This window comes from Janthinobacterium sp. UMAB-60, from assembly GCF_900095235.1.
Lineage (GTDB): Bacteria > Pseudomonadota > Gammaproteobacteria > Burkholderiales > Burkholderiaceae_D > Janthinobacterium.
Genome location: NZ_LT607502.1, coordinates 1 through 55,188, shown reverse-complemented (window position 1 = coordinate 55,188; position 55,188 = coordinate 1). Strand labels below are relative to the sequence as shown.

Annotated in this window: 57 protein-coding genes and 1 riboswitch (1 of these 58 only partly in view); of the genes, 36 read left to right on the top strand and 21 right to left on the bottom strand. The window is 62.9% G+C overall.

Annotated features, from left to right (window positions below):
- Positions 1-156, bottom strand: partial view of an MFS transporter gene (locus K0F86_RS24925; RefSeq protein ID WP_219136814.1) — the beginning only. It extends 1,068 nt beyond the left edge of the window; only the first 156 of its 1,224 coding nucleotides appear in the window; its start codon is at positions 154-156; its stop codon lies off the left edge, out of view.
- A gap of 198 nt (positions 157-354) precedes the next feature.
- On the opposite strand from K0F86_RS24925, the gene K0F86_RS24920 reads away from it, so the two are divergent.
- Entirely contained in the window at positions 355-954 is a 600-nt protein-coding gene (locus tag K0F86_RS24920; protein WP_219136813.1) for a TetR/AcrR family transcriptional regulator, read from the top strand.
- An 81-nt stretch (positions 955-1,035) separates the two neighbouring features.
- Here the strand turns inward: K0F86_RS24920 and motA are convergent, their stop codons facing one another.
- Positions 1,036-1,899, bottom strand: a complete 864-nt coding sequence (gene motA, locus K0F86_RS24915) for a flagellar motor stator protein MotA (protein WP_071076441.1) — start codon at positions 1,897-1,899, stop codon at positions 1,036-1,038.
- Positions 1,900-1,941: 42 nt separating this feature from the next.
- Entirely contained in the window at positions 1,942-2,862 is a 921-nt protein-coding gene (locus K0F86_RS24910) for a LysR family transcriptional regulator (RefSeq protein ID WP_219136812.1), read from the bottom strand.
- A 106-nt stretch (positions 2,863-2,968) separates the two neighbouring features.
- Here K0F86_RS24910 and K0F86_RS24905 point away from each other — a divergent pair, with 106 nt between their 5' ends.
- A complete protein-coding gene (locus tag K0F86_RS24905; protein ID WP_219136811.1) occupies positions 2,969-4,138 on the top strand; it encodes a mandelate racemase/muconate lactonizing enzyme family protein in 1,170 nt (389 codons plus the stop codon).
- A gap of 2 nt (positions 4,139-4,140) precedes the next feature.
- Here K0F86_RS24905 and K0F86_RS24900 read toward each other — a convergent pair whose 3' ends face one another.
- The gene (locus K0F86_RS24900) at positions 4,141-4,497 is read right to left on the bottom strand and encodes a glyoxalase superfamily protein (protein WP_219136810.1); all 357 of its coding nucleotides are present in this window, start codon (positions 4,495-4,497) and stop codon (positions 4,141-4,143) included.
- A gap of 41 nt (positions 4,498-4,538) precedes the next feature.
- Entirely contained in the window at positions 4,539-5,243 is a 705-nt protein-coding gene (locus tag K0F86_RS24895; protein WP_219136809.1) for a hypothetical protein, read from the bottom strand.
- Between the two features lie 182 nt (positions 5,244-5,425).
- On the opposite strand from K0F86_RS24895, the gene K0F86_RS24890 reads away from it, so the two are divergent.
- From K0F86_RS24890 to K0F86_RS24855, 8 genes are all read left to right on the top strand, one after another.
- On the top strand, positions 5,426-6,484 hold the full coding sequence (locus K0F86_RS24890; protein ID WP_219136808.1) for a DUF4105 domain-containing protein: 1,059 nt from the start codon (positions 5,426-5,428) through the stop codon (positions 6,482-6,484).
- A 79-nt stretch (positions 6,485-6,563) separates the two neighbouring features.
- Entirely contained in the window at positions 6,564-7,817 is a 1,254-nt protein-coding gene (locus tag K0F86_RS24885; protein WP_219136807.1) for a DEAD/DEAH box helicase, read from the top strand.
- Positions 7,818-7,904: 87 nt separating this feature from the next.
- Positions 7,905-8,363, top strand: coding sequence for a hypothetical protein (locus K0F86_RS24880; RefSeq protein ID WP_219136806.1), 459 nt, complete (start codon positions 7,905-7,907; stop codon positions 8,361-8,363).
- A gap of 162 nt (positions 8,364-8,525) precedes the next feature.
- On the top strand, positions 8,526-9,368 hold the full coding sequence (locus K0F86_RS24875) for a response regulator (protein ID WP_257572351.1): 843 nt from the start codon (positions 8,526-8,528) through the stop codon (positions 9,366-9,368).
- The gene (locus tag K0F86_RS24870) at positions 9,365-9,709 is read left to right on the top strand and encodes a hypothetical protein (protein WP_219136804.1); all 345 of its coding nucleotides are present in this window, start codon (positions 9,365-9,367) and stop codon (positions 9,707-9,709) included. Before K0F86_RS24875 ends, K0F86_RS24870 begins: the two co-directional genes overlap by 4 nt.
- Complete coding sequence (locus tag K0F86_RS24865) at positions 9,706-10,545, top strand: HDOD domain-containing protein (protein WP_219136803.1); 840 nt, start codon at positions 9,706-9,708, stop codon at positions 10,543-10,545. The genes K0F86_RS24870 and K0F86_RS24865 overlap by 4 nt, the downstream gene beginning before the upstream one ends.
- Positions 10,546-10,559: 14 nt before the next feature.
- Complete coding sequence (locus K0F86_RS24860; RefSeq protein ID WP_219136802.1) at positions 10,560-12,023, top strand: ATP-binding protein; 1,464 nt, start codon at positions 10,560-10,562, stop codon at positions 12,021-12,023.
- Entirely contained in the window at positions 12,020-13,369 is a 1,350-nt protein-coding gene (locus K0F86_RS24855) for an HD domain-containing phosphohydrolase (protein WP_257572350.1), read from the top strand. Before K0F86_RS24860 ends, K0F86_RS24855 begins: the two co-directional genes overlap by 4 nt.
- Here K0F86_RS24855 and K0F86_RS24850 read toward each other — a convergent pair.
- From K0F86_RS24850 to K0F86_RS24830, 5 genes are all read right to left on the bottom strand, one after another.
- Positions 13,366-14,691, bottom strand: a complete 1,326-nt coding sequence (locus tag K0F86_RS24850) for an ATP-binding protein (RefSeq protein WP_219136829.1) — start codon at positions 14,689-14,691, stop codon at positions 13,366-13,368. The genes K0F86_RS24855 and K0F86_RS24850 overlap by 4 nt on opposite strands.
- An 87-nt stretch (positions 14,692-14,778) precedes the next feature.
- A complete protein-coding gene (locus K0F86_RS24845) occupies positions 14,779-15,450 on the bottom strand; it encodes a hypothetical protein (RefSeq protein WP_219136801.1) in 672 nt (223 codons plus the stop codon).
- Positions 15,447-16,478, bottom strand: a complete 1,032-nt coding sequence (locus K0F86_RS24840; RefSeq protein WP_257572349.1) for an MlaD family protein — start codon at positions 16,476-16,478, stop codon at positions 15,447-15,449. The genes K0F86_RS24845 and K0F86_RS24840 overlap by 4 nt, the downstream gene beginning before the upstream one ends.
- 55 nt (positions 16,479-16,533) lie before the next feature.
- On the bottom strand, positions 16,534-17,352 hold the full coding sequence (locus K0F86_RS24835; RefSeq protein WP_374197323.1) for an MlaE family ABC transporter permease: 819 nt from the start codon (positions 17,350-17,352) through the stop codon (positions 16,534-16,536).
- Between the two features lie 69 nt (positions 17,353-17,421).
- Complete coding sequence (locus K0F86_RS24830; RefSeq protein ID WP_219136800.1) at positions 17,422-18,297, bottom strand: LysR family transcriptional regulator; 876 nt, start codon at positions 18,295-18,297, stop codon at positions 17,422-17,424.
- Positions 18,298-18,412: 115 nt separating this feature from the next.
- On the opposite strand from K0F86_RS24830, the gene K0F86_RS24825 reads away from it, so the two are divergent.
- The gene (locus K0F86_RS24825; RefSeq protein WP_219136799.1) at positions 18,413-19,783 is read left to right on the top strand and encodes an MFS transporter; all 1,371 of its coding nucleotides are present in this window, start codon (positions 18,413-18,415) and stop codon (positions 19,781-19,783) included.
- 4 nt (positions 19,784-19,787) lie between these two features.
- Here the strand turns inward: K0F86_RS24825 and ribB are convergent, their stop codons facing one another.
- Complete coding sequence (gene ribB, locus K0F86_RS24820) at positions 19,788-20,435, bottom strand: 3,4-dihydroxy-2-butanone-4-phosphate synthase (protein ID WP_219136798.1); 648 nt, start codon at positions 20,433-20,435, stop codon at positions 19,788-19,790.
- Between the two features lie 95 nt (positions 20,436-20,530).
- Positions 20,531-20,681: riboswitch (FMN riboswitch) on the bottom strand.
- Between the two features lie 185 nt (positions 20,682-20,866).
- Here ribB and K0F86_RS24815 point away from each other — a divergent pair.
- From K0F86_RS24815 to K0F86_RS24795, 5 genes are all read left to right on the top strand, one after another.
- On the top strand, positions 20,867-23,710 hold the full coding sequence (locus tag K0F86_RS24815) for a pitrilysin family protein (protein ID WP_219136797.1): 2,844 nt from the start codon (positions 20,867-20,869) through the stop codon (positions 23,708-23,710).
- Between the two features lie 93 nt (positions 23,711-23,803).
- Entirely contained in the window at positions 23,804-24,001 is a 198-nt protein-coding gene (locus K0F86_RS24810) for a hypothetical protein (RefSeq protein ID WP_010399555.1), read from the top strand.
- 144 nt (positions 24,002-24,145) lie between these two features.
- Positions 24,146-25,729 (top strand): methyl-accepting chemotaxis protein, encoded by a 1,584-nt coding sequence (locus K0F86_RS24805; RefSeq protein WP_219136796.1) that lies wholly within the window; start codon positions 24,146-24,148, stop codon positions 25,727-25,729.
- 87 nt (positions 25,730-25,816) lie between these two features.
- Complete coding sequence (locus K0F86_RS24800; RefSeq protein ID WP_219136795.1) at positions 25,817-26,686, top strand: ThiF family adenylyltransferase; 870 nt, start codon at positions 25,817-25,819, stop codon at positions 26,684-26,686.
- The gene (locus tag K0F86_RS24795; RefSeq protein WP_219136794.1) at positions 26,687-27,799 is read left to right on the top strand and encodes a nitroreductase family protein; all 1,113 of its coding nucleotides are present in this window, start codon (positions 26,687-26,689) and stop codon (positions 27,797-27,799) included.
- A gap of 78 nt (positions 27,800-27,877) precedes the next feature.
- On the opposite strand, the gene pepA is transcribed toward K0F86_RS24795, so the two are convergent.
- Positions 27,878-28,711, bottom strand: coding sequence for a flocculation-associated PEP-CTERM protein PepA (pepA, locus tag K0F86_RS24790; RefSeq protein WP_219136793.1), 834 nt, complete (start codon positions 28,709-28,711; stop codon positions 27,878-27,880).
- Between the two features lie 248 nt (positions 28,712-28,959).
- Between pepA and K0F86_RS24785 the strand changes: the two genes are divergently transcribed.
- The 4 genes from K0F86_RS24785 (at position 28,960) to K0F86_RS24770 (ending at position 30,555) form a co-directional block, all read left to right on the top strand.
- Positions 28,960-29,133 (top strand): hypothetical protein, encoded by a 174-nt coding sequence (locus K0F86_RS24785; RefSeq protein ID WP_219136792.1) that lies wholly within the window; start codon positions 28,960-28,962, stop codon positions 29,131-29,133.
- A 240-nt stretch (positions 29,134-29,373) separates the two neighbouring features.
- Positions 29,374-29,511: a hypothetical protein gene (locus tag K0F86_RS24780; RefSeq protein ID WP_170840448.1), complete on the top strand. Its 138-nt coding sequence runs from the start codon at positions 29,374-29,376 to the stop codon at positions 29,509-29,511.
- A gap of 129 nt (positions 29,512-29,640) precedes the next feature.
- Positions 29,641-30,009: a hypothetical protein gene (locus K0F86_RS24775; RefSeq protein WP_096236472.1), complete on the top strand. Its 369-nt coding sequence runs from the start codon at positions 29,641-29,643 to the stop codon at positions 30,007-30,009.
- 87 nt (positions 30,010-30,096) lie between these two features.
- Entirely contained in the window at positions 30,097-30,555 is a 459-nt protein-coding gene (locus K0F86_RS24770; protein ID WP_096238581.1) for an acyl-CoA thioesterase, read from the top strand.
- A gap of 88 nt (positions 30,556-30,643) precedes the next feature.
- Here the strand turns inward: K0F86_RS24770 and K0F86_RS24765 are convergent, their stop codons facing one another.
- The 5 genes from K0F86_RS24765 to K0F86_RS24745 form a co-directional block, all read right to left on the bottom strand.
- Complete coding sequence (locus tag K0F86_RS24765) at positions 30,644-32,050, bottom strand: DEAD/DEAH box helicase (RefSeq protein ID WP_071076465.1); 1,407 nt, start codon at positions 32,048-32,050, stop codon at positions 30,644-30,646.
- Positions 32,051-32,590: 540 nt separating this feature from the next.
- On the bottom strand, positions 32,591-33,112 hold the full coding sequence (locus K0F86_RS24760) for an AlpA family transcriptional regulator (RefSeq protein ID WP_219136791.1): 522 nt from the start codon (positions 33,110-33,112) through the stop codon (positions 32,591-32,593).
- Positions 33,113-33,117: 5 nt separating this feature from the next.
- Entirely contained in the window at positions 33,118-33,396 is a 279-nt protein-coding gene (locus K0F86_RS24755; RefSeq protein ID WP_219136790.1) for a hypothetical protein, read from the bottom strand.
- A 72-nt stretch (positions 33,397-33,468) separates the two neighbouring features.
- The gene (gene fabI, locus K0F86_RS24750; protein ID WP_219136789.1) at positions 33,469-34,257 is read right to left on the bottom strand and encodes an enoyl-ACP reductase FabI; all 789 of its coding nucleotides are present in this window, start codon (positions 34,255-34,257) and stop codon (positions 33,469-33,471) included.
- 94 nt (positions 34,258-34,351) lie between these two features.
- Entirely contained in the window at positions 34,352-35,767 is a 1,416-nt protein-coding gene (locus tag K0F86_RS24745; protein ID WP_219136788.1) for a transglycosylase SLT domain-containing protein, read from the bottom strand.
- A gap of 333 nt (positions 35,768-36,100) precedes the next feature.
- Here K0F86_RS24745 and K0F86_RS24740 point away from each other — a divergent pair, with 333 nt between their 5' ends.
- Together K0F86_RS24740 and K0F86_RS24735 are read left to right on the top strand one after the other, a co-directional pair.
- Complete coding sequence (locus K0F86_RS24740; protein WP_374197322.1) at positions 36,101-36,679, top strand: DUF1415 domain-containing protein; 579 nt, start codon at positions 36,101-36,103, stop codon at positions 36,677-36,679.
- A complete protein-coding gene (locus K0F86_RS24735; RefSeq protein WP_070255368.1) occupies positions 36,679-36,873 on the top strand; it encodes a DUF1289 domain-containing protein in 195 nt (64 codons plus the stop codon). The genes K0F86_RS24740 and K0F86_RS24735 overlap by 1 nt, the downstream gene beginning before the upstream one ends.
- Before the next feature lie 120 nt (positions 36,874-36,993).
- Here K0F86_RS24735 and K0F86_RS24730 read toward each other — a convergent pair whose 3' ends face one another.
- Positions 36,994-37,500 (bottom strand): DUF1993 family protein, encoded by a 507-nt coding sequence (locus K0F86_RS24730; protein WP_034779265.1) that lies wholly within the window; start codon positions 37,498-37,500, stop codon positions 36,994-36,996.
- 261 nt (positions 37,501-37,761) lie between these two features.
- Between K0F86_RS24730 and K0F86_RS24725 the strand changes: the two genes are divergently transcribed.
- Entirely contained in the window at positions 37,762-40,899 is a 3,138-nt protein-coding gene (locus K0F86_RS24725) for an EAL domain-containing protein (protein ID WP_219136787.1), read from the top strand.
- Positions 40,900-40,909: 10 nt separating this feature from the next.
- Positions 40,910-43,183 carry a molybdopterin cofactor-binding domain-containing protein gene (locus K0F86_RS24720; RefSeq protein ID WP_219136786.1) on the top strand — a complete coding sequence of 758 codons (2,274 nt, stop codon included), beginning with the start codon at positions 40,910-40,912 and terminating at the stop codon, positions 43,181-43,183.
- 3 nt (positions 43,184-43,186) lie between these two features.
- Here K0F86_RS24720 and K0F86_RS24715 read toward each other — a convergent pair whose 3' ends face one another.
- Complete coding sequence (locus tag K0F86_RS24715; RefSeq protein WP_219136785.1) at positions 43,187-43,618, bottom strand: thioredoxin family protein; 432 nt, start codon at positions 43,616-43,618, stop codon at positions 43,187-43,189.
- Between the two features lie 277 nt (positions 43,619-43,895).
- Here K0F86_RS24715 and K0F86_RS24710 point away from each other — a divergent pair, with 277 nt between their 5' ends.
- The gene (locus K0F86_RS24710; protein WP_071076471.1) at positions 43,896-44,813 is read left to right on the top strand and encodes a 23S rRNA (adenine(2030)-N(6))-methyltransferase RlmJ; all 918 of its coding nucleotides are present in this window, start codon (positions 43,896-43,898) and stop codon (positions 44,811-44,813) included.
- Positions 44,814-44,878: 65 nt separating this feature from the next.
- Here the strand turns inward: K0F86_RS24710 and K0F86_RS24705 are convergent, their stop codons facing one another.
- The gene (locus K0F86_RS24705; protein ID WP_219136784.1) at positions 44,879-45,628 is read right to left on the bottom strand and encodes an SAM-dependent methyltransferase; all 750 of its coding nucleotides are present in this window, start codon (positions 45,626-45,628) and stop codon (positions 44,879-44,881) included.
- A gap of 18 nt (positions 45,629-45,646) precedes the next feature.
- On the bottom strand, positions 45,647-46,255 hold the full coding sequence (locus tag K0F86_RS24700) for a Maf-like protein (protein ID WP_219136783.1): 609 nt from the start codon (positions 46,253-46,255) through the stop codon (positions 45,647-45,649).
- A 223-nt stretch (positions 46,256-46,478) separates the two neighbouring features.
- On the opposite strand from K0F86_RS24700, the gene K0F86_RS24695 reads away from it, so the two are divergent.
- The 11 genes from K0F86_RS24695 (at position 46,479) to K0F86_RS24645 (ending at position 55,073) form a co-directional block, all read left to right on the top strand.
- Positions 46,479-46,976: a DUF177 domain-containing protein gene (locus K0F86_RS24695; RefSeq protein WP_219136782.1), complete on the top strand. Its 498-nt coding sequence runs from the start codon at positions 46,479-46,481 to the stop codon at positions 46,974-46,976.
- A gap of 312 nt (positions 46,977-47,288) precedes the next feature.
- Positions 47,289-47,471 (top strand): 50S ribosomal protein L32, encoded by a 183-nt coding sequence (rpmF, locus tag K0F86_RS24690; RefSeq protein ID WP_010399517.1) that lies wholly within the window; start codon positions 47,289-47,291, stop codon positions 47,469-47,471.
- A gap of 210 nt (positions 47,472-47,681) precedes the next feature.
- On the top strand, positions 47,682-48,749 hold the full coding sequence (gene plsX, locus K0F86_RS24685; RefSeq protein WP_099763130.1) for a phosphate acyltransferase PlsX: 1,068 nt from the start codon (positions 47,682-47,684) through the stop codon (positions 48,747-48,749).
- 15 nt (positions 48,750-48,764) lie between these two features.
- Positions 48,765-49,763, top strand: coding sequence for a beta-ketoacyl-ACP synthase III (locus K0F86_RS24680; RefSeq protein WP_306823226.1), 999 nt, complete (start codon positions 48,765-48,767; stop codon positions 49,761-49,763).
- Between the two features lie 138 nt (positions 49,764-49,901).
- Positions 49,902-50,843, top strand: coding sequence for an ACP S-malonyltransferase (gene fabD, locus K0F86_RS24675; protein WP_219136781.1), 942 nt, complete (start codon positions 49,902-49,904; stop codon positions 50,841-50,843).
- 53 nt (positions 50,844-50,896) lie between these two features.
- Positions 50,897-51,640: a 3-oxoacyl-ACP reductase FabG gene (gene fabG / locus K0F86_RS24670; protein WP_219136780.1), complete on the top strand. Its 744-nt coding sequence runs from the start codon at positions 50,897-50,899 to the stop codon at positions 51,638-51,640.
- A gap of 178 nt (positions 51,641-51,818) precedes the next feature.
- Positions 51,819-52,058 (top strand): acyl carrier protein, encoded by a 240-nt coding sequence (gene acpP / locus K0F86_RS24665; RefSeq protein ID WP_008449912.1) that lies wholly within the window; start codon positions 51,819-51,821, stop codon positions 52,056-52,058.
- Between the two features lie 29 nt (positions 52,059-52,087).
- Entirely contained in the window at positions 52,088-53,338 is a 1,251-nt protein-coding gene (fabF, locus tag K0F86_RS24660; protein WP_219136779.1) for a beta-ketoacyl-ACP synthase II, read from the top strand.
- A gap of 130 nt (positions 53,339-53,468) precedes the next feature.
- A complete protein-coding gene (locus K0F86_RS24655) occupies positions 53,469-53,987 on the top strand; it encodes a hypothetical protein (RefSeq protein WP_219136778.1) in 519 nt (172 codons plus the stop codon).
- 87 nt (positions 53,988-54,074) lie between these two features.
- Entirely contained in the window at positions 54,075-54,677 is a 603-nt protein-coding gene (gene rpoE / locus K0F86_RS24650) for an RNA polymerase sigma factor RpoE (protein WP_081344518.1), read from the top strand.
- A 72-nt stretch (positions 54,678-54,749) separates the two neighbouring features.
- Entirely contained in the window at positions 54,750-55,073 is a 324-nt protein-coding gene (locus K0F86_RS24645; protein ID WP_219136776.1) for a sigma-E factor negative regulatory protein, read from the top strand.
- Positions 55,074-55,188 lie beyond the last annotated feature (115 nt).

Sequence of the window (55,188 nt, the reverse complement as noted above, 5' to 3'; positions counted from 1 at the left end):
GGTGGAGCTGTCCAGGGTGTCGCCAATCGGCGTCAACAGGCCGACCGGCAGCATTTCCGTCGTCACGACCGAGAAGGTGGCCATGCCTATGGCGGTGACCGCCAGCCACGGGTGACGGACAGCGGTTTCTGTTGCAGCGTTGGGAGATGTACTCATGGTTCATATCCTTCATGATCAATCGATAAATGGCGTGTGCCGGCATCCGGCGGCGTCGGGTCGCTGTGATGCAATCGCATGCCCTGCTTGCAATGGAGATGCGTCGCAGTGATAATACATACAGCACGTATGAATAAATTATATATTCATACGCACTGTATGTAAACAATCATGCGCTACGTATGTAAGGAGAAAGTAATGGTTCGCCGCACCCGTGCCGAAATGGAAGAAACCCGTGCATCGTTGCTGGCCACGGCCCGCAAAGTGTTCAGCGAGCGCGGTTATGCCGACACATCAATGGATGACCTCACCGCGCAGGCGGGGCTGACGCGTGGTGCGCTGTATCACCACTTTGGCGACAAGAAGGGCTTGCTGCTCGCGGTGGTAGAACAGATCGACGCGGAAATGGATGAGCGCCTGCAAACCATCTCCGAACGTGCCGACGATCTGTGGGACGGTTTTCGCAGTCGCTGCCGTGCCTATCTGGAGATGGCCCTGGAGCCGGAAATTCAGCGCATCGTTTTACGCGATGCCAGGGCGGTCCTCGGTGGTGCCTCACCGGACTCGCAGCGCCATTGCGTCGCGTCGATGCAGGGCATTATCCAGGAGCTGATTCATCAAGGCATCGTGGCAGACGCCAGCCCAAGGGCACTGGCTTCGCTGATTTACGGCAGTCTGGCAGAAGCGGCGTTCTGGATCGCCGACGGTGACGAAGGCACGGCGCGATTGATCGAGGGAGTTTCTGCCTTGGAATTGCTGTTACGCGGGTTGTTGGTCAAAAGGTCATCGCGCCAATGACAGCAAGCCGCCAGAAGCGCACTGGCGTATCCGCTGCCGTCGCCGGAAGCCTGACGCGCCGGGCAAGAGAAACAGGCCGTATCAGTTTTTCGTGCGCACCTGGCGCACGTGGTTTTCCAGTTCGCTGAACGAGGGGCGTTCCGTGGCGGAAATGACCTTGCGGCCGAATTCCACGGCCAGCGCCGGCGCATAGCCGTTCAGGCTGGCCAGCAAGGTCACTTTTACGCACTGGTACATCTTCGCCGTTTCATGGTGCTTGCGGCGCAGCAGGCTGGCCAGCGGCGCGATGAAGCCGTAGGCCAGCAAGATACCGATGAAGGTGCCCACCAGCGCCTGCGCGATCAGCACGCCCAGCTCGGCCGGCGGCAAGCCGACGGACGCCATGGTATGCACCACGCCCATCACGGCGGCCACGATGCCGAAGGCGGGCATGGCGTCGGCCAGCTGCGAAATCGTCTGGATCGGCATTTCCGCATCTTCGTGGTGCGTCTCGATCTCGTTATCCATCAGGTTTTCGATCTGGTAAGCGTCCATATTGCCCGACACCATCAGGCGTAAATAATCGGTGATGAATTCCAGGATGTGCTCGTCACCGAGCGTGTACGGGTATTTCACGAAGATGGCGCTGCGGTACGGGTCGTCGATATCGTCCTCGACCGACATCAAGCCTTCCTTGCGGATCTTGCTGAGGATTTCATACATCAGCCCCATCAGTTCCATATAGCGCGCCTTCGTGTACTGCGAACCGTGGAACAGGGTGGGCAGGGCGGCGAACGTGGCGCGGATGGCCTTGGCGTCATTGCCGACAAAGAAGGTGCCCAGCGCGGCGCCGCCGATCATCAGCAGTTCCAGCGGCTGGAACAGGGCCGCCAGGTGGCCGCCCTGCATGGCGAAGCCGCCGAAGACGGAAAACAGCACGACGAGAAATCCGAGTATGACTAGCAAAACTTACTCCTTCATAATATTGCCATATCGCAATATTGTAGTTTAACCTGATTCGGCCGCCGTGGCCGCTTCCGACTGCAATTGCTGGATGAGAAAATTGATAAAAGCGCGCACTTTGGCGGGTAGCTGGTGGCGGCTCGGGTAGTAGGCGTACAGGTCGGCCGGCGCCAGCGTATAGTCGGCCAGCACCACGCGCAGGCGGCCGCTGTCGAGGTAGCGCGCCAGGTCCCATTCCGAACGCAACAGGATGCCGTGCCCGTCCAGCGCCCAGCCCAGCACCACGTCGCCATCGTTGCTGGCCACCGTGCCGCGCACCTTCACCGTGTGGCTGGCGCGGCCACGGCTCAAACGCCAGATGCCGTAGGCGTCGTCGTTCTGCCGGTGCACGATGCAGCGGTGCTGCGCCAGGTCGTCGGGTGTGTGCGGCGTGCCGTGCGCCTGCAGGTAGGCGGGCGAGGCGCACAGGAAGCGCCGGTTCGACATGATGCGCCGCGCCGACAGGCGCGTGTCGGGCAAATCGCCGAAGCGGATGCCCAGGTCGTACGCCTGCTCGACCAGGTTGATGGGGCTGTCCGTCAGCTGCAGCTGCACTTCCAACTGCGGGTGGCGCAGCGCGAATTGCGACAGCAGGGGCGCGATCACCGTGCGCCCGAAACCCAAGGTGGCATTCACGCGCAGCAGTCCGCGTGGCTCCGCGCCGCCGCTGGCCAGCGACTCCTCCATGGCGCGGATATCGTCGAGGATCTGCCGCGCCTGTCGCAGATAGCTTTCGCCGTCGCCCGTCAGGCTGATGCGCCGCGTGCTGCGGTTGAGCAAACGCACGCCCAGGCGCTGCTCCATCAGCACCAATCGCTTGCTGACGGCGGGCGGCGTGATGCCCAGCTCGCGCGCCGTGGCCGACAGGCTGCCCAGCTTGGCCAGCAGCACAAAGAAGGCCATTTCCGTTGTGGCGTCCGTTTTCATGGTTCATCTTTCACTTCAAGTGAATAATGCTTTAAATTATTATCGATTATATGGCTTTGTATCGCGGGTAAGCTGGCGTCATTGTTTTCACCCACAGGAGAGCCGCATGAAAATCGTCGAGATCCGCGAAAAGACCATCCCCATCTCTTCCCCCATCCGCAACGCCTACATCGATTTCACGAAGATGACCTTGAGCCTGGTGGCCGTCGTCACGGACGTGATGCGCGACGGCAAGCCCGTCGTCGGCTACGGCTTCAATTCGAACGGCCGCTACGGCCAGGGCATGCTGATGCGCGAGCGCTTCATCCCCCGCATCCTCGACGCAGATCCCGCTTCGCTCGTCACGGACGACGGCGCCAATCTCGATCCGCACAAGGTGTGGGATTGCATGTACGCCAATGAAAAGCCGGGCGGCCACGGCGAACGCTCGGTGGCCATCGGCACCATCGACATGGCCATCTGGGATGCCGTGGCGAAGATCGAGAACAAACCGCTGTTCCAGCTGCTGGCCGAGCGCCACGGCACGGGCGTGCCCGACAAAAAAGTCTTCGTGTATGCGGCGGGCGGCTATTACTACCCGGGCCAGAGCCTGTCCGCCCTGCAGGACGAGATGCGCAGCTATGTCGACCGCGGCTACACGGTGGTCAAGAAAAAGATCGGCGGCGCCTCGCTCGATGAAGACTTGTGCCGCATCGACGCCATCATGGAGGTGCTGCAGGATGGGCAGAAGCTGTGCGTGGACGCCAACGGCCGCTTCGATCTCGATACCTCGATCGCCTACGCCAAGGCGCTGCGCCAGTACGATCTGTTCTGGTATGAAGAGGCGGGCGATCCGCTCGACTTCGAGCTGCAAGCGACCTTGCGCAGCTATTACGACAAGCCCATGGCGACGGGCGAGAACCTGTTTTCCATGCAGGATGCGCGCAACCTGATCCGCTACGGCGGCATGCGCGCCGACCGCGACTGGCTGCAGTTCGACTGCGCCCTCAGCTACGGCCTGGTGGAATACCTGCGCACCTTGGACATGCTGCACCAGCACGGCTGGTCGCGCAGCCGCTGCGTCCCGCACGGCGGTCATCAGATGTCCTTGAATATCGCGGCGGGCCTGGGCCTGGGCGGCAATGAATCGTATCCTGATTTATTCCAGCCGTTCGGCGGTTTCCCCGATGGCGTGCGCGTGGAAAACGGCCACATCACGATGCCGGACCTGGTCGGCATCGGCTTCGAGGGCAAGGCGAACCTGTATGCGGAAATGCGTGCGCTGAGCGGGCAATGACTTTACTCGCTGCGCTGCCAGAAGCGCAGCCGGTTGCCGAACGGGTCCGCCACTTCCAGAATGCGGCCCCAGTCCTCGTCGCGGATGCCGGGTCGCGCATACGGGTAATCCTTGGCCTGCAGCTCCGCGTGCAGGGCGGCGATGTCATCGACGGGGATCAGCAGCGCCGACCCCGGCGTGGCGTCGCCGTGGTGCTCGGACAGGTGCAGCACGAGTTCGCCCCGCGTCACCTGCAGGTACAGCGGCGCCGTGGACTCGAAGCGATGTTCCCAGTCCAGGGTAAAGCCGAGGAAACCGAGGTAAAACTCGCGCGCCTTGGCTTCGGAAAAGCTGCGCAGGATGGGAATGGGAGCATGCATGGCGGCGCTTTCAACATGGTGGCGATGCCGCCATTCTAGCCTCAGGCCGGCGCCTGGCGTTTGATCTGCGCGGCGGAACTGATCTTCTCCCAGCGGAACAGCCACATGATGGCAAGCTTGGTCGTGGCGCTGACGCTGGCTAGCAGCAGCAATGGCCAGCCTGTTTTCAGCCCCATGACACAGGCAAAGAAGATGGTGCTGACATCCATCGCCAGGATGAACTGGCTCATCTTCAGCGACACGGCGCCCGTCTTGCCCGAGCGCCAGATCAAGCGGATCTGGTGCGCATAGCCCTGCGCCAGCAGCACGGTGACGGTGACGATCAGGCTTTGCGAGATCACGCGCTTTTCATCGGTGAAGGTGGGGCCGAAGGCCAGCCCCGCCACACCCGCGCACAGCAGCAGAGCGCAGGCCAGCAGCGCATTGCGCGATGCCAGGCTGCGGCGGTCGCGGTCGATTTCATACAGGATGGCCAGCGCGATCAAGGACGCGAGCAAGCGGGGCCAGACGATGTAATGGTTGAACGGCGTGATCGAATAGCCGTACACAAAGAACGCGCAATACGCGAGGAAGCTGACGGTGAACTGGTTGAGCGACAGGATGTCCGTCGTCCGGCCGGCGCCGATGCCAGCATCGCGCTTGCGCCGCCAGATCTTTTGCAGCTGCGACCACAGGCCGTACAAGCTGACGACGATGAAAAGGGAGTTGAGGCTGCCGGCGAGGGCGTAGAGGGAAAGGGGCTGCAAGCTATCTCCTGGAATGGCCAAAGCATCGCTGCCGAGACAGTCCGCCTTGTCTATATATTTTATTTTCGCAACATGCTCTCATGAAATAAATTGGCAGGCAAGCAATGATTTTGCGGCCGGGTCGGTTGCAGCACTACTTGCCCGGACGCACCTCATCCTGCGCTTGCCCTTATAATCGGGGCATGACTTTCTTATCACTGCGTGCCCGCTCCGTGCTGGCCACCCTCGGCAAAATGGCCGTTTCCCTGATTCTTCTGTTGACCGCACTGTGGGGCGCGCTGGCGCTGTGGTACCAGCTGTCCGGCGGCACGGCGGCGCAAGCCATCGGCGCGCTGCTGTGGGGCGCGCTGGGCGTGGCCAGCGTGGTGCTGTGGTGGACGCGCGGCGATGTGCGCATGTTGCTGCCGTATGCGGCCGGTTTTGTCCTGCTGCTCCTGTGGTGGAGCCTGATCACGCCGAAGCAGCAGCGCGTGTGGGCCGACGACGTGGCGCGCAATGTCACGGGCAAGGTGGCGGGCAATCTCGTCACGCTGGACAATGTGCGCAATTTCGACTGGCGCAGCGATGACGATTACACGGTCAAGTGGGAGCGGCGCAGCTACGACCTCGACGAGCTGCGCACGGTGGACACGGCCTTGTCGTACTGGACGGGGCCGTACATCGCGCACACCCTGATCTCGTTCGGCTTTGCCGACGGGCGCTTTTTGACGTTTTCCATCGAGATCCGCAAGGAAAAGGGCGAAAGCTTTTCCGCCATCGGCGGCTTTTTCAAGCATTTCGAAATGAGCCTGATCGCCGCCGACGAGCGCGACATCCTGCGCGTGCGCACGAATGCGCGGGGCGAGGACATGTATCTGTACCGCGTGATGATGCCGAAAGCGGCCATGCGCTCGTTGTTCCTCGCCTATCTGGACGAGGCGCAGACGCTGAAAAACCAGCCGCGGTTCTACAACACCGTGACGGCCAACTGCACCACCATCGTCTTCGAGATGGTGCGCCGCATCGTGCCGGGCCTGCCGCTCGACTACCGGCTGATGGCCTCGGGCTACCTGGACCGTTATCTGTTCGACGTCAAGGGCCTGGTGCCCGGCCAGAGCTTCCAGCAGCTGCGCGAGGGCGGCCATGTCACGGCGCGCGCGCGGGCGGCCAACGACGACGCGGACTTTTCGCACGCGATCCGGCGCGGCATGCCGGGCTACGATGAAGCGGGCTTTCCGGCGCTGCAAATGCCACGCCAGTAGCAGTCTGCCTTATACTGTCGCAATTCCGACCGGCCGCCTTTCGCGGCCGGTCTCACTTGACGAATAAAGAAGGCCCGCTATGCCATTTTCCTCACTGGGTCTGATTCCCGCCCTGGTCCGCGCCGTCGACAAGGCCGGCTATGCCGCGCCGACGGCCATCCAGGCGGCCGCCATTCCCGCCATCCTGCGCGGCAGCGACGTGCTGGGCGCGGCGCAGACGGGTTCCGGCAAGACAGCCGCCTACGCGCTGCCGCTGCTGCAGGCGCTGATGGCACCCGCTTCCGGCCCGCGCCAGGTGCGCGCGCTGATCCTCGTGCCCACGCGCGAGCTGGCCGCGCAGGTGGGGCAGACGGTGCACGCGCTGGCCAAGCCGTTGCCGATCAAACTGAAGATTTCCGTGCTGTTCGGCGGCGTCTCGATCAATCCGCAGATGATGGACTTGCGCGGCGGCGCCGATATCGTCGTCGCCACGCCGGGCCGCTTGCTGGACCTGGTGCGGCAAAATGCCGTGAAACTGGGCGGCGTGTCGCTGTGCGTGCTCGACGAAGCGGACCGTTTGCTCGACATGGGTTTTAGCGAAGAAATCAACGCGATTCTGGCGCTGCTGCCGAAGCAGCGGCAAAACCTGTTTTTCTCTGCCACCTTCCCCGACAGCGTGCAGGCGCTGGCCGACAGCCTGCTCCAGGAACCCGTGCGCATCGAAGTGGCGTCCGAACCGCAGGACAAGCCCGACATCGTGCAGCGCGCCATCACGGTCGACGTGCCGCGCCGCACGCAGCTGCTGCGCTACCTGATCCTGCAGCAGCAGTGGGACCGGGTGCTGGTGTTCGTCGCCACCAAGTATGCGGCCGAACATGTGGCCGACAAGCTGCAGCGCGCGGGTCTGCACGTGGGCGCCTTCCACGGTGAGTTCAGCCAGGGCACGCGCAGCCAGCTGCTGGCCGACTTCAAGGCGGGGCGCCTGCAGGTGCTGGTCGCCACCGACGTGGCCGCGCGCGGCATCGACATCGCCGGCCTGCCGGCCGTCGTCAACTATGACTTGCCCCGCTCGGCCGTCGACTACACGCACCGCATCGGGCGCACGGGCCGCGCCGGCGAAAGCGGCACGGCCATCAGTTTCGTCACGGCCGATACGGAAGCGCATTTCCGCCTGATCGAAAACCGCAACGACTTGCGCATCGTGCGCGAAGTGGTGGCCGGTTTCGAGCCGACGGAACTGCCCGCGCCGGTGAACCCCGGCACGGATACGCTGAACGGCGGCGTGAAGGGCGCGCGCAAGAGCAAAAAGGACAAATTGCGCGAAGCTGCTGCCAAGGCGGCCGGGGACAAATAAATCCGCCTTATGTGCGCTGGCCGCTTGAACGGCCAGGTTTCCCGGACTAAGATTGTGTTTCTATAAAGCAAGGGGATGGGGATGCACATGACATTCATCACGCGCGCGGGCGCTTTGGCTGGCGCGCTGGCGCTGGCCGGTTGCGCCGGCATGGGCGGGAACAATGGCACGAGCGGCATGCCGATGCCGGGCAAGACGCCGGCCGATGCCGCCGTGGCCGCCACCTGGTACAACCCGCCCAGCGAATTTCCCGGCATTTGCCTGACCCAGTTCAAGGATGGCAGCCTGCGTTTCGACGGCGGCTTCGCCTTCTTCAACCCGGGCCGCTGGGCGTATGATGCGGCCACGTCCGAACTGCGTTTGCAACTGGCGCCGACGCCATCGTTGGCCCTGTCGCACGCGCAAACGGTGCTGCACAAGAATCTGCTGAGAGTCGAGGCGGCCACGAATACGCTGGTATACGCTGTGAAGGCCGATACGCAAGCCATCGGCCTGGGCGGCTTTGTGTTTTACCGCGACACGCCTTGCCCGGCGCGGCGCGGATAAGTGCCGGATAAGTGTTATAACGGAATATTTAGTCGTATAATTTCAGCGCAAGCTGATTGCCGCGCAAGATGATGCCGCGCGGCAGATTCCCGCTCCAGGCAAGCGTCCATATCGCCGTGGCGATGAGAGGATGGTCCGATGGATTTGCACGACGAGCATGGTATGCCGGGTACTGCTGTGCTGGCGGCGGACGCCGTACAGCAGCCTGCGGCGCAGCGGCGTACCTTGCTGCTGGTCGATGACGAGCCGAATATCCTCGCCTCCCTCAAGCGCCTGCTGCGGCGCGATGGCTACCATATCCTCACGGCCAACAGCGGCCAGGAAGGACTGGACGTGCTGGCCAGCCATGCGGTCGACGTGATCGTGTCGGACCAGCGCATGCCCGGCATGCTGGGCGCCGACTTCCTGCGCAAGGCCAAGCTGCTGTGTCCGCAAACCATCCGCATCATGTTGTCGGGCTATACCGAGCTGCAGGCCGTCACGGACGCCGTCAACGAGGGCGCCATCTTCAAGTTCCTCACCAAGCCCTGGGAAGACCATCAGCTGCGCGAGCATATCGCCGAAGCCTTTCGCCTGAAGGGCATCGACGACGACAATGTGCGCCTGAATGCGCAACTGCGCGACGCCAACCAGGCGCTGGCGGCGGCGAATGCCGCCATGCAGGCGCTGGTGCACCAGCAGCAGCACCAGATCAGCCGCGATGAAGTCAGCCTGGGCATCGCGCGCGAAGTACTGCAATTTCTGCCGCTGCCCGTGATCGGGCTCGACGACGAAGGCATGATCGCCTTCATCAACGCGGCGGCGGCCAATCTGTTCGAGCGGGGTGCGGCCCTGCTGGGTACCGAGGCGGCGCTGGTCTTGCCGCAACTGTTCGACGGGCAGGACACGCCCCGCCTGGCCGCCATCGACGGCCAGCCGTATGTCGTGGCAGTCCATCCCATGGGCTTGCATTCGCGCTCGCGCGGCAGCCTGGTCACCCTGAGTCGTCATGGAGCGGATACATGAATGCAAGCGTGAGTGAAAGCGGACGCGAGATTCCCATGGAGCAGGCGCAGGAAGGCATGGTGCTGGCGCAGGCCTTGAGCGACGCCAGCGGCGCCGTGTTGCTGGCCCAAGGCGCCACCCTGACGGCGGCCAGCCTGACGGCCTTGCGCAGGCGCAATGTGGAGCGCTGCCATGTCGTCATGGACGAGGCGCCGGACCCCGCCGCGCAGGCGCATGCCGAGCAGGAACGCTTGCGCCGCCTGGAACGGCTGGCCGTGCTGTTCCGCGCCACGCCGCCCGATTCCGCCGGGGCGGAACTGCTGGCGCTGCTGCAGCGCTACCGGCAAGGGGGCGCGGCATGACACGGCTCAGTTTTGAACATATCATCCGCCAGATACAGGAACTGCCTTCGCTGCCGGTGGTGGTGCTGGAGCTGCTGTCGAGCATGGACCAGGACGATACGGACGTGCATGTGCTGGCGCAAAAGATCGAGCTGGACCAGGCCCTGGCGGCAAAGACCTTGCGCATCGCCAACTCCTCGTTCTACGGCATGCAATCGAAGGTCACCAGCATTCCGCAAGCCGTTTCCGTGCTGGGCTTTCACAGCATCCGCACCGTCGTCACGGCCTGCGCCCTGACGGGCAGCTTCGCGCCCGTCAGCGGCGGTTTCGATTTCAAGGCGTTCTGGCGCCACTCGCTGGCCACGGCCATCGCCGCGCGCCTGCTGGCGCCGCACCTGCGCGTCAATCCCGAGACGGCGTTCACGGCCGGCCTGCTGCACGACCTGGGCACCCTGGTGCTGGTGACGCGCTTCCCGGCCGAGCACGCGCTCGTGCGCAGCTACCGCCAGGCGCATGACTGCCAGATGGTCGAGGCGGAACTGGCCGTCATCGGCATCGATCACGCGCAAGTGGGCAGCGCCCTGGCCGCTTACTGGAAGTTCCCCGAGGCGATACAGCAGGCGGTGGCCGACCACCACGCCATCGACCGGCTGGAAGCGGGCGGCTTGCCGCTGGCCGTGCACCTGGCCAACGCCGTCGCCCTGGCGCTCGACCTGGCCGGCGTCGACGATGCGCTGGTGCCGGCCCTGTCGCCCACGGGCTGGCGCAGCGTCGCGCTGGACGAGCAAGCGTGGCTGGCGCTGCTGGGGCAAACGGAACACACCTTCGATGAAATGTCGCGGATCATGCTGGCATGAACAAGAAAGAGGCCATGGAAACAGACGCAGGGCAGGCGCTGCCCGCCACGCCGGAACGCCGCCAGGGCGACACCATCGCGCTCTCGGCATTTTTCGATGGCCATCCCGTGGCCACCTTCGCCATCGACACGGACCATGTGGTGACGCACTGGAACAGCGCCTGTGAACAGTTGCTGGGCTTTACGGCCGCCGAGATGGTCGGCACGCGCGACCACTGGAAGGCGTTTTATCCGCAGCCGCGCGCCTGCCTGGCCGACCTGCTGGTGGCCGACGATATCGCGCTCGGAGAAAATGACCTTTACCTTGGCAAGCTGAAGCGTTCACCAGTCATCCCCGGCGCCTTCGAGGCCGAGGATTTCTTTGCCGATATCGGCCCTGACGGCCACTGGCTGCATTTCACGGCGGCGCCCCTGCGCGACCGCCAGGGACGTCTGGTGGGCGCCATCGAAACGCTGCGCGACGTGAGCGAGCGGCGCCTGGCCGAACTGGCGCTGCGCAAGGCGCATGACAACCTGGAACACCTGGTGGCCAAGCGCACGGCCCAGCTGGCCGAAATGAACGAGCGCCTGGCCGACGATATCCGCCAGCGCCAGATCGCCGATCTCGAATTGCGCGAACGTAACCTGGCCCTGACGGAATTGAACAGCAAGCTGTCGCTGGCCCAGCAAAAGCTGCTGCAGTCGGAAAAGCTGGCCTCGATCGGCCAGCTGGCCGCCGGCGTGGCGCACGAGATCAACAATCCCATCGGCTATGTGTTTTCGAATGTCGGCACCTTGGAAGGCTACCTGGATGACCTGTTCAGCATGCTCGACGCCTACGAGGAAGCCGAGCCGGCCGTCGCCGACGCCGTGGTGGCGGCGCGCCTGCGCGCCTTGCGCGAACAGATCGACCTGGACTTCCTGCGCACCGACATACCGATGCTGATGGGCGAGTCGAAGGAAGGCATTTCGCGCGTGCGCCGCATCGTGCAGGATCTGAAGGATTTTTCGCGCACGGATGCGCACCAGGAGTGGGTCTGGGCCGACCTGCGCCAGGGCATCGATACCACGCTCAATATCGTGAATAACGAGGTCAAGTACAAGGCCGACGTGGTGCGCGAATATGGCGACATTCCCGATATCGAATGCCAGCCTTCCGAACTGAACCAGGTGATCATGAACCTGGTCGTCAACGCGGCCCACGCCATGGGCGAGGTGCACGGACGCATCACCCTGCGCACGGGCAGCGACAACGCGGCGGAAGTGTGGATCGAGGTCGAGGACACGGGCGGCGGCATCGCGCCCGAACACCTGTCGCGCATCTTCGACCCGTTCTTTACCACCAAGGCCGTCGGCAAGGGCACGGGGCTGGGCCTGTCGCTGGCCTACACGACGGTGCAGAAACATCACGGCCGCATCGACGTGCGCAGCATCATCGGCCGCGGCACCACTTTCCGCATCACCTTGCCCGTGCGCCAGGCGCAGGCCGTGGCACCATGACCGAACAGGACAGCATGAGCATGAGCATGAGTACCAGCGCCAGCACCGCGGCCGCGCCGCCGACCATCCTGTGCGTCGACGACGAACCGAATATTCTCTCGTCGCTGCGGCGGCTGTTCCGCCCGCACGGCTACCGCGTGCTGACGGCCGACGGCGGCGCGGCGGGCCTGGCCCTGCTCGAGAGCGAGACGGTGGACCTGGTCATCTCCGACATGCGCATGCCGCACATGGATGGCGCGCAATTCCTGGCCCAGGTGCGCCAGCGCTGGCCCGGCACCATACGGCTGCTGCTGACCGGCTATGCCGATATCCAGTCCATCCTCGACGCCATCAACCAGGGCGAGATCTACCGCTACGTGACCAAGCCGTGGGACGAGAACGATATCGTGCTGGTGGTGCGCCACGCGCTGGAACGGCGCGCGCTGGAGCAGGAAAAACTGCGCCTGGAAGCGCTGACGGCCAGCCAGAACGTGCAGCTGCAGGCGCTCAACGCCAGCCTGGAAGCGAAAGTGGCCACGCGCACGCAGCAGCTGAAACAGTCGCACGACGAGGTGCAGGCGGCCAACGAACGCCTGAAGGCCACGTTCGTGACGACCATCAAGGTGTTTTCCAACCTGATCGAGATGCGCGGCGGCAAGCTGGCCGGCCATGCGCGGCGGGTGGCCGAGCTGTCGCGCAAGCTGGCGCAGGCGCTGGGCCTGGAAGGGCAGGAGGCGCGCGACGTGTTCATCGCGGCCCTGCTCAAGGATGTCGGCAAGCTCAGCTTGAGTGACGACGTGCTGGAACTGCCGGCCAGCGCCTGGACGGGCGAGCAGCTGGCCGCGTTCCGCAAGCATCCGCTGCGCGCCGAACAATTATTGATGGCGCTCGACGAGCTGCGCGCCGTCTCCGTCATGCTGCGCTCGCAGCTGGAGCGCTTCGACGGCGGCGGCTTTCCCGATGGCCTGGTGGGCCTGGCCATTCCCATGGGCGCGCGCATCCTGGCGCTGGCGTCCGACTACGACGGCTTGCAGATCGGCGCCATGGTGCAGCGCAGCCTGCGCGCCGACGAAGCCCGCACCCTGATCTACGACAGCGTCGGCAAGCGCTACGACCCGGCCGTGGTGGCCGCTTTCCGCGGCATCATGGAGGAGACGGAGCCGCCGGCGCGCGACCTGACCGTGCTGTCGGGCCAGCTGGAGCCGGGCATGACGCTGTCGCGCGACCTGATCAGCCGCGACGGCCTGATGCTGCTGGCGGCCGAACACGTGCTGACGGCCCGCGTGATCGCCCAGCTGCTCGATTTCGAAGGCAAGAATGGCGGGCGCCTGAGCATCCGCGTGTACGCGCCCGTGAAGGAAGCCTAGGCGTTCGCGGTGGTGGGCGGCTGCAGCGGCAGGTGCACGGTAAAGCGCGTGCCGTGGCCCACTTCGGACGCCACCTCGATGCGTCCGCCGTGCTTGTTGACGATGCCGTACGACAGCGACAGCCCCAGGCCCGTGCCGCTGCCCACGGCCTTGGTGGTGAAGAACGGTTCGAAGATGCGGTTCAGGTGCTCGGGTGGGATGCCGGCGCCCGTGTCGCCGATCTCCACCCACACCCAGTCGCCCGCGTGGCCCGTGCGGATGCTGATCACGCCGTCGCTGCTGATGGCCTGGCCCGCGTTGACGAGCAGGTTCATGAACACCTGGTTCAGCTGCGAGGCCAGGCACAGTATCGGCGGCAGTTCGCCATACTGTTTCTCGATGCGCGCCTTGTATTTCAATTCGTTGGCGACGATATTGAGGGTGCTGTCCAGGCCCGCATGCAGGCTGGCCACTTGCCAGTCCGTCTCGCCCACATGGGAAAAATCTTTCAGCGCCTGCACGATGTCGCGCACGCGCTTGAGGCCATCCATCGATTCGCGCACCAGGTCCACCATGTCGTCCTGCAGGAAGGCCAGGTCGGCCTGTGCGCGCACCTCGGCCACGCGGGCGGCCAGGGCCGGGCCGTCGGGCGTCTCGCGTATCGCCGTTTCATATTGCCCGATCACGCCGAACAGGGTGCCGACATAGCCTTGCAGCGAACTCATGTTGGAATTGACGAAGCCGATCGGGTTGTTGATTTCATGCGCGATGCCGGCCGCCAGCTGACCGATGGAGGCCATCTTTTCCGATTGCAGCAGCTGGTCGTGCGCTTCCTGCAACTTGCTGATCAGTAGTTGCTGTTCTTCGCCGCGCGCCTGCAGCATCGCTTCCATGCGCTTGCGTTCCGTGATGTCCGTCAGCGAGCCGATCACCTCGAACGGCACGCCATGCTCATCGCGCACCAGGCGCAGGCTGTCGTGCATCCACAGATAGCTGCCGTCGCGCACGCGGAAACGGTATTCATAGGCGCGCGCGCCTTCGACGAAGATCTGCGCCAGGCTGGAAAAAATGCCGGGCGCATCGTCGGGGTGGATGTGGTCGAACCAGAAGTTGGGGTCGGCCACCATGTCTTCGGGCTGGTAGCCCAGCACGTTCAAGGCATTGTTGCTGACAAAGGTCATCTTGAAGTCGCCGCTGGGCACGGTGCAATAGATGATGGACGGTGTATTGTCGAGCAGGTATTGCAGGCGTACGGCCGTGGCGGCCGGTGCGCCATCGCCAGGCGGCCCCTCGCCGTGCTTGCCGGCCTCGGGGGTGGAAAAGTCGAAATCCTCGAACTGCATCGTCACACCTCGCTGCCTGCACCGCATTGCTGTCATCCTGGCTTGATTATGCCTGATTCTGCCTGCCTTGGGCCGCCATCGGCACGTTCAGGGGGCCAGCGGCTGCTCGACGATCGCCATGCGCCGCGCGATGCGCTGCGCCGCTTGCGTGTCGCCCGCCTGTTCGGCGCGCAGGCGCTGCACGCCCAGCCACGCCAGCAGCGGGCGGCGCCAGCCCTGGTCCGAGGCGGTGGCGACGGCCGTGTCGAGCAGCGCCGGCGTGGCGCGGCCCGAGCGCAGCAGCACGCCGGCCGCCACCAGCTGCGATAGCGGGTCATCGATGGCCGCCACGGCGCTGGCGGCGGCCGTGTCGGAGCCGGCACCGGCTGCCGCCCGCTGCGCCTCGGGCAGCAGGGCGACGTCGGCCGCCTTCGCCTTGCCGGCCAGATAAGCCGCATACGCGCGGTCGGCGTCATTCGCGTCCGCTTGCAGGGCGTCGAAGCCGGCACAGTCCTCGAAGGCCAGGCTGGCCACGCGCGCGGCGCAGCGCAGCAGTTCGATGCGCGCCACGAGATCGAGCTTGCCCGTGCCGGCCACCTGGCTGCGGGCGCGCCGGAATTCCGTCTGCTCGACCAGGGCGTTGCCATTCAGATAGGCGGCCTGGAAGCGCTCGACGGAACTTTGCGCATTCATTTTCCAGTCGGGCACGGGTGGGCCGCTGGAACAGGCGGCAAGTGCTGCCATGGCCAGGGCGGACAGGACGATATGGATATTTCTCATGGCAGTTTGATCTCCGGATTGCGCTTGAACGGCCATTTGCGGTTGATGTCATTGACCAGTTGCTCGACCTTGCGCAGATTGCTTTCCACGTCCGCGCGCAGCGGGCCCAGGTCGGCGGTCGCCGCCCTGGCGTTGGCGCCCACGGCTTGCGCTTCGACCAGCACGGCGTCGACTTTTTTCAGGCTGGCGCGCGTGTCGGCCAGCAGCGCGTTCAGCTGCACGATAGTGGCCTGCGCATCCGTCATCACGCCTTTTTCGCCAAACACGCGCGTGTCGGCATTGGCGACAAGGCCATCCGTGCGGCGTGCCAGCTGGTCCGCCGTGACGAGCAGGGCGTTGGCCCGCTCGACCAGCAGGCGCGACTGCTTGTCGTCGCCCGTCAGCAAGCCCATGGCGCCGCCCGGGCCGCTCAATTTGCCCGTCACGGCCTGCACATTGCGCAGGGTGCCGTCGAGCGGAGAATCGGTGCCCGTCAGGCTGCCCAGGTTGTTCAGCAAGTCTTTGGCGGCGGCCAGCAGGCGGGGAATTTCCGCCGCCATGTCGCCCACCAGCAGGTCGCGCGTGGCGTCGTCGGGCAGCGGCGAGTCCGTCAGGATGCCGCTGTAGGCGCGCAGCTTGGCGCCGCCCACGATGCCCCGCTCCAGCGTGAAGATGGAGCTGCTGCGCAGCCAGTGCGCATCCTTGCGCGGCACGTCGATGATGACGCGCGCGCGGCCGTCCGGCGCCAGTTCGATGCGCTGCACGCGGCCGATGGGAAAGCCGGAAAAGGTCAGGTCGGCGCCCACGCCCACGCCGTCCGAATCGTCGGCCGTCAGCACCAGCGTTTGTGTGGCCTCAAAGGCGCCGCGCGCATACATCAGGTAGACAACGGAACCGACCACCAGCACGAACATGAAGACGAGCAGGATGGCCGCCTTCAGTTCGGCGTGGCGCACGGGCGGCGGGGCGGGCAGCACGGCATCTTGCGTGAGACCGGCTGGCGCCGTGACGTCGACCTGGTCGGGATTGGGGGGCTGGCTCTGGCTCATGGATTCTGGCTCTCGTATGGGTGGTTCGGGGATCGCTGGCGGTGGCGGCGGGGCATCAGTAGTAATTGCCCATCAGCGAAGCCACTTCGATCAGCAGGATGACGGAAAACAGGCGCAGCATTTCGGACAGGCCGTGCGCGGCCCACAGGCGGTTGCGCCGGTCGTGCGGCTCTTCCGGATAGTACGAGGAAGCCAGCGGGATCAGGGCCACGGCAAAGCTGAAGAAGATGACCTTGAGCATCAGAATCAGGGCCACGGCCGGATTGAAGATCTGCCCCACCACGCGCGTGTAGCCTTGCAGCGCCCACGGGGTGAAACCGTAGATGGTGACATACGCGAGGATCAGCGAGGTGACGCAGCTGACGATGGCCAGCATCCACACGGCGAAGATGCCCGACATGACGCGTGGAAAGTATTCACGGCGCAGCAGGTCGATGCCCTGGCGCTGCATGGTGTCGAGCATGCCGGACGAGCGCATTTGCGCGAACGCAATGCCGTCGGGCAGGGTCAGGCGCAGCGCGACGAACAGGGCGGCCGTCAGCGGTATCAGTTCCAGCACCAGCACGCGCACCACCATTTCCAGCGCATAGCGCGACAGGCCGTAGCTTTGCGCGCTGACGACGACGATGCGTATCAGCACCAGGCTGACCAGCGCGCAGGCCACGCTGAACCACACGAGATTGGGCGCCGTGTTCGTCACCAGGCGGTGCGCGAGGATGGGGCGGTTGTCGCGGTTATAGCTCGACGGCGACAGGGCCAGCGAAAACACGAGGGTGGCGAAATGCAGCATGCGCCACCAGCTGACCAGCCAGGCCATGGTGGCCCGGTGCAGGCGGCGCAGGCTGATGATGAGGGAGACGGATAGGGTCATCATGGCATCTTAACATTGGATGCGTTCGATACAAGCGATTGTCCTGCCGTGCGGCCGTGCCTGGCCGCCTCGCTATTGGCCGGCCACGCTGGCGACGCTGTGGATAATCGCGTCGGCCACCGCGCGCACGCGGGCCGAGCGGTTCAGGTCCGCATGCATGACCAGCCATACGTCGTACGCTTCCGCCCGCTCGGGCCAGATGCGCACGAGCTGCGGGTCGATATCGCCTAAATGAGTAGCCAGCTCGGCCACGCCCAGGCCCGCGCGCGTGGCTTCCTGCAGCATCGCCGCTGAATTCACCTCCATGGCGACGCGGGCGTTGGCGACGGATTCTCCCGCGATTTTTTCCCCGTGACGGGGCGTCACGGACTGGTGGTAGATGACGATGTCGTGCCCGTCCAGCGCCGTGCCGCGCACGGGTTCGCCCCGTTCGGCCAGGTAGCTTTTTGAGGCGTACAGGCCCAGGCTGCGCCTGACCAGGTGGCGGGAAATGAGGTCCGGGTCGGTGGGGCGCACGCCGCGCACGGCCAGGTCCGCTTCGCGCCGCGTCAGGCTGGCCAGCGCGGGCGCCACGTTGAGCACGATGCGGATGTCGGGGTGGGCCGCGTGCAGCCGCTGCATGGCGCGGATGACGAAATGGCTGGCCATGGTGTCGGTGGTGGCCACGCGCACCAGGCCGGACAGGCGCTTGTCAACGCCCTGCATCTCGCGCTGCAGCTTGTCGGCCGCCCGTTCCATCGCTTCGGCCGCCGTCAGCGCCAGTTCGCCGGCCGGCGTGGGCACGTAGCCCGACGGCGTGCGCAGGAACAGGGTGGCGCCCAGCGAGCTTTCCAGCGCGGCCAGGCGGCGCCCGCAGGTGGCCTGGTCGATGCGCAGCAGGGCCGCCGCGCCGCGCAGGGTGCCGGCCCGGCCGATGGCCAGAAAGATGCGCGCGTTGTCCCAGTCCATGGTGCAGTCCTCTTTGGTGATGCATTTTTGCATCAATGTGCCGATTTTATGCCTGTTTACCGCATCAGGCAACTCTCGCATAATGGCTGCCCCGCTGTCCCTGCAAGGAAATATCATGTCTATCACTCCCCCGGGCCGCGCCAGCGGCTTGATCCTGCTCACCTTGGCCTTCGGCTTCGTCATGGCCATGCTCGACGTCACGGCCGTCAACGTGGCGCTGTCCGATATCGCGCTGGACTTGCGTATCCCGCTGACGGGCCTGGTGTGGGTGGTCGACGGCTACACCTTGACGTTTGCCGCGCTGCTGCTGGCCGGCGGCGCGCTGGCCGACCGCTACGGGCCGAAAGCCGTGTACCAGGGCGGCCTCGGTATCTTTATCCTCGGCTCGGTGTTGTGCGGCGCCGCGCCCGACGGGCATTTTTTGACGGCCGCGCGCCTGCTGCAGGGCGCGGGCGCGGCCCTGTTCATGCCCAGTTCGCTCAGCCTGCTGACGCACAGCTTCGACGACGAGCGCGAACGCACGCGCATGCTGGGCGCCTGGTCGGCGCTGGTGGGCGTGGCCGGCGCGTCCGGCCCGTTGATCGGCGGCATCCTCGTGCACCAGTTCGGCTGGCGCAGCGTGTTCTGGGTCAACGTGCCGCTGGGCGTGCTGGCCATCGTCATGGCGCAGCTGCTGCTGGCCGCGCCGGCGCGCCAGCCGCGCGATTTATCGCTGTTCAGCCATGCGCTCGGTGTGGCGGCGCTGGCGGGCCTCAGTTTTACCTTGATCGAAGGCCCCGTGCTGGGCTGGCTGTCGCCGGGCGTGCTGGCGGCGGGCGCCTTGGCGGTATTGTCTGCCGGGCAACTGCTGCGGCGCGAGCGCAGCGGCAGCCATCCGCTGTTGCCGCGTGAACTGTTTCACAGCAGCAGCTTCGGCGCGGCCAATGGCGTGGGTTTTTTGATCAATTTCTGCGTGTTCGGCCAGCTGTTTTTATTGAGTCTGTTCCTGCAGCAGTCGGGCGGCGCCGATGCCCTGCAGTCGGGCTTGCGCTTGCTGCCCATGATGGCGGCCTATACGGTGGGGAATTTCATGGCGGGAAGTATTGCGGCGCGAAATGGCACGCGTCTGCCCATGCTGGCGGGCTTGCTGGTGGGGGCCGTGATGGCCTTGCTGCTGATGGGCTTGCGTCCGGGCACGCCGTATGGCTGGCTGGCGCTGGGCACGGCCGTCATGAACGTGGCCATCGGCATCGCCATTCCCGCCATGACGGCCACCGTGATGCGGGTGGCCGGCAAGCGGCATGCGAACAGCGCGGCGGCGGCCCTGAATGCGAACCGGCAAATCGGCGCGCTGGTGGGTGTGGCCCTGATCGGCAGCATCCTGCACATGCTGCCCGACTGGTCGCTGCGCTTGCCGCTGGCCTACGCGACGATTGCCGCCGCGTATGGCCTGGCGGCGGGCCTCGTGTACCGGCACGTGCATCTGCCGAAGGCCGTGGCCGCCTGATGCTTTACTGTCCGCGCGTGCTGCGCCATTCCACCAGTTCCTCGATGGTCAGGATCGGCATGCCGTGCAATTCGGCGAAGCGCTCGATATCGTCGCCGCGCATCATGCTGCCATCCGGGTTCATCAGCTCGCACAGCACGGCGGCCGGGTTCAGGCCCGCCATGCGCGACAGGTCGACGGAGCCTTCCGTGTGGCCACGGCGCTCGAGCACGCCACCGGGCGCGGCGCGCAGGGGGAAGACGTGGCCGGGGCGCACCAGGTCGGCCGGCTTGGCATCCTTGGCGATGGCGGCGCGGATGGTGGTCACGCGGTCGGCGGCCGACACGCCCGTCGTGACGCCGTCGCGCGCCTCGATGGAGACGGTGAACGGCGTGCCGTAGCGGCTGCCGTTGTCGGGCGACATGGGTGGCAATTCCAGCGCGCTGACGACGTCCGTGGGCAGGCACAGGCAGACGATGCCGCTGCATTCGCGGATCAGCAAAGCCATGGTTTCGTGCGTGAGTTTCTCGGCCGACAGGATCAGGTCGGCTTCGTTTTCGCGGTCGAAATCGTCGAGCAGGATGACGGGAATGCCGGCGCGCATGGCGGCCAGGGCGGATTGGATGCGACCTTCCAGGTCGTTGGAAAGCAGGGTATAGCTGTTGACTAACATGGTGAAACGCTCCTCGCATAGGCGAAAAACGCTGCAGGGCAAGCGAATAGACGCAGCCGGCCGCATCGACAGGTCGATGGGACATCGCGTTTACTGCACATCTTCTTTCATCCGGACTATACCGTCGGCTCTGGAGTCACACCAGATCTGCTGACCTCATCAGGCGAAACCTGACAAGCGCTCGCGGGCTTGACCGTTGCCGGTCTTACCGCCGGTGGGGAATCGCACCCCGCCCCGAAGACGTATTGTTGTGCCGATCCACATGACCGGCGGCAATACTTTAGCACAGATGAAAAAAAGGGGCAGGTCACTGTTGAGTTTGTCATTCGGCAAAGTTGCTTGGGCAAAGCCGTTTTTCCTAAGCTGTTTTTAATGGCGGAAAGACGATTTCAGTGTAAGGTATGTCTACTGAATCTTACCGTCGAGAATACATGAAGCTGAGTAAATTACGCCTGATCTCGGGCGCCGTCTTGCTGGCCTGCGCCTGCATGGCCCAGGCGGAAATCCGTTTGAGCGATCCCCTGCCGCTGGCACCAGAAGTTACTGTAGGAAAATTGCCGAATGGCTTGACCTACTACATCAAGAAAAATGCCCGTCCCGCGCAGAAAGTGGAATTGCGCCTGGTGGTGAAAGCCGGCTCCATCCTGGAAGATGACGACCAGCAAGGCCTGGCGCATTTCACGGAACACATGGCCTTCAATGGCTCCACGCATTTCAAGCGCAATGAACTCATTTCCTATTTGCAATCGATCGGCGTGAAGTTCGGCGCCGACTTGAACGCCTACACGAGCTTTGATGAAACCGTGTACGTGCTGCCGATTCCGACGAACAAGAAGGAAAACCTGGAAAAGGGATTTCTCGTGCTGGAAGACTGGGCGCATGGCTTGAAATTCAATCCGGCCGACATCAACAGCGAGCGCGGCATCGTGCTGGAAGAGGCGCGCCTGGGCAAGGGCGCCAGCGACCGCATGAACAAGGTGCTGTATCCGAAGCTGCTGAACGGTTCGCGCTATGCGCAGCGCATGCCGATCGGCAAGGAATCCGTCTTGAAAACGTTCAAGCCGGAAGCCATCAAGCGTTTCTACAAGGATTGGTACCGGCCCGACCTGATGGCAGTGATGGTGGTCGGTGACGTGGAGCCGAAACAGGCTGAAAAACTGATCCAGCAGCATTTCGGCAAGCTGAAAAACCCCGCGCAACCGCGCCCGCGCCTGTATGCGGAAGTGCCGCAGCGCTCGCAGACGGAAGCGCTGGTGATCACGGACAAGGAAGCGCCCGACGACAGCGTCTTCATCCGCTATCCGATCCGCGCCGCGCAGGAGCCCGTCACGATTGCCGATTACCGCCGCCAGATGATCGAAAACCTGTATGGCCAGATGCTCAGCGCGCGCATGCAGGAATTGACGCAGCAGGCGAATCCCCCGTTCATCCAGGGCGGCAGCAGCATGGGCAAGCTGGTGCGTGGCTACGAATCGTTCAGCGCGTATGCCTTGCTGGGCAAGGGCGGCGTGCAGCCGGCCGTCGACGCGCTGGTGCAGGAAGATGAGCGGGCGCGCCGCTTCGGTTTCAGCCAGGATGAGCTGGACCGCGCGCGCAAGAACATGCTGCGCAATTACGAGCGCGCGCACAGCGAACGCGACAAGTCCGATTCCTCCGGTTTCGTGGCCGAGTATTCGCGCCACTTCCTGGAGCAGGAAGCCATTCCCGGCATCGCCAATGAATTGCTGTACGCGCAGGAACTCTTGCCGCAGGTGACCTTGCAGGAAATCAATGAGACGGTGGCCAAGGTGATTCCCGACCAGCAAAAGAAACTCGTCGTCTTCATGGGCGCCGAGCCGAAAGCGGGCGATACCGCCTCGGCTGTACCGACGCAGCAGCAATTGCTCGACGCGGTGGCGCAAGCCGAGCGGCAAAAGGTCGAGCCGCGCACGGAAAAAGTGCTGGCCAGCACGCTGATGGATGGCCCGCCGGCCGGCGGCAGCATCGTCGCTGAAAAGCTCAACAGCGCCATCGGCGTGACGGAGCTAACCCTGGGCAATGGCGTGCGCGTGCTGCTCAAACCGACGGATTTCAAGAATGACCAGGTGCTGATGGGCTCGACCCGCTTCGGCGGCCAGTCGCTGTTTGGCGACGCCGATATCTACAGCGCCCGCTATGCCAGCGCCGTGGTCGGCAGCATGGGTCTGAAAGACCTGGCGCCGCTGGACTTGCAAAAAGTGTTGGCCGGCAAGACGGTCAATGTGGGCGCCTCGCTGGGCGAACTGAGCGAAGGCTTTGGCGGCTCGGCCAGCAGCGCCGACGTGGAAACCATGCTGCAGCTGGTGAGCCTGTATTTCCATGACGTGCGCAAGGATGCGGGCCTGTACCAATCCTTCATCGGCAAACAGCAGGACCTGGCGAAAAACAGCATGGCGCAGCCGGAAGCCGTGTTTTACGATGCCATCCAGCACGCCATGTTTGGCGACAACCCGCGTGTCGATGGCGTGCCGCGCGCGGCCGATTTCGACAAGGTGGGCCTGGACCGCTCGCTGGACATCTTCCGCCAGCGCTTTTCCAGCGCGCGCGACATGACCTTCATCTTTGCGGGCAGCTTCGAGCTCGACAAGATCAAGCCCCTGATCGCCAGCTACCTGGGCACCTTGCCCGTGGCGGAGGTGCCGCATGCCTACCGCGACGTGGGCATGCGCCCGGTGGCAGGGATCGTCAAGAAGGATATTTACATGGGCAGCGAGCCCAAAAGCACGATTTCCATCACCTTCAATGGCGACGCGGCGTATTCGGACGAGCAAAAGCTGACCTTGCAGGCGCTGGGCGAGGTGTTGAACCTGAAAGTCATCGAAGTGCTGCGCGAAAAGATGAGCATGATCTATGGCGGCGGCTTCGAAACTTCCATGGGGCAGCATCCGTATGGCCATTATTCGGTGGCGCTGAACTTGCCGACGGGGCCGGAAAACGTGGACAAGGTGATCGCCGCCGCGTTTGCCGAAATCAACAAGATGAAGGCCGAGGGGCCGTCCGTGGCCGACCTGGAAAAGGTCAAGCTGAACTGGATCACACGCCAGCAGAAATCCTTGCGGGAAAATAATTACTGGATGAACCAACTGATGGGTTCGGTGACGCAGGGGCGCGATCCCGCGCAGATCCTGCGCTACGAGCAGCGCGTGCGCGCCATCACGCCGCAAGCCGTCAAACAGGCGGCGCAGCGCTACCTGGACATGCACAATTACGTGCAGGTGGTGCTGTATCCGGAACGTAAAAACGTTGCAGTCAAGTAATCTTCATTGTTGAACCGCAGGGGCGGCAGGGCGGCGAAGCTGTTAAACTGCTGCTTGGTGATGTGATCGCAATTTGACAAGCAAGGACATACGATGGCTAAGAAAGAAGAACTCGATCCGGAAACCCTGGAATTGATCAACTGGTGTATCGAGGTTGAAGGCTTCCTGGTGGCCGGCGGCGCCACCGTGGCACAGGCGCAAGACCACATCGAAGAGCAGGTCGAGTGGTTTACCGACCAGTTCTACGACGGCTTGACGCCGGAAGAGGCGGCCAAGGAAGCGCTGGCGTGATGCGTCAGTAACAAGCGAGCAGTAACGAAGCGGGCGGTGCCTGCCGGGCATCAGCCTGGTAGCGTCGCCCGCTTTGCGTTTGCAAAAAGATTTCCATCAGGAAATTGTTTATAATTCCATGCTTTATTTTCTACCCAGGCTCCCATGACACTCCGTTCGCGCATTCTTCTATTGTGTTTCAGCACCTTGCTCGGCATCGTCCTCATCGCTTCATTCTCCCTGTATTCCTTGCGCCAGACCATGATGGCCGAAAGGGTCGAGCAATTGACGGTGCTGGTGGAATTGGCCAATGCCTCGGTGGAAAAGGCGTATGCGCTGGAACAGTCGGGCAAGCTCACGCGTGAACAGGCCCAGCAGCAGGCCAAGCTGGCCATCGGCAGTTTCGTCAAGGACGAGATGTATTACTTTGTGCGCGACTTCAGTACCGACTTGCTGTACGTGCATCCGAATCCCGCGCGCATCGGTACGCCGCAAAAGAACATGCAGCAGGCGGGCGACCGCTACCGGGCCGCGCTGGCCAACAGCCGCATCGGCCTGGTGCAGGCGGACGGCACGCGTCCCGGCGTGCCCGACCCGGTGGCGAAGATGTATGCGGTGGTGAAATTTGCGCCGTGGGACTGGCTGATCGGCACGGGCACCTACATCGATGACATCAACCACAAATTCTGGGCCCAGGCCGGCGTGCTGCTGGCCATCGGCGGCGCGCTGATGGTGGTGGTGGGTGGCCTGGCGGCCCTGATGCTGCGCCGTATCCTGGCCCAGCTCGGTGGCGAACCCGACTATGCAGCCGCCATCGTGGCGCAGATCGCCAAGGGCGACCTCACCACGCACATCGACACGCGCCCCGGCGACACGGACAGCCTGTTGATGGCGATCAAGGCCATGCGCGACAACCTGGCGCACCTGGTGAGCCAGGTGCGCAACGATGCGGAATCCATTTCCACGGCGTCGGGCGAGATCGCTTCCGGCAACCACGACCTGTCGGCGCGCACGGAACAGCAGGCGGGATCGCTGGAAGAAACGGCATCGACCATGGAAGAGATGACCTCGACCGTGCGGCAGAATGCGGACAATGCGCGCCAGGCCAACCAGCTGGCCATTTCCGCCTCGCAAGTGGCGACCCAGGCGGGCGGCGTGGTGGGGCAGGTGGTCGAGACCATGGGCGCCATCAATGCCTCGTCGAAAAAGATCGGTGACATCATCGCCGTCATCGACGGCATCGCCTTCCAGACGAATATCCTGGCCCTGAACGCGGCCGTGGAAGCGGCGCGCGCGGGCGAGCAGGGGCGTGGCTTTGCCGTCGTGGCCAGCGAGGTGCGCAATCTGGCGCAGCGTTCGGCTGCGGCCGCCAAGGAAATCAAGCAATTGATCGACAGTTCCGCCGAGCAAGTAGGCGCCGGTGAAAAACTCGTGGCGCTGGCGGGCGAGACGATGGAAAAAGTCGTTTCCAGCGTGCAGCATGTGACCGATATCGTGGCCGAGATTTCCTCGGCCAGCGCGGAGCAGAGCGCCGGCATCGAGCAGATCAATCAGGCCATCGTCGAGATGGATAACATGACGCAGCAAAACTCGGCCCTGGTCGAGCAGGCGTCGGCGGCGGCGCAGGCCATGAACGAGCAGGCGGCCGGGCTGGCGCAGATCGTCAGCGTGTTCAAGGTCGGTGCGGTGGCGCCGGCAGCGGCAGCGCGACAGCGCAGCGTGCCTGCGACGCGGCGCCTGACGCGCTAAGCGGTTTTTTCTGTCGTGCGGGGAACTTATCCCCGGCTCACCTGTCCAAACTTTTTCGTCCGCAAGGGACGCACAGAAGAGGTGAGCATGACAGACGGTTTTTCGTATCACGCGGCATTTGCCCGCAACCTGGGCTGGGTCACGCAGGCGGAGCAGGACAGTTTGCGCGGCAAGCGCGTGGCCATTGCCGGCATGGGCGGCGTGGGCGGCGTGCATTTGCTGACCCTGGCGCGGCTGGGTATCGGCGCTTTTCACATCGCCGATTTCGACACTTTCGATATCGCCAACTTCAATCGCCAGGCCGGCGCCATGATGTCCACCCTGGGCCAGCCCAAGGTGTCCGTGCTGGCGCAGATGGCGACGGACATCAATCCAGAACTGGAGATTAAACAATTTCCTGACGGCATACACGACAGCAACCTGGCGGAGTTTTTTGCCGGTGTCGACTTGTATGTGGACGGCCTGGATTTCTTTGCCTTTCCCGCGCGCCAGGCCACCTTCGCCACCTGCGCGCGCCTGGGTATCCCCGCCATCACGGCCGCGCCGCTGGGCATGGGCACGGCCGTGCTCAGCTTCATGCCGGGCGGCATGACGTTCGAAGAGTATTTTGGCTGGGGCGACTTGCCCGAGGAAGAAAAAGCCCTGCGCTTTCTCGTCGGGCTGGCGCCGGCCGGCTTGCACGGCCCCTACCTGGTCGACCCGTCGGCCATCAACCTGAAGGAGCGGCGTGGACCGTCGACCATCATGGGTTGCCAGTTGTGCGCGGGCGCGGCCGCCACGGAAGCCTTGAAGATCCTGTTAAAACGCGGCAAGGTGATGGCGGCGCCGCACGGCATGCATTTCGACGCCTACCGCAACAAGCTCGTGCGTACCTGGCGTCCCGGTGGCAACCGTCATCCGCTGCAACGCCTGACGATGGCCATCATCAAGCGGCGCCGCGCGGCGCAGGGGGCATAAATGGCACAGGCACCGCTGATGATCGATCCCGTACTGGAAAACATTCTCGACCAGGCGCGCTGGGCACCCAGCGGCGACAACACGCAGCCGTGGCGCTTTGAAGTCGTGGACCCGCGCCATGTCGTCGTGCATGGCTTCGATACGCGCAGCCACTGCGTGTACGACCTTGACGGCCATCCCAGCCAGCTGTCGCTGGGCGCCTTGCTTGAAAGTATGGCGCTGGCGGCCAGCAGCCATGGCTTGCGCATGGAAGCGCGCCGGCGCGGCGGCTTGCCCGACACCTTGCCCACGTTTGACGTGCGCTTTGTCGACAGCCCCGGCATGCTGCCCGACCCGCTGGCGGCCTTCCTGCCGCAGCGCAGCGTGCAGCGGCGACGGCTCAGCACGCGCCGCCTGCGCGCCAGCGAAAAGGCGGCCCTGGCGGCCAGCTTGCCGCCCGGCTACAGCGTGCAGTGGTTTGAAGGCTGGCGCATGCGCCTGGCCTGCGCGCGCCTGATGTTCGACAATGCGAAGCTGCGCCTGACCATGCCCGAAGCGCACAAGGTACACCGCGACGTGATCGAGTGGGGGGCGCGCTTCAGCAGCGACCGCATCCCGGAACAGGCGCTGGGCGTGGACCCGATGACGGCGCGGCTGATGCGCTGGGTCATGCACAGCTGGCGCCGCGTGGATTTTTTCAATACCTGGCTGGGAGGCACCATTGCCCCGCGTCTGCAGATGGACTTGCTGCCGGGCCTGTATTGCGCCGCGCATTTCGTGCTGCTGGCCGAGGCGCCGCCGCGTCACATCGACGATTACGTGGCGGCGGGCAGGGCCATGCAGCGCTTCTGGCTGACGGCCACGCAGCTGGGCCTGCAATTACAGCCGGAACTGACGCCGCTGATCTTCGCCCGTTATGTGCGCGAACGGCGGGCCTTTTCGCGCACCGACGGCATGCTGGAGCTGGCGCAGGAACTGGCGCTGCAATGCCAGGCCGTGCTGGGTGCTGTGGCGTTTGATCGGGCCGTGTTCCTTGGCCGCATCGGCGCCGGCCCGGCGGCCCAGGCGCGCTCCTTGCGCCGGCCGCTGCACGATTTGCTGGTGGCGCCGGTCAACGGGAGGACGCTTGCGTGAACGGCATGGGTTTGCCGCTTGCCACAGCGAAAAAAGCCGCTGAGGACCTCAGCGGCTTTCAGGCGCGATGATCGCATGTCAAGCCTGGCGCTGCCCGCCTTGCTTGCGGCGCGCAGTCATGCCCAGGCCAAACAGGCCGATGCCGAGCAGGGCGATGGTGCCTGGTTCAGGTACAGCGGCCTGGAATAATTCCAGGCCGCCACCGTCGGCCATCGCGATGAAACTGTTGGTCAGGCTGCCACCGACGAAGCTGTTCGTATTCCCGCTGAGGGACTCCAGCGGGAAAAACGGGTTGGGGTTGACGAAAAATAACTGTCCTTGCGGCGTCAATGTGGCGTTAAGCAAGGCCTTGAAGTCGCCTTGGGCCAGGCCGGCGAAAATGTGTGCTTCGCCCACGTCGAGCGTGTAGGTCACGATCGCAAAGTCATCGCCGGTGACGCCACCCACGTTCACCGGCGAACCTGCCACGTTACTGATCGACAGTGCCGTGTCCTGGTTGGGGTCGATGTACAAGGTCATGCTCAGGGTTTGAAAGTTGGCGTGGATCCCGCCAGCCAGCGTATCGGACTGGCCGGTGATGGTAAACAGGCCATAGATGCCATAGCCATTGAGGGCGTTCAGTTGCGATGGAACGCTGCCGCCATTGGGGCTGCCGAAAGCGGCCTTGGTCAGAAAGCCTGTTTGAGTGAAGGGGTCGTTGCCGCCACCTAAACCGCCAACGATGGTTTGTTCGACGCGCGCGTGATATTCAAAGCTGATGCGGTCGGCCACCACCAGATTGGCCGCGGAACCGGGGACGGAACCTTCATTGACGGTAAACAAAGGACCAGCGAATGCGGGAGCACTGATCAGCGCGGCGCCGATGGTGGCCGCGGAGAGAGCGAGACGCAGGAATGAGGACAGCGTTTTCATGGCATTTCCTTCAGCGTGAGGGTTGATCGGACCAGGTCACTGTGGCGGCTGCCTCAGATAACCTCATACGCCCTTGAAGCAGAATTCGTACCATCTAATATTTGCATTTGAATTCAACAGCTTATAAAAACAGGGGTGCCGTTTTTCGCGCGTGTGTAAAAAAAATCGACGTTTTACCCGGCCTATGGCGCGGCTCGCGGGCGCCAGTCTTTCCTGTCATCGGCTACAGTGGGGCAAAGGAGGTCACCATGCAACTACCATCCCGTCATGCCCCGCTGCGTGCGCACAGCACGCCTGAACCGGATATTCCGCCGCCGCCCGAAGGCGATCCGCTGACGCCGCCGCCAGAAAAGCCGCCGCACACGGATCCCGTGCCCGTCGAGGAACCGACGCCGCCGCCGCCGCCCGTCAAGATGGGCTGACAGCAAGTCATCGCGCGCCTGAGCGCACCTGGGCGGCGAGGCCACTGCCGCGCGCTGTTTATTTCTGGTCGGAAATGGATTGCGCGGGCGGCGGTGGCGCCACGCCAATTAAACAACAAAAATGCCAATAAACATTGCCGAGTGGATACAAATCAAGCGCTAACTGCTGTGTGTCATGTGGCCGTCACGATTCTGTTCTTATAATGAGACATCATAAAAATTCTTGTACAGGAGACCACCATGGGCAATTCCTTGCATAACAAAATCTACCTGGGCCGGCGCCCTGTGATCACCAGCAAAAACCTCGCAGCGCTGGCGCTGGCGGGCGCCGTGGCTGGTTGCGGCCTGGCGTGGCTGCTGCTGCGCAGCTACAAATAAGCGCGCTTCACGCGCATTTTCGGTACGCCATCCGCAGGGTGGGCGGCGACTGAATCACGTTGCCTGTTGCCGATGCGCAGCGGGGCGCGTACCATGGGGGCCGAACACCTGGCCTTTTATGGAAAAGTAATGAAGAACGAGAAATTAACAACCGATGAATATGACGCGCTGGAGCAAGTTGCACGCGGCATCAAGACCGAGCGCCCCAGTGCTTGCGTTGCCCGCAATGCCAAGCGCCTGTCCGGCCTGAAGCTGCTCAGCTATGCACGCGATGGCCGTTTGTCCATCACCGAGAAAGCACAACAGTTGCTGTTCCTGCGCCGCTGCATCATGGGGCTGCGCGCCGTCGCCGCCGATCCGCTGACCAAGCTGGAATCGGACGTGGCCTATTTCCTGGGCAAGAAAGCCCACATCGTGGCGCGCGCGGAAGGCGAGGGCCACGACATTTCCGACAAGGGCCGCGACTCGCTGGCCGACATCGATACCCTGGGACTGTAACAGCCTGTCCCTGCCACCGGCCCCTGGGGCCGGTTTTTACATCCCCCTCACTTTTATTCCCCCTTGGAGAACACTTTGGACAGCGCGATGAACTGGTCGGCCCATGAACTGACGATGACGGTCCTGATGACGCCCGATATGGCCAACTTTTCCGGCAATGTGCACGGCGGCACCATCCTGAAATACCTCGACAGCGTCGCCTACGCCTGCGCCAGCCGCTATTCGGGCAGCTATGTGGTCACCTTGTCGGTGGACCAGGTGATGTTCTTGCAGCCGATCCACGTGGGTGAGCTGGTGACCTTCCTGGCCTCGATCAATTACACGGGCACGACCTCGATGGAAGTGGGCATCCGCGTGGTGACGGAAAACATCCAGCAGCGCCTGGTGCGCCACGCCAACAGCTGCTATTTCACGATGGTGGCCGTGGACGCCAACCGCAAGCCCGTGGCCGTGCCGCCGCTGGTACTGGAAACGCCGGAGCAGCAGGTGCGCTTCGAGCAAGCCAAGCTGCGCAAGCTGTCGCGCCAGAAGGTGTCGAAGAAATAAATGCAGCGGACATGAAAAAACGGCCACCAGAGCGATCTGGTGGCCGTTTTTTTATTGCCTGCCGCCTGCTGGCGGCATGGCGCCGTGATTAACGGTCGCCGTAGCTGCGGCGTGCGCCGTCGGTGCTGCGCGGGTTGGAACCCTTGTAGCCGCCGCCGGTGCTAGGTGCGCCGTCTTTGCGTGGTGCGCCTGGCTTGCTGAACGTGCGTTGCGCTGGCTTCGCGCCGCCACGGTTGTCGCCTGGTTTCCAGCCGCCTGGACGGGCGCTCGAACGTGGTGCCGACGCCGTTTTCTTAGGCTCGAAACCTTCGATGACATTGACCGGGATCAATTGCTTGGTGAAGCGTTCGATGCGCTTGACGTTCATGCCTTCAGCGTGGTTCACCAGCGAGATGGCCAGGCCATTGCGGCCAGCGCGGCCGGTACGACCGATGCGGTGAACGTAGTCTTCCGGGAACTTCGGCAGATCGTAGTTGAACACGTGGGTGATCGTCGGTACGTCGATACCGCGGGCGGCAACGTCGGTGGCGACCAGTACTTTGACCTGGCCGCGACGCATGCCGTCCAGGGTGCGGTTACGCGCGCCCTGATGCATGTCGCCGTGCAAGGCGGCAGCGGAGAAGCCGGCGATGTTCAGACGGTCGGCGATGGTGTCGGCGTCACGCTTGGTGGCGGTAAACACAACAGCCTGGTCCAAGGTTTCGTCGCGCAGCAGGTGGTCCAGCAGGCGATTCTTGTGCGACAGATCGTCGACGAAGTGGACGCGCTGGGTGATGTTTTCATGCTTGTTCGACGAACCGGCGATCTGGATGACCAGCGGGTTTTTCGTGATGCGGCGGGCCATGTTGCCAACCACGCCGTCCAGCGTTGCCGAGAACAGCATGGTTTGACGGCCTTCTGGCGTCGCGTCCACGATTTTTTCGATGTCGTCGATGAAACCCATGTCCAGCATGCGGTCGGCTTCGTCCAGCACCAGGATTTCCAGTTGCGAGAAGTCGATCTTGCCCGAGTCCATGTGGTCGATCAGACGGCCAGGAGTGGCGACCAGAATCTCAGGATTCTTGGCCAGCAATTGCATCTGTTTAGGGTAAGGCATGCCACCCAGGATCGACACAGCCTTGATGCGGCGGATGCCGGTGCTGTACTTGTCGGTGTTGGTGGTTACTTGCAGGGCCAGTTCGCGCGTTGGCGTCAGCACCAGCATTTTTGGCTGGGCAGCCTTGAAGCGTGGACGCTCGCCGCGGGCGCGCGATGCTTGCATTTCCTGATTCGGCGTCTTGCTGGCGGCGCTTTGTTCGGCGCTGGCCAGTTTGTGCAACGACGGCAGCATGAAAGCTGCGGTCTTGCCCGAACCGGTCTGCGACGAGACCAGCAGGTCACGGCCTTCGATCGCGGCTGGAATCGCTTGCGACTGTACCGCGGTTGGCGCGGTGTAGCCCGATTCGGTCAGAGCGGCGATGATGGACGGATGCAGGCCTAAGGATTCAAATGTCATTCTTTTCTTTCGTAAAAATCAGCGTTCTTGCAAAAAGCAGAACGCAAAATAGCAACGCCAACCAAAACGAAATGACTCAACTAGAAAGAAATTTCGGCACAAAAGCTTTGCGCCGGGACGGTGTCAGGTGCGACACACAAGGCGGGAGGGCTTTATAAGCGGCATCCTGTGGATGCGCTAAGGCTTGCGAAGCTGCTAAGTTTGTAGTGCATGACTGCGGTGTTGCCATCGCTTCAAGGGAACATATTGCAGCGCACAACGACACTATACCGTATTTGCCGTCGTTTTGCACGGCCTAAATGGGGAGAAAGGAAAGTCCTACCACGTTTTGAACATGTTTCCTATGTGAAATCAGTAAGAATACGTAGTTTTCGTTTATTTAGAGCCTATCCCAGTAGGGAGCGTCTTCTGCTGGCAGTTCATCAGGAGCGCGGACAAGGCGTGAGGAGGACGCGTGGCGAGCCACGCGACGACGATCAACGCAGTCCCCGCTTCTGAGGGGCGCCAGCAGGGGATGTATTCATCTATTGGGATAGACTCTTAATTGAGCATGGCCGCGATATCGGCGGGCAGCGGCGGCGCCTGTGCCGTTTCCCTGGCCAGGTTGATGTGCCGGGTGACCTGCGCCAGTTCGGCCAGGCTGGGTTCCAGCTGATATGTTCCCTTGGCATGCAGCCATGCCAGCACGTCGGCCAAGTGCCAGATGGTGGCGCTGCCCTCATGCACGGGTACGGGGAAGCTGTGGCGGTGTTTGCTCATCAGCTTGTGCAGGTTTTGCCGGGACAGGCCCAGTACCTGCGCCACGTCGCTCAGACCCACGAAGTCGGGCGCGGCCTCGACCAGCACGGCCTCGGGCACGATGGCCTTGACGTCGGCCAGGGCGCTCAGCAGCGCTGCGTTGGCATTGCTGGCCTCGCGCGTGAATTCCAGCGCCAGGCGTCCCGCTTGCCCGATGCCGACCAGGGCGTCGTCGCAGCCGCCACTGCCCAGGCGCTCGGCCAGCGCGTCCAGGTCGGTTTCGTGGTCGGGCAAGCGGTACTTGAGCGTAAAGATGTAATCCATGATGGCTATCCCCTGGACTTGCGTTGCATGCAGTCGTGCATCAGCTTATTGACAGTGCAGTTATCGACCACCCGCAAGATCGCCCGTGCGTGGTTGCCGGGATTTTTCGGCGTGCTCCAGATGCAGGCGATGCAGAATTCGCCGCAGCGGCAGCCGCCGTCATTGTAGGGGCAATATATCTTGCCCCAGGCATGGCTGCCGCCCGTTTCCACGCGCCAGCCCTGGCTTTCCGCGTGGCGCAGCGCCGCTTCGATTTCCTTCTTCGGATGCGAGGAGCGCGCCATGCGATGCCTCCAATGTAGGTCGATAATTCACGGTTGTCAAGTGACAACCGCAAAATATCGGCCATCACCGCCTTACTCTACTTCGGGATTGACGGCCATCACTTGCGAAAAGCCGCCATCGACGTAGGTAATCTCGCCTGTGATGCCCGACGCGAGGTCGGACAGCAGGAAGGCGGCCGTGTTGCCGACCTCTTCGATGGTGACGTTGCGCCGCAGCGGGGCGTGCTCGGCCACAAAACCCAGCAGTTTGCTGAAATCCTTGATGCCGGAGGCGGCCAGGGTCTTGATGGGGCCGGCGGAGATGCCGTTGGCGCGGATGCCGCGCGGACCCAGCGATTCGGCCAGGTAGCGCACGGACGCTTCCAGCGACGCCTTGGCCAGGCCCATGGTGTTGTAGTAGGGCACGGCGCGCACGGCGCCCAGGTAAGTCAGGGTCAGCACCGAGGCGCCCGGATGCAGCAGGGGCAGGGCGGCCTTGGCCATGGCGGGAAAACTGTAGGCGGAAATATCGTGCGCGATGCGGAAGCTGTCGCGCGACAGGCCGTCGAGGAAGTCGCCGGCGATCGCCTCGCGCGGCGCGAAACCGATGGCGTGCACCAGGCCATCGAGGTGTTCCCAATGCTGCGCCAGGTCGCTGAAGACGGCGCTGATCTGTTCATCGCTGGAAACGTCGCAGTCGAATACCAGTTCGCTGCCGAATTCGGCCGCAAATTCCGTGATGCGTTCCTTGAAGCGCTCGCCCACATACGTGAAGGCGAGGGTCGCGCCTTCGCGGTGGCAAGCCTTGGCGATGCCGTAGGCGATCGAGCGGTTCGACAGCAGGCCCGTGATGAGGATTTTTTTGCCTTGCAAGAAAGCCATGACGACTCCTGTCTGGGTGGGTGGGCGGATGTGCAACCGGCCGCGACAGCAATGCTGTGGCGGCCGGCGAGGTGGCTCTATACAGATCAGATGATCAGTGACGGGCCTTGGCGCGACTGTTGCCGCCGCCGCGCTGGATGCGCGGTTTCACCAGGGAAATTGGCGCGGCTTGCACCTTGCCGCCCTTGGCGGCGCGGCGCAGTGCCTTGGCGGCCCGTTCCGGACGGTCCGCTTCCAGCAGCATGGTGGCGCTGTCGGCGATTTCTTGCGTGATGTCCATGTTCATCGTGGCCGAAGTCTTCGGCACGAGGATGGTGGAGCCGGCGCGCAGGCTGGTGCGCTGGGGAATGTTGTTGGCCTGGCGCAGCACGTCGGCCGTGGTGCCGAATTTCGACGCCAGGGTTTCGATGCGTTCGCGCGCATTGGTGATCTTGTGCGTGGTCCAGCTCGACAAGGCATGGCCCCATTGCGCCAGGTTGGTGGTGAACTTGGCGGCGTTTTCCTGCGGCAGCAGAATCTTGGTCTTTTCGCCGCCGATGATGACGGGGCGGTTAAATTGCGGATTCAAGGCCTTGAATTCATCCATCGACAGTTCGGCCAGCTGGGCGGCGACGGTGATGTCGATGTCGCTGGTCTTGTCGATGGCCGTGAAATACGGCTGGTTGTCAACCACGGGCAGGGTCAGGCCGAACTGGGCCGGATTGGCGATGATGTTTTTCACCGCTTGCAGCTTGGGTACGTAATTGCGCGTTTCGGCCGGCATCAGGTCGGCCAGGCTTTCGAAGTCCGTCGGTTTGCCCAGCGCCTGGTTTTTCTTGATGGCGCGCTGCACCGAGCCTTCGCCCCAGTTGTAGGCGGCCAGCGCCAGTTGCCAGTCGCCAAACATGTCATACAGGCGCTGCAGATACGTCAGGGCCGCGTCGGTCGAGGCCAGCACGCCGCGGCGTTCGTCCTTGAACATGTTTTGCTTGAGGTTGAAATCGCGTCCCGTGGCAGGCACGAATTGCCACATGCCGGCCGCATTGGCGCTGGAGAATGCCTGCGGGTTGAAGGCGGACTCGATGAACGGCAGCAAGGCCAGTTCCGTCGGCATGCCGCGCTTTTCCAGTTCCTGCACCACGTGGAAGATGTAGCGCGAGGCGCGCGCCGTGGTGCGGGCGATGTAGTCGGGGCGGGTGGCGTACCAGTTGACGTGGTTGGCCACCAGTTGGTTATTGATGTCGGGAATCGCATAGCCGCTGCGGATGCGGCCCCAGACGTCGGCTTCGCGCAGCGGATCGGAATTGTCGCTGAGGTTTTTCAGCAGACGGTCGGTCTTTTGCAGGCGGTTATCGAGGGTGGGGAGTTTCGCCGTGACCTGGGCGGTCATCGGGATCAGGGCCGGTGCGGTGGCGGCGGCGACTGGCGCGTTATCGCTCTCAACACCGGCTTCGTACGCCTGGCTGAGGGCGGGCGCGAGCGCCAGGGCCAACGCCGCCAGGACGGTAGATTTAAAGGAGTTTTCGTGCATAGTGTTCCATTGTTGTCGTCGGAGAAACATCGGACAGACCCATGATCAAGCTGCGAGTGTACGTATATCCACATGCCGGAGTCAAGAATTATGTCAGCATGATGACAGGAAATAAGCGGCAATAAGCGGGAAGCGGCTGAGTTTCCATTCGCAAACGCTGTCATTATTGCAAATTTAATTTGCCCGATGCGTGATTCGGCCGCTGTTATAGCATACATGGCGAGGACGATGGCGCAAGCCTGGCAGCCGTCCAGTATGAGACTGCGCAAAGAGTGCGTACAATTTGGCTTTGGCCGGCCATTGGGCTGCCGGCCGCCCTATTGATAGAGAGTCATGCATATGAACACCCCGCCGCGCCACGACGACGACAACGCCGTCATCATCGCCAATACCGTTGCCTGGTTGGAAAAGGCCGTGATCGGCCTGAACCTGTGCCCGTTCGCCAAGGCCGTGCACGTCAAGAAGCAGATCCGTTACGTGGTGTGCGAATCGAGCAATCCGGAAGATCTGCTGGCAATGCTGATGGACGAGCTGCAAACCCTGGCCGACACGGACCCCGAGCAGATCGACACGACCTTGCTGATTCATCCGTACACGCTGAACGATTTCCTCGACTACAACGAGTTTCTCGATGTGGCCGACGCGGCCGTGGAAGACATGCACCTGGCCGGCGAACTGCAAGTGGCCAGTTTCCACCCGAATTACCAGTTTGCCGAGACGTTCGAGGACGACATCAGCAACTACACCAACCGCTCGCCCTATCCGACCTTGCACCTGCTGCGCGAAGACAGCATCGAGCGCGCCGTCGAGGCGTTCCCGGAAGCGTCGGACATCTTTGACAAGAATATCGCCACCTTGGAAGCGCTGGGCGTCGAAGGCTGGGAAAAGCTCGGCTTGCCGAAGGTATCCTGATGGCTGACAAGGAATTGCCGCCGCGTCCCGATACGCCCTGCGTGGCCGTCTGCTCGACCACCTTCGACGAAATCTGCCGCGGCTGCGGCCGCAGCGTGGTGGAAGTGGCCCACTGGGTGTCGATGACGGATGAAGAGAAGGAAGTGGTGTGGGTGCGGATTCTTTCGCAAGGGTATCCGCGCCGGAATACTTGACGTTTGTGTTGCCAAACCCAACGGCAACTGCTGGGGTCAGACCCCCAAGGACGCCAACGCAGAGCTTAGCGTTGGCGGCCGCGAGGGTCTGATCCCGGTACTTTTGACGCTAGCGATTAATTAATAACTACCAATAAAATCTTTCTTGCCGACTTCGATGCCATTGTGGCGCAGGATGTCGTACGCCGTCGTCGCGTGGAAGAAGAAGTGCGGCAGCGCGTAGTGGAACAGGTAGGTCTGGCCCGTGAAGTGCTTGGTCTTTTCGCCGCTGCCGGTGGTGATGGCGCGCGTTTCGCTGCCGTCGATGTCCGCTTGCGGCAGGCTTTCCAGGAAGGCGATGGTTTTCACGATGCGCGCTTTCAGTTCCGCAAAGCTCTGTTCGCTGTCTTCATACGGGGGCACGGCCACGCCGGCCAGGCGCGCGCCGCAGCCCTTGGCGAAGTCGGTGGCGATCTGGATCTGGCGCACGAAGGGCAGCATGTCCGGGAACAAACGGAATTGCAGCAGGGCGTTCGGGTCGATTTTCTTGTCTTGCGCGTGCGTTTCCGCCTTGTCCAGGATGGCGGCCAGGCTGCCCAGGATCTGTTTGAAGACGGGGATGGAAGCGGAGTAGATGGAGAAGGTCATGGTGGTTCCTCGAGGTAAAGTGGCGCGATGATAGCAAGCTGCGCGTTTTTCTGCTGGCGCTGGCCCGGCGTACCGGCCCGCGTGTGGTTTTTCAGCCCTGTGTATATGGCATGAGGTCGTCGTTGGCGCGTGTTTATTGGTGACTTCCCCCGCTTTTTCCATGCATAATTGCTCCTGAAAAAGTTTCTTCCCGCCTTATCACCCGTATTCCCCTGTAAAGTTCCATGACCGCCTGCCTGATCCCTGTTGTCCTGTTGCCGCATGTTTAATTCGCCCTATCAGCGCTTGCGCGCCAGCCTGCGTGTGCTGTACGGCTCGTCGATCTATGGCGCCTTGCTGCTGGTGGTGTTTGGCGGCCTGGTCGTGCCCGCCATCTTCGGCAGCTATCTGCTGGTCGGCGTGCATGAACGCCAGTCGGCGCGCACCAGCCTGAACGAAGCCTTGCAGCGCAATGCCGACATCCTGGCGCTGGGCATGCAGGAATCGCTGTGGAACATGAATGCGGAATCGGCCCATTCTCTGGTCGAATCGGTGATGCGCGACCGTTCCGTGCTGCTGGTGAAGGTGCTGGGACAGGGCGACACGGAATTCATCCGCCTGCAGGCGCCGCAGCGGCCCGTGGGCAATCTGTACCGCGCCGAGCGCGACATCCTCGTGCGCGGCGAGCGCATCGGCCACGTCGTCGTCGAGATGGACGATGCGCGCAGCCAGCAGGAGCTGCGCGAAAAGCAGATGGCCTATATTTTCGTGCTGGGCGCACAGCTGGCCGTGTCGATGGCGCTGATCGTGCTGTTCCTGAACCGCCGCCTGTTGAAGCCCCTGCGCCGCCTGACGCGCTTTTCCGACCGCCTGTCGCACGGCGATTTTGATACGCCGCTGGCCTCGCACAGCAATGACGAGCTGGGTCGCCTGACGGCCCAGCTCGAGCAAATGCGCGCGGCCATTCGCCAGCTGTTCGAGGATGTGGGCCAGCGTGAAGAGCGTTTCCGCACCATCGTCACGCAAGTGCCGGGCGCCGTCTTCCGCTACCGGCCCGACGGCCCCATCGATTTCGTCAGCGATGCCATCGAAGACATCGCCGGCTATTCGGCGCGCCAGTTCATGCGCGGCAGCACGCACGCCTGGGCCGACCTGATCTGCCCGGAAGACCGCCGCGAGCACCGCCGCGCCGTGCGCCAGGCGGTGCTTGAGGTGCGACCGTATGCGCTGGAATACCGCATCATCGACGCCTTCGGCATCGAGCGCTGGGTGGCCGAGAATGGCCAGCCGCAGGCGGGTGAACAGGGCGTCGTCTGGGTTGACGGCATCATTGCCGACATCAGCCAGCGCAAGCACCACGAGATGCGCATCGAGGCGCTGCTGACGGAGCAAAGCGCCATCCTCGACAATGTGATGTTCGGCGTGATGTTCGTGCGCCACCGCCGCATCATTTCCGTCAACCGCCGCTGCGAGGAGCTGTTCGGCTACGGGCATGGCGAAATGACGGGCAATTCCACCGCCATCGTGTTTACCAGCGCCTACGATTTCGAGGAGGCGGGAGAACGCCAGTATCCGGCCCTGGCGGCCGGCGGCGACTTCAGCGAGGAGCGCCACTACCTGCGCCAGGACGGCAGCCAGTTCTGGGCCCTGGTCAGCGGTTGCGCGCTCGATCCGCTGCACCCCAACGACGGCAGCATCTGGGTCTATGCCGACATCACCTCGCGCAAGGAAGCCGAGGAAAAGCTGCGCCTGTCGGCCACCGTGCTGGAACATATCGCCGATGGCGTGATGGTGGTCGACGCGAACGGCATCATCGTCACCGTCAATCCCGCCTTCACGCAGATCACCGGCTACAGCGAAGCGGAGGCGCTGGGCCGGCATTCGTCGCTGAACCGCTCGGCGCGCCACGACGCGGCGTTCTACCAGGCCCTGTGGGACGAGCTGATCGCCAGCGGCTTCTGGCGCGGCGAAGTCTGGCACCAGCGCAAGAACGGTGAAGTCTACCTCGAGTGGCTGACCATCAGCGCCGTGCGCGACACGCGCGCCGTCACCACCCATTACGTGGGCGTGTTCAGCGACATCACCCTGATCAAGGAGTCGCAGGAAAAGCTCGACCACATGGCGCACCACGATCCGCTGACGGCGCTGCCGAACCGCCTGCTGTTCCACGACCGCCTGCAGCACGCGCTGCTGCGCGCCGCGCGCGACCAGGAGCAGCTGGCCGTGCTGTTCATCGACCTGGACCGCTTCAAGAACGTCAACGACACGCTGGGCCACCATGTGGGCGACGAGTTGCTGCAAAAGGTGGCCGGCCAGCTGGCGGCCCGCCTGCGCGAAGGTGACACCCTGGCGCGCCTGGGCGGCGACGAATTCATCGTGCTGCTCGAGCGCGTCGATGGCGAGTACGGCGCCACGCAGGTGGCGGAAAAGCTGATGACCATGTTCGAGCAGCCGTTCACGGTGGCCGACCATGAATTGTTCGTCACGTGCAGCGTGGGCATCAGCCTGTATCCGGATGACGCGCTGGACTTGAACATGTTGATCCGCAATGCCGACGTGGCCATGTACCAGGCCAAGGCGCGCGGGCGCAACGGCTACCGCTTCTATGCGCCGTCGATGACGGGCGAGGGCGTCGAGCGCCTGCGCCTGGAAACCTTCCTGCGCCGCTCGCTGGAAAAGAACGAGATGTTCCTGAATTACCAGCCGCAGGTGGAAATCGACACGGGCCGCCTGGTCGGCGTGGAGGCGCTGGTGCGCTGGAATCACCCGGAACTGGGGCTGGTGCCGCCGGTGCGCTTCATTCCGCTGGCCGAGGACAGCGGCTTCATCAACCAGCTGGGCAAATGGGTGCTCGACGAAGCGTGCCGCCAGATGATGCGCTGGCAGGCGCAGGGCTTGCGCGTGCCGAAGATGGCCGTCAACCTGTCGGTGAAACAGTTTGAGCGGGGCAGCATCGCCGGCATGGTGGCCGATATACTGAAGGAAACGGGCCTGGAGCCGCAGCGCCTGCAGCTGGAAGTGACGGAATCGGTGATCATGAACACGGGCGACGCGCTCGGTTTCATCAACGATCTGCACGCCATCGGCGTGGGACTGGCCATCGACGACTTCGGCACCGGGTATTCTTCGCTGGCCTATTTGAAGCAGTTGCCCGTGCAGACCCTGAAGATCGACCGCTCCTTCATCAAGGATATCTCGACGGATGTCAATGATGAAGCGATTGCCATTGCCATCATCCAGCTGGGCAAGAGCATGCACTTGTCGGTGATCGCCGAGGGCGTGGAGACGGAAGAGCAGGCCGCTTTCCTGCTGCGCCATGGCTGCACGCTGGCGCAAGGTTATTTTTATAGCCGCCCGGTGCTGGCACAGGATATGCTGGAGCGCTGGCTCGACCCGCTGCAACCACCATTAACTAATTAAAGGGTATCCCATGGCCGGAGAAAAAAACACCTCGCGTCGCCGTTTCCTGCTCGGCGGCCTGGGCCTCGGCGTGGCCGGCGTGGGCGCCCTGGTGCTGGGCTGGGGTGTGCTGCCGCCGCGCCAGCGCCTGCATGGCGGCGCGCCGCTGCCGCTGCAGGATGGCGCCGTGGCGCTGAACGGCTGGCTGGCCATCGGCACGGACGGTACGGTGACCCTGGCCATGCCGCGCAGCGAGATGGGGCAGGGCGTGCATACGGCCTTGCCGATGCTGGTGGCCGAGGAACTCGACGTCCCCCTGGTCAGCGTCAGATTGATCCAGGCGCCCATGGATAAAATCTTCGGCAATGTGGCCATGCTCAAGGATAGCCTGCCGTTCCACCCGGACGACCAGGGCCGCCTGAAAGCGCTGGCGCAGTGGACGGTGGCCAAGGCGGCGCGCGAACTGGGCGTGATCGTCACGGGCGGCTCGTCCAGCGTGAAGGATGGCTGGGGCCCCATGCGCGAAGCGGGGGCGTCCGCGCGCGCCATGCTGGTGGCCGCGGCCGCCGCGCAGTGGCAGGTGCCGGCCGCGCAATGCCGCACGCAGGATGGTGAAGTGCTGCACCCGGATGGCCGGCGCGCCAGCTACGCCAGCCTGGCGCAGCGCGCCGCCGCCATCGATCCGGGCACGCCCGTGCTGAAACTGCCCAAGGATTTTAAATTGATCGGCCAGCCGGCGCCGCGCCGCGACACGCCGTCCAAAGTGAATGGCAGCGCGCGCTTCGGCATCGATGCGCGCCCGCCCGGCATGCTGTACGCGGCCCTGCAGTTGCCGCCGCGCCTCGGCGATGCCGTCGCCGCGTTCGACGCGGCGCCCATCCTGGCCATGCCCGGCGTGAAAAAGGTGGCGGATCTGACGCCGAGCCTTGGCAAGCGCGGTGTATCTTGCGTGGCCGTGGTGGCCGACACGTACTGGCGCGCGAAGACGGCGGCCGCCGCTCTGGCCGTGCAGTGGACGGCGGGGCCGCAGGCGGGCCTGTCCAGCGAGAGCGTCGTTGCCGAATTTTCCCGCCTGCTCGATGGCGACGCGGGTTTTACCTATTATTCCAGCGGCGTGGTCGAGGGCAAGGCCGTGCAGGATTTGCGCAGCGTCAAGGCCGAGTATCGCGCGCCGTTCCTCGCGCACGCCGCCATGGAGCCCGTCAACTGCACCGCGCAGGTGAAAAATGGCAAGGTGATGCTGTGGGTCTCGACGCAGGCGCCCGGCATCGCCGTCGACGTGGCGGCGAAGGTGGCCGGCGTCGACGCGAACGATGTCAGCATCGAGGTGCTGCTGCTCGGTGGCGGTTTCGGCCGCCGCCTGGAGGTGGACATGGTGGCGCAAGCCGTGGCCATCGCCATGCAGTGCGCGGGCGCGCCGGTGCAGCTGGTGTGGACGCGCGAGCAGGACACGCAGCACGATATGTACCGGCCCGCCGCGCTGGCCCGCTTTGCGGCACGCCTGGACGAGCACGGCCGCATCGCTTCCTGGGACAACAAATCCGTCAGTGGTTCCATCACGCACCAGTTTCTGCAGCGCAACTTCGGCTTGCCCGGCGCGGGGCCGGACAAGACCACGGCCGAAGGCGAATTCGACATGCCGTATGAAATCGCCAACCAGCGCATCGCCCACGTGATCGCCGACAGTGCCGCTCCCATCGGTTATTGGCGCTCCGTGGGGCATTCGCACAATGCGTTCTTCAAGGAAAGTTTTATCGATGAGCTGGCGCATGCGGCCGGGCAGGACGGCATCGCTTTCCGCCGCGCCATGTTATTGAAACATCCGCGCCACCTGGCCGTGCTCGATGCGGCAGTCGCCAGGGCGGGCAGTGCGCCGCCCGGCCATGCGCACGGCGTGGCCTTGCACCAGTCCTTCGGCAGCATCGTGGCGCAGGTGGCGCAGGTATCCGTGGAAAACGGCGAGATTCGCGTGCAGCGCGTGGTGTGCGCCATCGATTGCGGCATCGCCGTCAATCCGAACATCATCGCCCAGCAGATGGAGTCGGCCGTGTTGTTCGGCCTGTCGGCGGCGCTGGGCGGCGAGATCACCTTCAAGGATGGCAAAGTCGAGCAGAGCAATTTCCACGACTATCCCGTGTTGCGCATGGGCCAGACGCCCGAGGTGGAAACCATCATCATCGCCAGCGCGGAACACCCCGAAGGCGTGGGCGAACCGGGTACGCCGCCGATCGCGCCGGCCGTGGCCAACGCCGTGTTCAGTTTGACGGGAAAGCGGCTGCGTAGCCTGCCGCTGCGGCTAGCTTGATGTTTACTGCGCCAGGGTGGCGGCCAGCAGGTGGCGCAGATTGCAATCGCGCTGCCAGTCGCGCCGCTCCTGCGTGCTGCCGGCCAGCGCCGCCAGTTCGTCCCCGCTGAGCGCTTGCTGCGCCTGCACCATGCGGTGCGCCAGGCCGCCGTCGGGCAGCACCGTGCCGAAAAAGGCGACATGGTCTTCGCGCTGGATCAGCAGCGTGGGGAAGTTGTCGATGTCGAGGTCGCCCACCACGTCGGCCTGGTCTTCGATGTCGATCCAGACGAAGAGCGTGTCCGGGTGGCGCGCGGCCAGTTCCTCGAACGTGGCGCGGTAGCTGCCGCAGGTGCCGCACCACAGCGCGCACAGGCAGGCCACCGTCCAGCGCGGGCCGGCCAGGGCTGCCGCGACGTCGGCGCGGTTATCGGTCGTGAGGGTCAGGCTGTGCATGGTCGTATGTATAGTAGGGCGGATGGGCGCGGGGCGCCCGATGCGCGTATTCTACCGCGCCCGGCCACGCCAGTCCCGAGAATGCATGGGCTTGTTTATCGGTGTTTTTTGATGCAATCGCCCTTTCTGGTGGATAATGCTGATAATTGCGCGCTGATTACGCTGGTCCATGCTGTTTCCTGGCCCCGCAGCCTGACCCCCTCCAGTCTGTTTTCATGCCCTGCCCGGTGTCAGCGCTCCCGCCTTTGTTTATTTTTATTATGGAATTAGCCAGCTTATGTTGAGTTACCGCCACGCCTTTCACGCGGGTAATCACGCCGATGTGTTGAAGCATTATGTGCAGATTCAGTTGTTGCAATATCTGAATCAAAAAGATACCGCCTATAGTTATATCGATACCCACTCCGGCGCGGGCGTGTATGCGCTCGACGGTGGTTATGCCGCGAAAAACGCGGAATACGAAACGGGCATCGCGCCCCTGTGGGACCGCACGGACTTGCCGGCCTCGCTGGCCGAGTACATGAAGCTGATCAAGGAAATGAATCCGAGTGGCAAGATGCGCTACTACCCGGGTTCGCCGTACTGCGCCGACAAGGTGAGCCGCGAGCAAGACCGTCTGCGCCTGTTCGAGCTGCATCCGGCCGATGCAAAAATTCTGGCTGACAACTTCCGCAAGGTCGAGGCGCATGCGCTGGCCCAGGGCGAGCGTCCTACCGTGCGCGGCAAGCGCGTGCTCATCACCAAGGCGGATGGCTTCCAGAGCCTGAAAGCCCTGCTGCCGCCGCCATCGCGCCGCGCGCTGGTGTTGATCGACCCGCCATATGAAGACAAGATGGATTACCGCAAGGTCAAGGACACCCTGGCCGACGCCCTCGTGCGCTTCCCGTCGGGCATCTACGCCGTCTGGTACCCGGTGCTGCAGCGCATGGAATCGCGCCAGTTCGCCGACAAGCTCAAGCAACTGCCCAGCTCGGACTGGCTGCACGTGACCTTGACGGTCAACACGCCGTCGCCGGACGGCTTCGGTTTGCACAGCAGTGGCATGTTCATCCTGAACCCGCCGTACACCCTGGAGCCGATGTTGCGCGAAGTCATGCCGTATCTGGTCAAAGTGCTGGGCCGCGACGATGGCGCCAAGTTTGTGTTGGAAACGGGCAAGGGCGGACAGAAAAATACCGGAACAAGAAGAGTGTAATCCTACTTGTCTTGGTAGGGCTGCAATAAAAAACGCCACGGGTAATTGCCCGTGGCGTTTGTCGTTTACTGTCCCAACAGCAAGAACACGGTCGGTTTCTTGTGGAAATCAGGCGCTTTGCCGGCGGCCAATTGTTTCTTCCACTGCGCGCCATTCCACGTCTGCACGCTTTCCGTGTCCAGGCTCAGGTCGGTGGCGACGCAGATCAGGGTCGACGGCGCGCATTGCGCCACCAGCGCTTCAAGCATGGCGGCGTTGCGGTACGGTGTTTCGATAAACAGCTGGGTCTGCTTTTCCGTGCGCGAACGCACTTCCAGTTCCTTGATGCGCTTGGCGCGCAGGGCCGCATCGGTGGGCAGGTAGCCGTTGAAGGCGAAGCTCTGGCCGTTCAAGCCGCTGGACATCACGGCCAGCAGGATCGACGACGGGCCCACCAGCGGGCGCACTTTGATGCCGTGCTGATGTGCCAGGCGCACCAGGTCGGCGCCGGGATCGGCCACGGCCGGCACGCCCGCTTCCGAGACGAGGCCCGCATCGCGGCCCGCCAGCAGCGGTGCCAGCAAGCCGGCCAGCGCTTGCGCCGGGGTATTCACGTTCAGTTCGGAAATCGTGATTTCCTGCAGCGGCCTGGCCAGCGGATGCTGGTTGCCGATCAATTTCAAAAAGGCGCGCGCCGTCTTGGCGTTTTCCGCGACGAAATAATCGAGTTGCGAGGTGATCTGGCGCACCTGCTCTGGAATGATGCGGGACAACGGGTCGATGGCGCCTTCGGACAGGCCGAGGTGGTTGGGGATCAGGTACAGGGTGCCGGTCATATTCTTCTTGTCGGTAAATTAAATGGTAAAAAACGTGACGCCCGCCTTGCGCAGCATGCTGGTGAGGGCGATCAGCGGCAAGCCGGTGAGGGCGGTGGGGTCAACGCTGTCGATGCGTTCGAGCAGGGCGATGCCCAGGCCCTCGTTCTTGGCGCTGCCGGCGCAATCGTACGGTTGCTCGATGCGCAGGTAGGCGTCCAGTTCGGCATCGGGCAAATCGCGCACGGTGACGAGGGTCTGGATATCTTCCACCTGCGCCACGGGCGGATTCTGACGGCCGTCGAGCAGGCACAGGGCCGTGTGGAACACGGTCTGGCGTCCGCGCATGGTTTGCAGTTGCAGCAGGGCGTAGTCATGGTTGCCCGGCTTGCCGATCTGCGCGCCATCCAGGGTGGCGACCTGGTCGGAGCCGATGACGAGGCTGCCAGGGTAGCGGTCGAGCACGGCCTGCGCCTTGGCCTGGGCCAGGCGCAGGGCCGTGGCGCTGGGGCTTTCACCGGGCAGGGGGCTTTCGTCGAGATCGGGCACGGCGACCTCGAAAGGCAGGCGCAGGCGTTGCAGCAATTCCTTGCGGTAGGTCGAACTCGATGCAAGAATCAAGCGCAAGGGGGCGGAAGTTGGTATCATTCGGTAGTGGATGGCGGCCGGCATGGCCGCGCTGGTCGGTGTCAGTGGAATTTCACATAAATTCCAGGGCACAGAACCCATAACTGAGGCTCCATGCGGCATGACGGTGTTGATGAAGTTGTCATGTTTATGGCAATGATTGCGTCAAAAAAGATGCTTAGCCTTTGACTCGGTGCTCAAAACCCTGTTATTATCGCAGGTTTTCCGGGGAAATTTTCTACCAATGAATGCTTTTGTGATCGACGCCTTTGATTTTTGTCGTATCAGCGGGAGCCGCGAGGGTGTAACTCCTGTCGCTGAAATGACCCGGTTGACCAAGGATTGTGCAGATGCTTCCGGCGATATCGCCTGGAAGGTCGTCGGCGGCACCAGCAAGCTGGGCTACCCACAACTGACCTTGTCGGTCAACGGCACCGTTCAGCTGGTTTGCCAGCGCTGCCTGACTCCGTATGCTTACGTAATTGATTCGACGACCACTCTGATGCTGGGCAAGGATGACGAGCAGGCGGACGAGATCGAAGAAATCATCAACGATGAATCGATCGACGTGATCGTCGGCAGCCGCAGCATGGATGCCGCGGCCCTGATCGAAGATGAAGCCTTGCTGGCCCTGCCGCAGGTACCCAAACACGACGTCTGCCCCGATACGGCGCAGCTCGATGCTCTCAAGACTGAAAAGCAGTCGCCGTTTGCGGCACTGAAGGACTTGAAGCCAGAATAAAGTAGTAAAAAGGAAGCTTTAAAAAACCGTAGCGAGCGGCCTGATATCGTCTTGAGTAGCGCAGGCGTACGAAGGTACGCTGAGCAACGCAAAGGCGATAGCGGGAGGCGCAGTAGGTTTTTGATGCTTCCTGTAAAAGACGTGTCAAACGCGTGTTGTAATCGAGTATGGCAAGTGTAGTGAAATGTAATTGTAATAAACGATGTCGGCCCGGGCTATTTTCGGGTAGTCTTTGCCGCTGGGATACTCGATTCGCATGTATTTGCCAATCGAATGTGCTAAAATTTTAGAACTTATGTATTAGGAGTCATCATGGCAGTTCAACAGAACAAGAAAACCCCTTCCAAGCGCGGCATGCACCGTTCGCACGACTTCCTGGTCGCGCCGCAATTGAGCGTCGAGCCAGTTACCGGCGAAACACACCTGCGTCACCATATCAGCCCTAACGGCTTCTATCGTGGCCGTAAAGTGTTGAAGACCAAAAACGACGAGTAATCGACGTTTTTGTTGGGTAAGATGAAAGCGGTGTTGCGTGGTTATTCGGCGTGGCGCCGCTTCTTCTTTTTTATCGGCTGCAATTCATCTTGCGCACCCGTCATTTTGAATCAAGCTTGCTCAGGCGGTGCATGACATGCTGCGCCCTGCATATGCTCCAGTCCGATTCACATCTTGCCGCACGCCCGCAGCGGTATTGAATCAACACAAATGACAATCAAAATTTCTATCGACTGCATGGGCGGAGATCATGGTCCCTCAGTCACTATCCCTGCAGCAATTTCCTTCGTAAAACATGAGCCTGAAGCCGAACTGATCCTTGTTGGATTGGAAGACGTGATTCGTGCCGAACTGAAAAAACATAAAGCCGACACGCATCCGCGCCTGTCGGTATTGCATGCCTCCGAACAAGTTACCATGGACGATCCCCTGGAAGTGGCCCTGCGCCGCAAGAAGGATTCCTCCATGCGCGTGGCCATCGAACAGGTCAAGAGCGGCGCGGCGCAAGCCTCCGTTTCCGCCGGTAATACGGCAGCCCTGATGGCCGTGTCGCGCTATGTCTTGAAAACCATGTCCGGCGTCGACCGCCCGGCCATCTGCAGCATCTTGCCGAATCAAAAGAACGGCCCCACCTACATGCTGGACCTGGGCGCGAATGTCGATTGCGAACCGCATCACTTGCACCAGTTCGCCATCATGGGTTCCGTGCTGGTTTCCGCCATGGAAGGCATCGCACGCCCGACGATCGGCTTGCTGAACGTGGGCACGGAAGATATCAAAGGCAATGAAGTGGTGAAGCTCACTTCGAAGCTGCTGCAGGCCGACCACGAACGTGGCGCGCTGAACTTCTACGGCAACGTGGAAGGCAACGATATCTTCAAGGGCACGACCGATATCGTCGTCTGCGACGGTTTTGTCGGCAATGTCACCCTGAAAGCCATCGAAGGCCTGGCGCGCCTCATGAAGGACGTGCTCACTACCGAATTCAAGCGCAACCCGATCACCATGCTGGGCGCGCTGATTGCCCGCGGGGCCCTGAAAGCCATCGGCAACCGTTTGAATCCATCGCGTTACAACGGCGCCAGCCTGCTGGGCTTGCGTGGCCTCGTCTTCAAGAGCCATGGCAGCGCCGATGCCTATTCGTTTGAATGGGCCTTGCGCCGCGCCTTTGATGCGGCAAAAAATGACGTGCAAGCACAGCTGGCCAGCCTGATCGCCGAGCTGATGCCGCGCACGCCAGTACCGGACGAACCTACTTCAACAAGCTCTACCATTTAGTGGACGGGTACTTGCATGACTGTTTTTAGCAAAATTTACAGCAAAATTATCGGCACCGGCAGCTACTTGCCGGAGAAGCGCGTCACCAACCAGGACTTGACCGAACAGCTCGCCGCCAAGGGCATCGAGACGTCGGATGAGTGGATCGTCTCGCGCAGCGGCATCTCGGCGCGCCATTACGCGGCACCGTCGCAAAACTCCTCGGACCTGGGCGTGGAAGCGGCCAAGAAGGCCCTGGAGATGGCGGGCCTGAGCGGCAACGACCTGGACCTGATCATCGTCGCCAGCTCGACCCCCGATTTCTTCGGCAGCTTCCCCAGCACCGCCTGCATCGTGCAGAGCAAGCTGGGTATCACGAATCACTGCGCCGCCGTCGACGTGCAAGCCGTCTGCAGCGGTTTCGTGTATGCAGTCGCCACCGCCGATAGTTTTATTCAGTCGGGCATGCACAAGAATGTGCTGGTGATTGGCGCCGAAGTGTTTTCGCGCATCCTCAATTTCGATGACCGTGGCACCTGCGTGCTGTTCGGTGACGGCGCCGGCGCCATCGTCATGACGGCCTCCACCGAGCCAGGCATCCTGGCCGCCAAGCTGCACGCGGACGGGCGCCACTCGAATATCCTCAGCGTGCCGGGCAGTGTGGCTGGCGGTGCGCTGGCCGGCAGTGCCTTCCTGTACATGGATGGCCCGGCCGTGTTCAAGCTGGCCGTGTCCGTGCTGGAAAAAGTCGCGCATGAAGCATTGGCGCACGCCAACATGACTTCGGACCAGATCGACTGGCTGATCCCGCACCAGGCGAACATCCGCATCATGAACAGCACGGCCAAGAAACTTGGCTTGCCGCTCAACAAGATGGTCGTCACCGTCGACCAGCATGGCAACACCTCGGCCGCCTCGATCCCGCTGGCGCTCGACATCGCCGTGCGCGACGGCCGAGTAAAAAAGGGCGACAACGTCATGATGGAAGGCGTGGGCGGCGGCTTTACCTGGGGCGCCGTGCTGGCAAGGATGTGATAGCCGAAGGCTGACTTCGGGGTCCGACCCGTCGGGGGAATGCATTTCAATGGAATGCATTCCGATCCCGCAGGGACGTACCCCAGCAGTTGCCTTTGGGTCTCTGATTCTCTAAATAGTAAAAAAAACGGAGTCGACATGACACAATTTGCTTTTGTTTTTCCAGGCCAAGGCTCGCAAGCGATTGCGATGCTCGACGGTTTCGCCGGCAACCCCGTGGTGGCGCAAACCGTGGCCGAAGCGTCGGATGCCCTGCAATTCGACCTGGGCAAGCTGATCGCCGAAGGTCCGAAGGAAGAACTGGACCTGACCACCAACACGCAACCGGTGATGCTGACGGCGGCCGTGGCCTTCTACCGCGCCTGGCTGGCGGCGGGCGGCCCCGTGCCGAACGTCGTGGCCGGCCATAGCCTCGGTGAATACTCGGCGCTGGTCGCCGCCGGCGTCATCTCGTTCAAGGATGCCGTGCCACTCGTGCGTTTCCGCGCGCAAGCGATGCAGGAAGCCGTGCCCGTGGGGCAGGGCACGATGGCTGTCGTGCTGGGCCTGTCGGATGACGACGTGCGCGCCGCCTGTGCGGAAGCGACGGCGGAAAACCCGGCCCTGGTGGTCGAGCCCGTCAATTTCAATGCGCCTGCGCAAGTGGTCATCGCCGGTCACACGGCTGCCGTCGAGCGCGCCTGCGAACTGGCCAAGGCCAAGGGCGCCAAGCGCGCCATGAAGCTGCCGGTCTCCGCGCCATTCCACTCGTCGCTGCTGAAGCCGGCTTCGGACCGTTTGCGTGAATACATGGCCAGCTTGAATTTCTCGGCACCGCAGATCGCCCTGATCAACAACGTCGACGTAGCCATCGTCAACGACGTCGCCGGTATCAAGGATGCGCTGGTGCGCCAGGCGGCCAGCCCCGTGCGCTGGGTGGAAACGATGCAGAAAGTGGCTCTTGAGGGCATCACGCAAGTGATCGAATGCGGTCCGGGCAAGGTCCTGATGGGCCTGGCCAAGCGCATCGATCCCGTGCTGGTGGGCGACGCCATCGTCGATCAGGCCTCGCTGGAACGCATTTTGACGCAGCTCAAATAAACAGCAAACGGCAGTGCAGCTGTGGCTGCCGTCAGCCATCTTTAAGGATACTCATGAATTTAGCAAATCAAGTCGTGCTGGTCACGGGCGCCTCGCGCGGCATCGGCCGCGCCATCGCCACCGAACTGGGCAAGCAAGGCGCCACCGTGGTTGGCACCGCCACCTCGGAAAGCGGCGCGCAAGCGATCACCGATTACCTGGCCGCCGAAGGCGTGGCGGGCAAGGGCCTGGTCCTGAACGTGACCGATGCGGCGCGCTGCGCGCAAGTCGTCGACGAAGTGCAGAAAACCTACGGCAGCCTGTCTATCCTCGTCAACAATGCGGGCATCACGCAAGACCAGCTGGCCATGCGCATGAAGGATGACGAGTGGGACAGCGTGATTTCCACCAACCTGTCGGCCGTCGGCCGCCTGTCGCGCGCCGTACTGCGCGGCATGATGAAAGCCAAGGCTGGGCGTATCATCAATATCACGTCGGTGGTGGCGTCGTCGGGCAATCCGGGGCAAATGAATTACGCGGCGGCCAAGGCCGGCGTGGAAGGCATGAGCCGTGCCCTGGCGCGCGAAATCGGCAGCCGCAACATTACCGTGAACTGCATCGCGCCGGGCTTCATCGATACCGACATGACCAAGGCCCTGAGCGAAGAGCAGCACGCGGCCCTGTTGACGCAAATTCCCCTGTCCCGCCTGGGCAAGCCGGAAGACGTGGCAGCGGCGGTGGCCTTTCTGGCCTCGCCGCAAGCGGCGTATATCACGGGCACGACCCTGCACGTGAACGGCGGAATGTACATGAATTGATGTGAAAGGTAGACAGGGCGGGCGTTTGTGGCATGATTCAACGGCCGTTTTTGTCTATAATCGCATCTTTTAGCAGCAGCTTCGGTCGAATTAGCAGCAGACACCGAAATTAGTATTCGGACGCGCAAACCTGATAAAATGCGCGCACTTTCCGTAACACACACTTTGGAGCCATAACATGTCGGATATCGAACAACGCGTTAAGAAAATCGTCGCTGAGCAACTGGGCGTTGCAGAAGCAGACATCAAAATCGAATCCTCCTTCGTCGACGATCTCGGCGCCGATTCCCTGGACACCGTGGAACTGGTCATGGCCCTGGAAGACGAATTCGAAATGGAAATCCCTGACGAACAAGCTGAAAAAATCACCACCGTGCAACAGGCGATCGACTACGCCACCGCACACGTCAAGGCCTAAGCCTGTTTGACCGACTTCAGGAGAATCGCTTGAGCCGTTCTAAAAACCGTCGTGTTGTTGTAACCGGCCTGGGCTGTGTTTCACCTGTCGGCAATACTATTGCCGAGGCGTGGAGCGCAATTACCGAAGGTAAATCCGGCATTGCCACGATTACCAAGTTTGATGCATTGCCCTTCACCACGCATTTTGCCGGTGAAGTCAAAGGTTTCAATATCGAAGAGTACATCTCCGGTAAGGAAGCCCGCCACATGGATACCTTTATCCATTACGGCATGGCTGCAGGCATCCAGGCGATGCAGGACTCCGGTCTGGAAGTGACCGAGGAAAACGCCGAGCGCATCGGTGTGATCATCGGTTCCGGTATCGGTGGCTTGCCGCTGATCGAGGAAACCAAATCCGAGTACGAAAAGCGCGGTCCGCGCCGTATCTCGCCATTTTTCGTGCCTGCCTCGATCATTAACATGATTTCTGGCAATCTTTCGATCAAATATGGTCTGAAGGGTCCGAACCTGGCGATCGTGACGGCGTGTACCACCGGTTTGCACAGCATCGGCGCTGCCGCGCGCATGATCGAGTACGGCGATGCCGACGTCATGATTGCCGGTGGTGCTGAATCGACCGTGTCGCCGCTGGGCCTGGGCGGTTTCGCCTCGGCACGTGCCTTGTCGACCCGCAACGACGATCCGGCAACGGCATCGCGTCCGTGGGATGCCGACCGCGACGGCTTCGTGCTGGGCGAGGGTGCTGGCGTCATGGTGCTGGAAGAGTATGAGCAAGCGGTGGCCCGTGGTGCCAAGATTTATGCCGAAGTGCATGGTTTCGGGATGAGCGCAGATGCTTATCACATGACCTCGCCGCTGGAAGATGGTAGCGGCGGCAGCAGATCGGTGATCGCGGCCCTCAACAACGCAGGTTTGAACCCGGATCAGATTCAGTACCTGAACGCGCACGGCACGTCGACCCCGCAAGGCGACGTGGCGGAAGTGATGGGCATCAAACGCACCTTCGGCGAGCATGCCAAGCATATGGTCGTCAACTCGACGAAGTCGATGACGGGCCATTTGCTGGGCGGCGCGGGCGGTCTGGAAGCGGTGTTTACGGTCCTGGCATTGCACCATCAGGTGTCGCCACCGACCATCAACATCTTCAACCAGGATCCTGCTTGCGATCTCGATTTCTGTGCCAACACGGCACGGGACATGAAGATCGATTACGCAGTGAAGAATTCGTTCGGCTTCGGCGGAACGAATGGCACGCTGATTTTCGGTAAAGCGAAATAAGCAGGAACTTTCAAGCGCTCACTACGGTCAAACCGTAGTGAGCGCTGATTCGGTGCCAACGTTCGTTGGTGCCTGAATTTGCCCGGCATGGTGCCGGCGCGCCTGATGTTTTTCCCTTTGAGTTGGCAATATGTCGATCGCGGTAGCGGCTGTCATTCGCACGCCTGTCTGTTTACGCCTGCTGCAAGCGGTACTGGGACTGTGCGCGGTGCTGGCCGCCTGGCCCCTGAGCGGCGCGTGGCACATTGCGGCCCTGTCTGGCTCTGGTTCCGGCCCCGGTCAGCTGGTGGGCGGCTATGCGCTGGGCTGGCCCGGTGCACTATCGAGTGCGGCTGGCGGCGTGTTTTTGCTGGCTTTGCTGCGCCAGCGCAGAAAGCCGCAGGTGCTTGATATTTCGCCGGTCGGCCAGTTGCGGCTGGCGGTATATCTGGAGCATGGCGGGGCGCCGTCCGGCGCGGCGCCGTTGGTGCCGCCGGTGCTGCGCCTGTTGCCGGGCTCGACCCTGTGGCCATCGCTGCTGGTGCTGTGCCTGGCCGATGCCGCGGGGCGACGCACGCAGGTGCTGGCGCAGCGTGGCAGCGCTTGCACCGCCTTCCGCCCGCTGGCCGTGGCGTGCCGGGCCATCGCGGCGCGCAGTGGGGAAGAATAAAAATGGGGCGAACACTGAACTTCTTGCAGCGGGCCAACTCTATATCCATACAGGCGCCCACGCTGCATGCGAACAGGGACATCGGGCGTGAGGACAGAGCGCGAGTATGATCAGTTACTGGTCGAGCGGGTGCAGGCTGGCGACAAACGGGCATTCGATGTGCTGGTATCGAAATATCAGCGCCGCTTGATGCGCCTGGTGTCGCGACTTGTGCATGACCCGGCGGAGGCCGAAGATGTGGTGCAGGAAACGTTTATCAAGGCCTATCGGGCGCTGCGCCATTTTCGCGGCGATGCCGCCTTTTATACCTGGTTGTATCGCATCGGCATCAATACGGCCAAGAATTATCTCGTCACGCAGGGGCGGCGTGCCGCCACGTCCAGCGATGCCGACGCCGAGCAGGCGGAGTCCTTCGATGACGGCAATAAATTGCGTGACAACAATACGCCCGAATCGGTGCTGGCCAGCAAGCAGATTGCAGCCACAGTCAACGCGGCCATGGAGGTGCTGCCCATCGAGCTGCGCACGGCCATCGTGCTGCGCGAGATCGAGGGCCTCAGCTATGAAGAGATTTCGGAGATCATGGCGTGCCCCATCGGCACCGTGCGCAGCCGCATTTTCCGCGCGCGCGAAGTGATCGCAGAGAAATTGAAACCGTTGTTGGATATGCCGATTGACAAGCGCTGGTAATCTGCGGAGTATGAGGTTGGCATGGCTGCGTCCGGTTTCCGCAACTATCCTCTTGAAATGGCAGGACCCATCATGGATACGCATACACGATTGCACGAGACGATTTCCGCCCTGGCCGATGGCGAGCTGGCGGCGAGCGAACTCGAACTGGCTTTTGCCGCCCTCGACACGGATGAGGGGCGGCAAGCCTGGGATGCCTATCGCCTGATCGGCGACGTGCTGCGCTCGGAGCAGTGCGGCCATGCCCTGAGTGCCCAATTCGACGCGTGCCTGGCCAGTCGGCTGGCCGCCGAGGCGGCGCCTGACGTGCCGGCTGTCCAGGCGGAGCCATTGCTGCCCATCGTGCCGCCGGGCGCCGCCGAGCCGCTGGAGGCGGGGCCGCTGGCGCAACGCTAGCGCGCGGCATCCGCGGCATCTTATGCCAGGCGGGTCTTGATACTTAGAGCCTATGCCAGTAGGGAGCGTCTTCTGCTGGCAGTTCATCAGGAGCGCGGACAAGGCGTGAGGAGGA

What these genes read in the sequence shown, in the direction of transcription:
- K0F86_RS24920 (WP_219136813.1), top strand. Translation starts at nt 355, where the DNA reads ATGGTTCGCCGCACCCGTGCCGAAATGGAAGAAACCCGTGCATCGTTG.
- K0F86_RS24910 (WP_219136812.1), bottom strand. Translation starts at nt 2,862, where the DNA reads ATGAAAACGGACGCCACAACGGAAATGGCCTTCTTTGTGCTGCTGGCC.
- K0F86_RS24905 (WP_219136811.1), top strand. Translation starts at nt 2,969, where the DNA reads ATGAAAATCGTCGAGATCCGCGAAAAGACCATCCCCATCTCTTCCCCC.
- K0F86_RS24900 (WP_219136810.1), bottom strand. Translation starts at nt 4,497, where the DNA reads ATGCATGCTCCCATTCCCATCCTGCGCAGCTTTTCCGAAGCCAAGGCG.
- K0F86_RS24890 (WP_219136808.1), top strand. Translation starts at nt 5,426, where the DNA reads ATGACTTTCTTATCACTGCGTGCCCGCTCCGTGCTGGCCACCCTCGGC.
- K0F86_RS24885 (WP_219136807.1), top strand. Translation starts at nt 6,564, where the DNA reads ATGCCATTTTCCTCACTGGGTCTGATTCCCGCCCTGGTCCGCGCCGTC.
- K0F86_RS24880 (WP_219136806.1), top strand. Translation starts at nt 7,905, where the DNA reads ATGACATTCATCACGCGCGCGGGCGCTTTGGCTGGCGCGCTGGCGCTG.
- K0F86_RS24875 (WP_257572351.1), top strand. Translation starts at nt 8,526, where the DNA reads ATGCCGGGTACTGCTGTGCTGGCGGCGGACGCCGTACAGCAGCCTGCG.
- K0F86_RS24870 (WP_219136804.1), top strand. Translation starts at nt 9,365, where the DNA reads ATGAATGCAAGCGTGAGTGAAAGCGGACGCGAGATTCCCATGGAGCAG.
- K0F86_RS24865 (WP_219136803.1), top strand. Translation starts at nt 9,706, where the DNA reads ATGACACGGCTCAGTTTTGAACATATCATCCGCCAGATACAGGAACTG.
- K0F86_RS24860 (WP_219136802.1), top strand. Translation starts at nt 10,560, where the DNA reads ATGGAAACAGACGCAGGGCAGGCGCTGCCCGCCACGCCGGAACGCCGC.
- K0F86_RS24855 (WP_257572350.1), top strand. Translation starts at nt 12,020, where the DNA reads ATGACCGAACAGGACAGCATGAGCATGAGCATGAGTACCAGCGCCAGC.
- K0F86_RS24850 (WP_219136829.1), bottom strand. Translation starts at nt 14,691, where the DNA reads ATGCAGTTCGAGGATTTCGACTTTTCCACCCCCGAGGCCGGCAAGCAC.
- K0F86_RS24845 (WP_219136801.1), bottom strand. Translation starts at nt 15,450, where the DNA reads ATGAGAAATATCCATATCGTCCTGTCCGCCCTGGCCATGGCAGCACTT.
- K0F86_RS24840 (WP_257572349.1), bottom strand. Translation starts at nt 16,478, where the DNA reads ATGAGCCAGAGCCAGCCCCCCAATCCCGACCAGGTCGACGTCACGGCG.
- K0F86_RS24835 (WP_374197323.1), bottom strand. Translation starts at nt 17,352, where the DNA reads ATGATGACCCTATCCGTCTCCCTCATCATCAGCCTGCGCCGCCTGCAC.
- K0F86_RS24830 (WP_219136800.1), bottom strand. Translation starts at nt 18,297, where the DNA reads ATGGACTGGGACAACGCGCGCATCTTTCTGGCCATCGGCCGGGCCGGC.
- K0F86_RS24825 (WP_219136799.1), top strand. Translation starts at nt 18,413, where the DNA reads ATGTCTATCACTCCCCCGGGCCGCGCCAGCGGCTTGATCCTGCTCACC.
- ribB (WP_219136798.1), bottom strand. Translation starts at nt 20,435, where the DNA reads ATGTTAGTCAACAGCTATACCCTGCTTTCCAACGACCTGGAAGGTCGC.
- K0F86_RS24815 (WP_219136797.1), top strand. Translation starts at nt 20,867, where the DNA reads ATGAAGCTGAGTAAATTACGCCTGATCTCGGGCGCCGTCTTGCTGGCC.
- K0F86_RS24810 (WP_010399555.1), top strand. Translation starts at nt 23,804, where the DNA reads ATGGCTAAGAAAGAAGAACTCGATCCGGAAACCCTGGAATTGATCAAC.
- K0F86_RS24805 (WP_219136796.1), top strand. Translation starts at nt 24,146, where the DNA reads ATGACACTCCGTTCGCGCATTCTTCTATTGTGTTTCAGCACCTTGCTC.
- K0F86_RS24800 (WP_219136795.1), top strand. Translation starts at nt 25,817, where the DNA reads ATGACAGACGGTTTTTCGTATCACGCGGCATTTGCCCGCAACCTGGGC.
- K0F86_RS24795 (WP_219136794.1), top strand. Translation starts at nt 26,687, where the DNA reads ATGGCACAGGCACCGCTGATGATCGATCCCGTACTGGAAAACATTCTC.
- pepA (WP_219136793.1), bottom strand. Translation starts at nt 28,711, where the DNA reads ATGAAAACGCTGTCCTCATTCCTGCGTCTCGCTCTCTCCGCGGCCACC.
- K0F86_RS24785 (WP_219136792.1), top strand. Translation starts at nt 28,960, where the DNA reads ATGCAACTACCATCCCGTCATGCCCCGCTGCGTGCGCACAGCACGCCT.
- K0F86_RS24780 (WP_170840448.1), top strand. Translation starts at nt 29,374, where the DNA reads ATGGGCAATTCCTTGCATAACAAAATCTACCTGGGCCGGCGCCCTGTG.
- K0F86_RS24775 (WP_096236472.1), top strand. Translation starts at nt 29,641, where the DNA reads ATGAAGAACGAGAAATTAACAACCGATGAATATGACGCGCTGGAGCAA.
- K0F86_RS24770 (WP_096238581.1), top strand. Translation starts at nt 30,097, where the DNA reads ATGAACTGGTCGGCCCATGAACTGACGATGACGGTCCTGATGACGCCC.
- K0F86_RS24765 (WP_071076465.1), bottom strand. Translation starts at nt 32,050, where the DNA reads ATGACATTTGAATCCTTAGGCCTGCATCCGTCCATCATCGCCGCTCTG.
- K0F86_RS24760 (WP_219136791.1), bottom strand. Translation starts at nt 33,112, where the DNA reads ATGGATTACATCTTTACGCTCAAGTACCGCTTGCCCGACCACGAAACC.
- K0F86_RS24755 (WP_219136790.1), bottom strand. Translation starts at nt 33,396, where the DNA reads ATGGCGCGCTCCTCGCATCCGAAGAAGGAAATCGAAGCGGCGCTGCGC.
- fabI (WP_219136789.1), bottom strand. Translation starts at nt 34,257, where the DNA reads ATGGCTTTCTTGCAAGGCAAAAAAATCCTCATCACGGGCCTGCTGTCG.
- K0F86_RS24745 (WP_219136788.1), bottom strand. Translation starts at nt 35,767, where the DNA reads ATGCACGAAAACTCCTTTAAATCTACCGTCCTGGCGGCGTTGGCCCTG.
- K0F86_RS24740 (WP_374197322.1), top strand. Translation starts at nt 36,101, where the DNA reads ATGCATATGAACACCCCGCCGCGCCACGACGACGACAACGCCGTCATC.
- K0F86_RS24735 (WP_070255368.1), top strand. Translation starts at nt 36,679, where the DNA reads ATGGCTGACAAGGAATTGCCGCCGCGTCCCGATACGCCCTGCGTGGCC.
- K0F86_RS24730 (WP_034779265.1), bottom strand. Translation starts at nt 37,500, where the DNA reads ATGACCTTCTCCATCTACTCCGCTTCCATCCCCGTCTTCAAACAGATC.
- K0F86_RS24725 (WP_219136787.1), top strand. Translation starts at nt 37,762, where the DNA reads ATGTTTAATTCGCCCTATCAGCGCTTGCGCGCCAGCCTGCGTGTGCTG.
- K0F86_RS24720 (WP_219136786.1), top strand. Translation starts at nt 40,910, where the DNA reads ATGGCCGGAGAAAAAAACACCTCGCGTCGCCGTTTCCTGCTCGGCGGC.
- K0F86_RS24715 (WP_219136785.1), bottom strand. Translation starts at nt 43,618, where the DNA reads ATGCACAGCCTGACCCTCACGACCGATAACCGCGCCGACGTCGCGGCA.
- K0F86_RS24710 (WP_071076471.1), top strand. Translation starts at nt 43,896, where the DNA reads ATGTTGAGTTACCGCCACGCCTTTCACGCGGGTAATCACGCCGATGTG.
- K0F86_RS24705 (WP_219136784.1), bottom strand. Translation starts at nt 45,628, where the DNA reads ATGACCGGCACCCTGTACCTGATCCCCAACCACCTCGGCCTGTCCGAA.
- K0F86_RS24700 (WP_219136783.1), bottom strand. Translation starts at nt 46,255, where the DNA reads ATGATACCAACTTCCGCCCCCTTGCGCTTGATTCTTGCATCGAGTTCG.
- K0F86_RS24695 (WP_219136782.1), top strand. Translation starts at nt 46,479, where the DNA reads ATGAATGCTTTTGTGATCGACGCCTTTGATTTTTGTCGTATCAGCGGG.
- rpmF (WP_010399517.1), top strand. Translation starts at nt 47,289, where the DNA reads ATGGCAGTTCAACAGAACAAGAAAACCCCTTCCAAGCGCGGCATGCAC.
- plsX (WP_099763130.1), top strand. Translation starts at nt 47,682, where the DNA reads ATGACAATCAAAATTTCTATCGACTGCATGGGCGGAGATCATGGTCCC.
- K0F86_RS24680 (WP_306823226.1), top strand. Translation starts at nt 48,765, where the DNA reads ATGACTGTTTTTAGCAAAATTTACAGCAAAATTATCGGCACCGGCAGC.
- fabD (WP_219136781.1), top strand. Translation starts at nt 49,902, where the DNA reads ATGACACAATTTGCTTTTGTTTTTCCAGGCCAAGGCTCGCAAGCGATT.
- fabG (WP_219136780.1), top strand. Translation starts at nt 50,897, where the DNA reads ATGAATTTAGCAAATCAAGTCGTGCTGGTCACGGGCGCCTCGCGCGGC.
- acpP (WP_008449912.1), top strand. Translation starts at nt 51,819, where the DNA reads ATGTCGGATATCGAACAACGCGTTAAGAAAATCGTCGCTGAGCAACTG.
- K0F86_RS24655 (WP_219136778.1), top strand. Translation starts at nt 53,469, where the DNA reads ATGTCGATCGCGGTAGCGGCTGTCATTCGCACGCCTGTCTGTTTACGC.
- K0F86_RS24645 (WP_219136776.1), top strand. Translation starts at nt 54,750, where the DNA reads ATGGATACGCATACACGATTGCACGAGACGATTTCCGCCCTGGCCGAT.